We start from the raw sequence: 57,671 nt of genomic DNA, 5'->3' as shown, positions 1-57,671 counted from the left end.
AATCTAACGACCGAAATTTTAGTTTAAAATAACAAGTTATCAATTTGCCATTCAGTTCAGATTTTAGAATGGTGTATTTGAACGAATAAAAAACGTCTTTCGAAAATGAAAGGCGTTTTTTGTTTTATAGCAAGAATGGGTAGATGAGTGTTTCGCTCCATTCGATATTGAATAAATTTTGCGAAGTTTGTAGCACGATGTCAGATCAACTGTTTGCCGATGTAATATTGCCACTGCCTTTGCGTGATAAATTTACGTATCGCGTTGCCCCTCATTTTGAACCTTCCATAAAAGTAGGGATTCGGGTTGTGGTTCAATTTGGAGTGCGCAAGTTTTATTCGGCCTTGGTCTATCGCTTGCATCAGGACGAGCCGGCGGGCGATTTTGAGATCAAGGAAATTGATGCCATTCTGGATCGTGAGCCAATTGTGAATCAGGCTCAGATAATTGCCTGGGAGTGGATTACCGATTATTATTGTTGCTCGCTTGGAGAGGTTTTTAAGGCGGCTTTGCCATCGGCTTTAAAGATGGAAAGTCATTCCAATATCTGTTTCAACCCCAATTACGAAATGGATGCACAACTGACAGGTGAAGAGGAAGCGTTGTTGCTGATGTTACAGGGGCGGGGACAAGCCAATATCAAGGAAGTCAATCAGTTTTTGGGTAAAAAATCTTCGTATGCAACGCTGAAAGTTTTGTTGGAAAAGAATGCTATTCTGATTGAAGAAAAAATGAAGGATAGTTACAAGCCAAAAACCGTGAGCTTTGTGAAGTTGGCGGGAGCGATCAACGCTCCGGCGGACATCGCGAATGCGTTTGAGCAAGTAAAACGAGCTAAAAAGCAAACTGAATTGCTCGAATTCTTTTTTAATGAAGCGGTTTATGCAAGCGAATCAGAAAGTCGTATTGCTCGAAAAGAATTGCTCGAACAAAGTGGCGTTTCTGATGCGGTTTTAAGAGCAGTTGTGGACAAGGGAATTCTTGAAATTGAAGATGTTGAAATTGGCCGACTGGTGATGGATCACGATGAGGAACAATACCTGTTTGATTTGAATGATGCCCAGGAGGTAGCACTGGATCAGTTGAAAGCTGAATTTAAAACCAATCGTCCGGTATTGTTGCATGGCGTGACATCGAGTGGGAAAACGGAGATTTATATCAAGCTTATTGAAGACGTTTTGGCACGAGGAGAGCAGGTATTGTATCTGGTTCCTGAAATTGGTCTGACCTCTCAACTGATTAATCGACTAAAAAGAGCTTTTGGAGATCGCGCCGGAATTTACCATTCGAAGTTTAATGATGCTGAACGTGTTGAGATTTGGTTCAATATTTTGCAGGAAAAAGAAGATTCTTATCAGGTGGTTTTGGGTGCACGCTCGTCTGTTTTTCTTCCATTTAAAAAGCTGGGGTTGATTATCGTAGATGAAGAGCATGAAAATAGTTACAAGCAATTTGATCCGGCTCCGCGATACAATGCCCGCGACATGGCTGTTGTTTTGGGGCAGATTCATAAAGCTCCGGTTTTGCTGGGTACTGCGACTCCTTCGTTCGAAAGTTATTTCAATGCCAAGCTAAATAAATATGCCCTGGTGGAACTGAAAGAACGCTTCAAGGGAATTGAAATGCCGGAAATTGAAGTGGCCGACATTCGAAAAGCAACCCGGCAAAGACAAATGAAATCGCTGCTTACTCCGGCCTTATATGAAGAAGTGAAATTAGCCCTGGAGAAAAAAGAGCAGGTAATTCTTTTTCAGAATAGACGCGGGTTTGCTCCATACATCCAATGCACGAAATGTGGATGGATTCCGAAGTGTAAGAACTGCGATGTGAGTTTAACTTACCACAAATACCGGTCGAGTTTGGTTTGTCATTACTGTGGACACACGACCGGGCTGCCTGCCAATTGCGGCGAGTGCCACTCTGATGATATTAAAACCAAAGGCTATGGCACCGAGCAGATCGAGGAAGAGCTTGGTTTGCTGTTTCCCAACGCCCAAATTGCGCGGATGGATTTGGATACAACACGGGCGAAAAATTCGTTCGATCAACTGATTTATCGCTTCGAAAATCGGCAGATTGATATTTTGGTTGGCACACAGATGGTAACAAAAGGATTGGACTTTGAGCATGTGCGGGTTGTGGGTATTCTCAATGCCGATCAGTTGTTGAATTACCCTGACTTTCGGTCGTTCGAACGTTCGTTCCAGCTAATGGCTCAGGTGAGTGGCCGGGCGGGGCGTAAAAATAAACGCGGGAAAGTGGTTATTCAAACGTCGCAAGCAAGCCACGAAGTGTTGAAAGAAGTGGCATCGAATGACTTTGAGCAACTATTCAATCGTCAGATGCTTGAACGGAAGCTATTTCGATATCCGCCCTACTTCCGGTTGATAAAAGTAGTGGTGAAGCACAAAAATCGTGAACGGCTTGATCGGGGAGCGGAACAGTTGGCTTCGTTGTTTCGAAAGCAGTTTAAAAATCAGGTGCTGGGGCCTGAATACCCGGTTGTCGGAAGAGTGCAAAATTGGTATCAAAAAGAAATCTGGCTGAAACTGGATAAAAACAAACAGCTCCCGGAAGCTAAAAAGCGGATCATGGAAATGGTTGATCAAATTAAATCGCTTCCAAATAACACCGGACTAATTATTTATGCCGATGTCGATCCGATGTAACAGATTCAGATTTCAAACTCTAAACGTCAACTGTATATTCCAATCAAAGATCCAGGTCCTGATTCGAACGATCAATGACCATTTTTATAATGACGAATTTTCTTTTCTTTTTGAAGTGAAATTTCAACATCAAGCTGAGATATAATTTTTGCCACATCCTTTTTTTGCTACTTTTGTACGTCTTTAAATGATTTATTGAACGTGGAGAAACTAAAGGTTGAAGAGGTTTTTAAGAAGTTTTCAAACATTCGGGCACTCGTAGTTGGTGATGCGATGGTTGATTCATATATGTGGGGAGTTGTCGATCGTATTTCATCTGAAGCACCCATTCCCATTGTAACAATCAGTCGACAAGAAAACCGGCTGGGAGGAGCTGCCAACGTGTCTCTTAATTTACAGGCATTAGGTGCAACTCCGGTGTTGGTTTCTATGGTTGGAAACGATACGAAAGGCGATATTTTTATGCAGTTGCTTGAAAAACGGAATCTCTCTGATGTCGGAATTCTGCGTTCAGAAAGCCGTGAAACAACTGTTAAGACAAGAATATTGAGTGGTTCTCAGCAGGTTGTTCGTGTTGATGAGGAGACCGCCGCATTAATATCAGCAAAAGAGGAGGATGTTGTCTTTGAGCGAATTGAAACCTTGGTTGAGCAACAGGATTTTGAGATCGTGATCTTTGTCGATTACGACAAAGGAATTATCACCCAGTCGCTCATTGACAGGGTGACCACACTCGCTAAATCTAAAGGAATTCTTATTGCTGTTGATCCTAAAAAACGCAATTTTAATAATTATGCTGAAGCAAATCTGTTTAAGCCTAATTTTAAAGAGTTTAAAGAAGGATTAAAACTAAACGTTGATAAGCGGGATTTTCAGTCGATATTGGAAGCTGCAGATCAGTTTAAAAAGGAAAAGAAGCTGGAGATCATCTTTATTACATTGTCCGAATTGGGGGTGATTATTAGTAATGGGGTTGAGCAAAATCATTTTCCTGCTCAAATTCGGGACATCGCTGATGTGTCTGGTGCCGGCGATACGGTAATTGCAGTTGCCAGCCTTTGTCTGGCTGCCGGTTTACCCACCAAATTTATGGCTCAACTTTCGAATTTGGCCGGAGGCTTGGTTTGTGAAAAATCAGGCGTTGTTCCAATTGATAGTGAGCAGCTTAGGGTAGAGGCCAGAAAAATTAAGATTTCAAAATAATCTGAATTTTCTTAGCATCAGAGCGTTACGGCAGATCTCAATTTAATCTCATGAATCTTCCATCATTTTATCGATAAAATATTAACTTTGGAATTCAGCCAAAATCAGGAAAAACTATGGGAAAAGTAATTGCTTTTGCAAATCAAAAAGGAGGCGTTGGAAAAACAACATCGGCTATTAATTTAGCTGCAAGTTTAGCTGTGCTTGAGAATAAGGTTCTAGTTATTGACGCTGATCCGCAGGCGAATGCTACTTCTGGAATTGGATTTGACGTTCGAAATGTGAAAACAAGCATTTATGAATGTATCATCGACGATATCGACCCCAGAAAAATTATTCTGAATTCGGAGATCGAGGGTTTGGATCTTATTCCATCTCATATTGATTTGGTTGGTGCCGAGATTGAAATGCTGAATTTACCCAACAGGGAAAAAGTGATGAAAGTGGTGATTGAAAAGATCAGGGACGATTACGATTTTATTTTTATCGATTGCTCTCCCTCGCTTGGGTTGATCACCGTTAATTCATTAACAGCAGCTGACTCGATTATCATTCCGGTTCAATGCGAATATTTTGCACTGGAAGGTTTGGGCAAGTTATTAAACACAATTAAAATCATCCAAACGCGTTTAAATCCTGACTTGGAAATTGAGGGTTTTCTACTGACGATGTACGATAGCAGACTGAATTTGTCGAATCAGGTGTTGGAAGAGGTGCAAACTCATTTTGGTGAAATGGTTTTTGAAGCCACAATATCAAGAAACATTAAGTTGAGCGAGGCGCCGAGTTACGGGAAACCTGTTGTTTTGTACGATGCCAGTTCGCGCGGTGCTGAGAACTATATGGATTTGGCAAGAGAAATTTTACAAAAGAATGATTTGACGAAAATCAGAAATTCGGAAAAAATAATTGAATAAATAAATTCGAGTAATAATGGCTAAACGAAATGCATTGGGAAGAGGACTTGGTGCCTTGATTGATGATGCGGATAAAAATAGGGATGAGAATTCTTCGATCAGCGAAATTGCAATTGAAGAGATTGAGGCCAATCCATTTCAACCCCGTACAACATTTGACGAAGAAGCATTGAAAGAGTTAGCGGCGTCAATCAAAGAAATTGGCATTATTCAACCCATTACTTTACGAAAAGTTGGAGACCACAAATTCCAGATCATTGCCGGAGAGCGCCGGTTCAGAGCTTCGAAAATAGCCGGACTTAAAACAGTTACGGCCTATGTTCGGATGGCCGAAGATGAAGGAATGCTGGAAATGGCTCTGGTTGAAAATATTCAACGCGAAGATCTGGATGCCATTGAAATCGCAATTTCTTATCAGCGATTACTCGAAGAGTGTAAGTTGACACAGGAGAGCCTGAGTGACCGTGTCGGAAAGAAGCGGTCTACCGTGTCGAATTACTTGAGGCTACTGAGATTGCCTGCCTTGATTCAGAAAGGAATTGTTGATAAAACAATTTCGATGGGACATGCCCGGGCACTGGTTAATATTAAAAGTCCTGAAGATCAATTAGCGATATACGAAGAGATATTAAAGAATGATTACTCTGTTCGGAAAGTGGAAGAATTAGTCCGACTGTTAAACTCGCCTGCAGAAAAGCCAAAATCATCAGCTCCAAAACAAAGGCATCCCGAAGAATATGGAGAGCTGAAAGAGCATTTAAGTCGGTTTTTTAAGACCGATGTTGATTTTTCACTCAACAATAAAGGGAAAGGAAAGATCGTTATTCCGTTTGGTTCATCGAAGGATTTGGAGCGAATTATCGGAATTCTGGATAAACTAAATGGCTAATTCGATTTCAAAAAGAATAACATTGAATTATATAAAGAAAGCCGTACTGTTAATCCTGTTTATTGCAACAGGGTTTATTGCATCAGCTCAAAAAATAGCAGCTGCTGATAGTGTTTCAGTTGCTATAGAGAAAAAGCATTCGCCACGTAAAGCGACAATTTACTCTGCTGTTTTGCCGGGCCTGGGGCAAATTTACAACAGGAAATACTGGAAGGTGCCCTTAATTTATATTGGGTTTGGTGCTTTTGCTTATTTTATCGACTGGAATAATGATCAATATCAACTTTACCGGCAAGCATATGCTGATATTGTTGACAATGATCCATTCACCGATTCATACGAGCAATTTAACGAAGATGGACGTTGGGATAATCAAAGGTCGCAATTTACCACCAGGCTTAAAAATGCGAAAGATGTTTCCCGTAGAAACCGGGATTTGGTTGTTATTTCAACAGTGGCTTTTTATGCCTTGAATATTATTGACGCAAGCGTGGATGCACATTTTTTTAATTTTGATATAAGTGATGATTTAACCTTGAACTGGACGCCAGGGCCATTGTATAGTCATCATCAGAAAGTAGTAGGAATTCATTGTAGGATAAGATTTTAGAGGGGATATGAAAAAGGGATTAGGAATACTCGTAGTTTTAGTAAGTTTTACGGTTCAAAATGTTTGTGCAAAAAAGACAGACAAAGAAGCAATTAAAAGGGTAAGAACGATTGAGGTCGTTGCTCTGGATAGTGTACAGGGATATCAGAAAAAATATGTTACTCCGGATGAAAATCTAAACGATATTTTTGCTGAAAAGATAGATAGTCTGGTGAATTCCTGGTATATGCAGAATGTATTTGAAAGATCTGAGAGAATAGAAAACCGAGATAGTGTTCCCGTTGTTTCGCTGCCTGATTCTGTTTATATAGAGCGGTTACAGGCCATTGATTCCTATGTTGATCTGTCATTCAACAAAACCGTTAAAAATTTTATTGAGCTTTATACCCAACGGAGGCGTGATCAGGTGGAAATGATGCTTGGACTGGCCAGTTATTATTTTCCGATTTTTGAAGAAGAATTGGATCGGCTCGATATGCCCATGGAGCTCAAGTATATGGCTATTATTGAGTCGGCTTTAAACCCCGCCGCCAGATCAAGCGCCAATGCTGTTGGTTTGTGGCAGTTTATGTACGGAACCGGGAAAATGTATAAGCTGGAAATCGGCACGTTTGTTGATGAGCGTCGCGATCCGGTAAAATCTACTAAAGCGGCTGCACGTTACCTCAATGATTTGTATCGGATTTATAAAAACTGGCATTTGGTTATCGCAGCCTACAACTGTGGCCCCGGAAATGTCAATAAAGCAATCCGGCGTTCGGGTGGTGCCCGGGACTATTGGTCGATCTATTATCGATTGCCACGCGAAACCAGAGGTTATGTGCCTGCTTTTATTGCTGCAACCTACGTAATGACGAATTACGAAAAGCATAATTTGCAACCTCGTTATCCTGATTTTCCGATTGTTGCTGATACAATCATGGTCAATAGTTACCTTCATTTTAAACAAGTAGCTGAAATAACACAAGTGCCGATTGAAGCACTTCGGGCATTAAATCCTCAATATCGCATGGATATTATCCCGGCAAAGGCCGATAAACCTTATGTGTTGAAAATACCAATTGAAACGGTTGCTGATTTTATTGACAACGAAGAAGAAATTTACGCGTTTAAGCGGAATGAATTTTTCCCCAATAACTCAATTATCAACCCCCAAAGCCGGAGCACTTATTACCCAACCGATATTAAAGGAAAGGATAAGGTGATTTACACGGTGAAGTCGGGAGATAATTTAGGCTTCATTTCAGAGTGGTATCATGTTGGATTATCTGATTTGCGCTATTGGAATAATATACATCGTAACCTCATTCGTGTTGGACAAAAGCTTTCCATCTATGTTCCGGCAGGACAGGCTGATTTTTATGCCGATGTAAACCGGATGAGCTTTTCGGATAAACAAGCTTTTAAAAAGAAAACACCTGTAACGAGTGCTGGAGCATCAAGTCAGCAAATAACGAAGAGCGGTGAATTTGTTTACTATACTGTTCGCCGCGGCGAAAACTTATGGTCTATTGCCCGTAAATTCCCGGGAGTGTCTAATAACGATATTATACGATGGAATGATATCAACAATGGGAAAAAGATCTTTCCGGGACAAAAATTAAAGATCAAGCCTCGCTCGTAAGAGTGCGAATGGCTTATTTGCAGATCCACGATTTTAGCTTTACTTTTATTCGGAAGCTAAAACTGGAACATGACACCTGCAAAGGAATTCTTTTATTTTTTTGTTACACTACTTCTTTTTTCGGCTCTTCTTTTAATCTGGGAAGGTGATGTAAGTGCACCAGGTCTTTCATCAATGACCGAAGAATTAAACGTTGATTCAATTGATTCTTCAAATTATGTTGTAGATAGCCCAAAAGTAGAAATAGCCGGAATTGTTGAGGATTCAATTTCAAAGATATCAGAAAGCGAAGAAACTGCTGATAGGTCAATTCAATTATTTCACTCAACTCCTTTGATTTTTGCCGAAGATGACTCTCTGAGATTTCAGTTGTTATCCAGAAAATTAAGTGCTGAAAATCGTTCAGTTTTGCCTGTTCGGATTGTTTATTTCGGCGATTCGCAAATCGAAAATGATCGTATAACTTCTGCTTTGAGGAAAATACTACAGCTGGAGTATGCGGGCAAAGGTCCCGGTTTTATTCCGTTGGACGAATATTACAATACCCGGCATCAACTTTTGGTTGAAACGTCAAAAGCTTGGGATGTGAGAACCTTTCGAGATCGGGACTTTAAAAATCAAAGCCTGTTATTTAAGAATGCGATTTTAACTGCTGACAATGCCGAAGGATGGTTTCGTATAAGACGCATCAAACGGTTACAACCGCAGAAGGACTACCAACTTGTGAAGCTTTACTACTCAGCAAAAGACACTTGTTTTGTAACCGTAAAACAGGGGCGCAGGGAAATCTATTCAGGAAACCTCAATCCGAAAGACAAGATATCCACTTTAGATTTTCAGTTCAACCACACCCCGGACGATATTAGTTTTGATTTTACAGCAGCAGATACTTTTAATGTTGCCGGCCTTTCGCTTGAATCGGAAGGTGGTGTTTTTGTTGATAATGTCGCTTTAAGGGGCTTGTCTTATCCGCCTTTCGAAATGTCGGATCAAGAGTCAATCAAGCAGATGTTAGACCAAGTGAACGTGGGGCTGTTTGTGCTTCATTTTGGTGTAAACTTAGTGCCCTATACTTCCAAAAACGATTATTTGCATTTCCGTATTCATTTTCAGCAGCAAATCTCATTTTTAAAATTGATCCGGCCCGAGGTTCCAATTTTGATCATTGGCGTGTCCGACATGGCTCAAAAGGAAGCCGGACAGTTTAAAACCTATTCGACGATTACGGCAATTAAGCAAATTCAGTTTAAATTGGCGATGCAAAATCATGCGGCTTTTTGGGATCTGCAATCTTTTATGGGCGGTGAAGGTTCGATGAAACGCTGGGTAGAAGCTGCTCCTGCATTGGGGCGGAAAGACTACATTCATTTTTCGAGGCGGGGAGCTGATCTAGTGGGAACGGAATTGGCGAAAACAATATTACAGGAACTTAAGGCAAGTGAAGATTCTTTATGATTGAGCGGATTAAATATATCGTTGGAAATATTTGGCAATACCGGCCGGATGAACCGCTATTTTATACCGGAATTGCCTTTTGGATTGCGTTTACCTTGGTGCTTGCTGTTTACACTTTTGTTTACAAAAGAAACCAAATTCGGAATAGTTATTTGTTGCTGGTAAGTTGGTTCTTTTATTTCCAAATGAGCGGCGCATTTTTATCATTACTGATTTTTTCGTGTGCCATGAATTATGGATTTGGTTTGCTTATTCACAAACAAAGGAGGAAACAGGTTTGGGTAGGAATTGCAATTGGATTGAATTTACTGATTTTAGGATACTTTAAATATGCCTATTTTTTTCTGGACAATGTAAATCTGTTTTTTGAAACCAATTTTAAGGTTTTTAACTGGATTGGCTGGTTGATCAATCAGCTTGCTCGTGATGTGGTCGATGTTAATTCCATTTTGCTACCAATTGGAATTTCATTTTACACCTTTCAAGCAATTAGCTATTTGGTCGATGTTTATAGAGGCGACGCAGAAGTGGTCAAAAATCCGTTGGATTTCAGCTTTTATCTCAGTTTTTTTCCGCAGTTGGTTGCCGGACCAATTGTTCGTGCATCTTCATTTATTCCTCAGTTGTACCAGCGGTTCCGGCTGAAGAAAGAGGAATTCAGCCATTCCGTTTTCCTGATTGTAAAAGGTCTGTTTAAGAAATTAGTTATCGCCGATTTCTTGGCCTTAAACTTTATCGATCGGGTTTTTGAAGCGCCTTTGGCTTATTCGGGATTGGAAAATTTATTATCGGTATACGCCTATTCCATTCAAATTTATTGCGATTTTTCGGGCTATACCGATATTGCGATTGGGTTGGCACTACTGTTGGGATTTAAAATTCCGGTCAATTTCAATGCTCCGTATCAAGCATACTCCTTAACCGATTTTTGGCGTCGTTGGCATATTTCGTTGTCGCTTTGGTTGCGCGATTATCTGTACATACCTCTCGGGGGAAACAGAAAAGGCTCTGCCCGAATGTATATTAATCTTTTAATTACAATGATTCTGGGCGGACTGTGGCACGGTGCTAATATCCGATTTTTGATTTGGGGAGCTATTCACGGCATTGGGCTGGTGGTGGAAAAATTCTTTCGGCGAATCTTTTCACTTCAAACTAAGCCAAAGAAATGGAAGCGGTTGTTTTCTGTTTTTATGACATTTCAGGTAGTAAGTATAGCTTGGATATTTTTTCGAGCTCGCGATTACAGTATTGTGCAACAGCTCTTGTACCAGATTCGCCATCACTTTATGCCTCGCGATTTGGCGGGAGGTTGGGAGAGTTATCATTGGGTGATTTTTGTTTTTATTATTGGCCTGGTTACTATCTGGTTTCCTGACCCGGTCAAAGAGAGAATACGAGGTAAGTTTATTCGCCTGCCGAGCTGGGGGCAAATTCCGGTAATACTTATTATTTTGTTTTTAATCACTTTAGTTGCACATTCAACTTTGCAACCGTTTATTTACTTCAGATTTTAGTATGTCCTTGTTTTTTAATAATGACTGAAATCCTTTGACGGGTAACTTTAGCTATTTTTGTTCGTTGAGAACAAAGCCGTTAATAAAATTGTCTTATATTTGATTTCAATTTTAAATAAAGATTTTAGTCTGTTGGTATAAAATTGCCCTGAATGAGATTGTTTTTACTGCTAATTGCGCTTTTCATTGTCACTTCAAACTCTGTTCATGCTCAAATTGAGAGCCCGGAAAAGGTGGAAGTTGATATCACGTATATCGCTAATTCCGGATTTTTGATTCAAGTGAATGATAAGAAGGTATTGGTTGATGCGCTTTTTAAGGATATTGAAAGTGAGTATTACGATAGTCCATCGAAGCAATTGACCCAGAAAATCATTAATGGAGAAAGCCCGTTTGAAGGGATTAATCTGATTGCTTCAACTCACGAACATGTCGATAATTTTGACAATAATATTACTGCATCGGTTTTAGCAAGTCACTCGGAAGCTAAGTTTATTAGTTGTGCAAAAACTGTTGAGCAGGTCGAAAATACAAGCCAGTATCAACAAATAAGAAATCAGTTAGTTGAAATTACGCCAGAACAGTTAACTCATGTTGATACGATTGTGAATGGAATTGATGTGAGGGTTTATCGAATTAATCATGGGCCTTATTACATTGAAGATCCTTTAACAGGTCGTAAAACAGATATATACCGATTTGCAGAACACCTCGGATTTCGGTTTACAATTGATGGGGTTAGTTTTTTCCATTGTGGCGATAGTAATTCGAATGCGTTGGATGAGTACCACAGACTCAGGTTGGACAATGATAACCTTGATTTTGCCTTTCTTGGGCGCGGTTTTTTATATCAACCACAAGGTCAGGGTGTTGCCATTATGAAAAAGTATATTCAAGCAAAACATTACATCATCATGCAAATTCAGCATGAAGACAATGAATATTACAAAGAAGTAGCAGATGCCGTAAAACCGGGTATTCCCAGTGTTAAAGTTTTCGAACGGGAGATGGAAACCAAAACATATGAGATTGACTTAAAACCCCAAATGCTTTCTAATCAATAAGTTTTTTGTTTGATCAAAGTCAGGTTTAGCGACCTTTGAAGATTCTGCCAGCTTCAAACTTTCCACCACCAAATACCAATATTGTCACGAAGATCACCAGGTAGAGCAATGCAAGCTCTTTGCGCTGGAACGGATCGTTTCCATGAATTTGAAAAGCAGCAATGCTCATGGTAACAATAAGCGGAATGACCGACAGGCGAGTACCGATTCCAAAGATTAAGAGAACCGAACAAAGGAATTCGGCAAATACTGCGAGAATCAATGAAATCGTTGATCCTAATCCGAAGAGATCAGCAAATTGTGTATTTCCCTCTATCAGTTTCAAAAATTTAGGAATTCCATGGGTTAGCATGAACCCTCCTGCTGAAACTCTCAATAGAAGTAACCAAATATTTGTTAGTGCATCATTTGTCCTTGGTCCAAGTAATTTCGCCATCGTAGTTTATTTTCGTGTTCAAAAAAAAGTATTGGTAAAACCAACGTGCAAATTATAGAAATAGTTTATGGTATGCCGTATATTTTTACTTTCACATGCAAAAATAACATTTTGGTCATTCCTGATGATACGGAAAGTATCATCTTGCTGTTTTAGATTAATGCATGAAGCCGACTTCAACTACTAATTTTTACAATTTGTTAGATTTTTGCTTTCAATTTAATTTTTCCCTTAAGAAATAAATTCCTACATTTGCTCCATTAACAAAAGAAAAATGAAAATCCAGGCTATCGTACTTAACGTCATTATTCTTCTCGTCGTGGTCATTTCGCAAGCGAAGTGAGGATGTTGTATGTTGGTATAAACCGATAGCCATTCTCATAAGGGGGAATGGCTTTTTTCATTTATAGACTTTATTTTATGAGACATTTTACAACAATTCATCTGGTTCTTCTAGTCGTCATTCTTGGGTTTCGCTAAGAAAGGCTTGGAATTGTTGAATAAATAATATACGAAAGCCTTTCTCACACGAGAAAGGCTTTTTTAAGAATTAAAAAATTGAAGGAAATGCAGAAAAAGTTAAGATCAGCAACAACAACAGAAGGGCGAAAGATGGCAGGGGCGAGAAGCCTCTGGAGAGCCAACGGTGTGAAAGAAGAACAATTTGGTAAGCCAATGATTGCGATTGTTAATTCATTTACTCAATTTGTTCCGGGGCACGTCCACTTGCATCATATTGGTCAGGAAATTAAAGCAATGATCGAAAAAAGAGGCTGTTTTGCAGCTGAATTTAATACGATTGCCATCGATGATGGAATTGCTATGGGACACGATGGTATGCTTTACTCGCTTCCATCGCGCGATATAATTGCCGATAGTGTAGAATATATGTGCAATGGTCATAAGGTGGATGCGATGGTCTGCATTTCAAACTGCGATAAAATTACACCCGGGATGATGATGGCAGCCATGCGATTAAATATTCCTGCAATTTTTGTTTCTGGTGGCCCGATGGAAGCCGGAAAGATTGATGAAAAATCATACGACTTGGTTGATGCCATGGTTATGGCCGCTGATGAATCTTATTCAGACGAAACGATTCTTCGGGTTGAGCAAGAGGCATGTCCTACCTGTGGCTCGTGTTCGGGTATGTTTACTGCTAATTCAATGAACTGTTTGGCTGAGGCATTAGGTTTGGCTTTGCCGGGTAATGGTACTATTGTAGCCACACATATGAATCGTAAAAGGTTATTCGAGGAAGCAGCTGATCGGATTGTGGACATCACTTACGATCATTATGAAAATGGAAACGAGAAAGTAACTCCCCGGGGTATTGCAACTCGTGCTGTTTTTAATAATGCAATGAAGCTTGACATTGCCATGGGAGGATCTACCAATACCGTACTACATATTTTAGCCATTGCCCGTGAGGCAGGGGTTGATTTTACAATGGAGGATATTGACCAGCTTTCGCGCAATACTCCAAACCTTTGTAAGGTTGCTCCAAACTCCGATTATCATATAGAAGACGTAAATCGTGCCGGAGGTATTCTGGGAATCTTGGCAGAGATGGATCGTGCCAAATTATTGGATACTTCCGTATCTCGGGTTGATGGCAATACATTGGCAGAAGCCATTAAAAAGTTCGACTTAAAAAGCAAAGATGTTGCAGAGATTGCAATAAAAAAATATAAATCAGCTCCCGGCGGCGTGCGTAACAACGTAATGGGATCGCAGGAAAGCTATTATAAGGAGCTGGATGTTGACCGGGAGAACGGATGTATTCGGAATTTTGAACATGCGTATAGTAAAGATGGAGGACTTGCCGTATTGTATGGAAATATTGCCAGAAACGGGTGTATTATCAAAACAGCGGGTGTCGATCCTTCAGTCCACAATTTTAAAGGAACAGCCAAGGTATTCCAATCGCAAGACGATGCAGTGAATGGAATTCTTGGCGACTCTGTCCAGGCTGGTGATGTTGTTGTTATTCGCTACGAAGGGCCCAAGGGAGGTCCCGGAATGCAGGAAATGCTATATCCAACTTCGTATATCAAGTCCATGAGGCTGGATAAAGCCTGTGCATTGATTACCGATGGACGATTTTCAGGAGGTACATCCGGACTGTCAATCGGACATGTGTCTCCCGAAGCGGCCCGCGGTGGTGAAATCGCTTTAATAAAGGATGGAGATTTAATTGAAATCAGTATTTCGGAACGGAAAATTAACCTACTGATTTCGGATGAAGAAATGAATAAAAGAAAGGCAGAAGAAGAAGAAAAAGGAAAGGACGCGTACACTCCTGTTGGAAGAAACAGGGTTGTAAGTAGAGCGTTGAAAGCTTATGCTAGTTTGGTTTCCTCTGCCGATCAAGGTGCGATACGATTAATAGATTAAGAAACAAAAAAAACAGATTTATATGGCTACAAAGAGAATTACTGGTTCACAAGCCGTTATTCTTTCACTTTTAGAAGAAGGCGTTGATACCATTTTTGGATATCCGGGCGGAGCAATTATGCCGATTTATGATGCCCTTTACGATTTTGACAAACAAGTTACTCATATATTGACTCGCCATGAGCAGGGAGCGATTCATGCAGCAGAAGGGTACGCAAAGGTAACCGGAAAAGCTGGGGTCTGTTTTGCAACTTCCGGACCGGGAGCAACAAACCTGATAACAGGAATCGCTGATGCTATGATTGATTCAATTCCATTGGTGTGTATCACCGGACAGGTTGCCTCTCCGTTGCTTGGAACAGATGCATTCCAAGAGTCAGATGTGGTTGGCATTTCAATGCCGGTAACCAAATGGAACTATCAAATTACAACTGCAGATGAAATTCCTGGAGCTATTGCTAAGGCTTTCTATTTGGCTCAATCCGGTCGTCCGGGGCCCGTATTGCTTGATATTGCCAAGGATGCTCAGTTTCAGGAGGTCGATTATGAGTACAAGAAATGCACTAAAATCCGATCTTATATTCCAGAGCAGCCGGTTGATCCTTTTAAAGTGAAGGAAGCAGCCGACTTAATTGATGGAGCAAAGAAACCTTTGTTGCTTTTCGGACAAGGTGTTATTATTGCGAATGCTGAAGAGGAGCTGAAGCAATTTGTTGAAAAGACAGGAATTCCGGCAGCATGGACTTTGCTTGGGCTTTCGGCCATGCCAACCGATCACCCTTTAAATGTTGGAATGCTTGGAATGCATGGGAATTACGGCCCAAACATCAAAACCAATGAGGCGGATTTAATTATAGCTGTTGGTATGCGGTTTGACGACCGTGTAACCGGTAAGGTAAGCGAATATGCAAAGAACGCTAAAATTGTTCACCTGGAGGTTGATCCTGCTGAAATCGATAAAATTATTAAAACAGATGTTGCTGTTTTAGGGAATGCCAAAAAATCATTGGCTATGCTAACTGGTAATGTCAAAGAGAATAGGCATGAAGCCTGGTTGCAGGAATTCCGTGATTGCGATAAAATTGAACAAGAGAAAGTCATCAAAAAAGATACCTATCCAGAGAAAGCAGGACTTACAATGGGTGAAGCTGTTCGGATAACGTCTGAGATAGCAAAGCATGATGCTGTTTTGGTTACTGATGTTGGTCAGCAGCAGATGATTGCTTCTCGATATTTTAAATTTACCCAATCGAAAAGTAATGTAACTTCAGGTGGACTTGGCACAATGGGGTATGGAGTTCCTGCTGCCATGGGAGCTCAATTAGGTGCAAAAGGCCGTACTGTTTGCTGTTTTGTAGGTGATGGTGGTTTTCAAATGACAATACAGGAATTGGGGACCATCGTCCAAAATAAGCTTCCGGTAAAAATCATTCTCCTGAATAATAACTTTTTAGGAATGGTACGTCAGTGGCAACAACTGTTTTTTGAAAAGCGATACTCATTTACTGAATTGCAAAACCCTGATTTCATCATGATTGGAAAAGGCTTCGGTATGGAAGGCCATAAAGTAACCAAGCGTGAAGAATTAGAAGATGGTATCCAACGAATGATGGATCACGATGGTCCGTACTTACTGGAAGTTGTAGTAGAGAAAGAAGATAATGTTTTCCCAATGGTTCCGTCGGGAGCTTCAGTTTCTGACATTATACTGGAAGCCTAATTTTTAAAATTGAAAAACATGAAACAGGAATTTATCATTACCATATATTCGGAAAACCATATTGGTTTATTGAATCGAATCACGATCAATTTTACACGACGTAAAATAAATATCGAGAGCCTGACCGTTTCAGAATCTGCTATTCACGGTGTGTCTAAGTTCACCATCGTTATTAAAGAAACGGAAGACCGGGTTAAAAAGGTTGTCAGACAGTTAGAAAAAGTGGTTGAAGTACTAAAGGCTTTTTATCACACGAACGATGAAATGGTGTATCAGGAAATTGCTTTGTATAAAGTGCCCACCGAAGCGCTTTATGAGAGTGATGATATCGAGAATCTAGTCCGGAAAAATGGGGCACGAATTCTAGAAATTACCAAAGAGTTTACGGTAATTGAGAAAACCGGGCATAAAACAGAGACGCAGGAAATGTTCGATGCTTTAAATCAATTTGGAGTGTTGCAATTTATTCGTTCCGGAAGAGTTGCGATTACGCGTGATCCAATTGAACGACTTTCTGAGTTCTTGAAAGAGCGAGATGATTTGTTAAATCAGGTTGATTAATCTATCATGACAATATGAACCAGAGGTTATCTTAAAAAGATAGCCTCTTTTTCATTGACTAAAATTGCATCTTCTCCACATAAATATCCATAAAGTTTGGATCTCCCTCCAGGTTAATATGACGAATCTTAGATAATACTTCACTCACCACATTTGTTTCATTAAACAAAAATATTTTAGCCCCTATCAGCGCTGTATTGCCCATTTTATGAACTTTTTTAGCTTCAACTTCAAGCATTCCTGTTTCGATGACATGCTCGACGTTGATATAGCTTCCGAACCCACCTGCGATATATAACTCATCGATATCACTCATGTTGATGGAGATACTGGAGGCTAATATTGACAAGCCTGCAGCAATGGCTGCTTTGGCCAACTGAAACTCATGAATATCTTTCTGACTTAGTTTCACTCCCTCAAAAAGGTTGATTTTCTCTTCTCCCGACTGAATCTCTCCAAATTGCCCTAGTCTTTCCAGTCTGCGTAGAATAGCAATGGCGTCAATCAAGGCACTTCCACAAATTCCTTTAGCAGATGTCTTTCCAATCACATCGGCATGAATTTGCCCATCTTCGATGTGCAATGATGAAATCGCTCCTGTAACTGCGCGCATACCCATCGAGATATTTGCACCTTCAAATGCAGGTCCGGCAGCAGTTGATGCACACACCATCTGGTGCTTGTTTCCTATGACGATTTCACCGTTAGTGCCTAAGTCGACCAAAGCCACATAATTGTCCTTCTTATAGATCCCTGTAGCGACAATACCGGCAAGGATATCACTTCCAACAAAGCTTTCAATAGGAGGAAAAAACTGCACTTTTTCAAGGATTTGAAAATCCCAGTTCAATTCCGAACCTGAAAAAGACTGTTCCCCGACATCTTTAATCCGAAAAGGATAAGCAGCCAACGGAGAAACATCGTCACCACTAAAAATCAGCTGCATTGCTGTATTACCAACGATTACGATCTTTTTAACTGGCACGTCATGCTTCCCGATCAACTTTCCAATCATTTGCCCGACAGCCTGCCGGATTGACTGTGTCATCTCAGACTCCAGCCCGTCAACACATGCCTGAATACGGGAGATCAAATCGGCACCGTACTTCACCTGTGGATTCAGCATAGTTTCTGCTGCAAGTACTTTTGCTGTAGATAAATCAACCAGTTGAGCCACAAGTGTTGTGGTTCCTAAATCAACGGCTATTCCATATCCGCTTTGCGGAACATATTCATATTCACTCTCATCAGCCAAAATCAAATGATTAAATTGATCTACTTCCAAAGTAATGTCGCCGGTACAATGGCTCAAACATGCTAATCGCCACCCCGTTTCATATTCTTTTTCAGTGATTTTTTTTCGATGAAAATCAGTCACATCGATGGAGCCATCAAGCAACTTGACCTTACATTTTCCGCACGTCCCCTTTCCCCCACAAGGAAACTCAATACCATATTCATGTAATACATCGATCAGAGGGGTTTGATGATTTACCTGAATTTCCTTACCAAGTGGATGGAGCCGAATTAGATGTTCTTTCATAAAATAAAATATCAACCAATCATTATCATTGGTTCAAATTTAGTTTTTTCATCGAAATTACTCAGGTTTTACCGAGAAGTTAAGGCAACTATTTTATCCAGGAACAAATCGACAGTAGACTCATCTGCCTTTTCAAAAATGATAACCATCTCTGACTGGGATTGAGCTTGACAGGATTCAACAGTCTCTCCGGAAATGGTATATTGAAACAACATCCATCCGCCATCAGATTTGACAAATCCCTTCGCTCTTACAACGGTCTTTTCTTTATGCAACAAACTAAAAAATTGATTCCAATTTATTTGTTCACCTGGCTCTAACCGAACAGTTTTTTGAATGTAACCTGCTGCTTTTTCTGAATTTCCTGGATAAAGCAACTGCTTAAAAGGACCCGACACCATCGAATCCTGTAGTTCTGATAAAGATAAAATCGAGGAAAAAAGTGGCGTTCTATCACGGGACTGATAAATCTTCACTTCCGGATATTTTTGCCTGAACCGACTTAATAAATCTGTCTTTTGCTGCTCATCGAGAAGGTCAAGTTTACTCAATACAATTTGATCAGATTGTCGAATCTGCAGGTTGTAAATCGGATTTATCTTAAGCCTTGGATTTAAAATGCTCGTTAGATCCACCAAGCAACAGACAGGCATCAACTTCAATTGGAGATATTCGCCAACAATCCCTGAAGTCATCTCCACTCCTCCCAGTCCGCTGGGTTCAATCAGTATTCGGTCATACTGTCCAGTTTGAAGAATCTGCTCCAGGTTATGAGCAAAATTCTCCCGCGCAGAACAACAAATACATCCACCGGCAATTTCATAGATCGCCCCTTTTGACGATGTTGCCGAATGTAAAATATTCGAATCAATAGGAATTTTCCCAAACTCATTGACAATGATCGCCCATTCTTCCTGAGAGTCCTTGAATTCGAAGAACTGTTTGATGAGAGTTGTTTTACCAGCTCCCAAAAAACCAGTGATAATATGTACCGGTATTTTTTTCAAGACTGAAAGAATAATCCGGGAACCAGTTGACCAGTCCCCGGAATTATTGTATCACAAACCATACTCTTCCAAAATGAATTTGCTTTGATCCATTAATGGAAGCATCATATCTATAAATTCACTTTCGCTATCAGGAATACTGTTAAGGTCTTCTCTCAGGATTGGCAGGTAAGCAGTCTCCATCTCCGACAACTCCATCTGACCGGATGCGATGGCCTCCTCAATAATATCCAGTGTAGCAAGTGCGCCGTTTTTAGCATTGGCAACATAGGAATCACCCTTCAACAGCTCCTTTGAAATCCTGATGACATTCTCGGGCGCTAAAACCAAGGCCTGGGGGTCGGTGTACACGTCTGAATCAACCATCAGCTGCTGGAATAGCTGACAGCTTTGATCGCCGCCTTTCAACGCAACGTTCATTAACCTCACATCATACTCCAGTTGTTCCATATAAGCTGTAGGTGCCATCCCGGATAACAGTTTGATGTTTTGGACGGATTCATTGCTCCAAAGATCAGTGCATGCCGATGCAATATTTCCAATGGGACTAAAATGAGCACAAGCTGCTGTTTTACCTTCCATAGAAATTGGGATTCCGGTAATGGCCTTTAAAAACGGCCCTTCGTACCCGCAATCTTTATCCGGACCAACAGCTCCCTCTTCCATAGCAACGATTGAACGGACAACAGAAATAACTCGCACCAAAGCTGCAAAAACCTTCGGAATGTATTTTTTCTCAGCCAATACCATCGCGGTGTTGGCAAAACCACAAGCCGAATCACCTGCAGCGATTTTCCCTTGCTTATTGGCCAAGCCAACAATTTTCTTCCACAGAAATTGCATGTCACGAACTCCCAAAACAGATAGCGCAAACATAATTGCTTTAATATCGCACATCATCAGCGCATCATCTGACACTTCTTTTCCTCCGGTACTTTCAATGGATACCAAATCGCCACCAGCCTCCATTCCCCGCTCAAAAAGCTCCATCATAGGAGCGATTAACTCTGATGTTCTTTGTTTTGCGGGTCGTTCAAATTCTCGCAAATCGTTTGGTGTCAATCGAATCTCCGAGGCTAAACCGTGTTTTTGATAATACTTTTCGCAGACTTCATTCATGATCGATACAATATCGACTCCGATCTGTGGAGTTTTGGTCATCTCGAGCAAGGTTTCAAATTCCAAAACCACTCCTTTGGAATTTAGGTGCAACGCTCTCTCAAGAGCTCCCTCGGCAATTTCCCGATAATGTTCGTTGACTCTTTTTACCGTGTTGCTGTTAATACTCATTGTCGGTAAGGTAAAATTCAGTTCCGAATAAACCTGTCCGCCTCCGATAATCAACCCACGTCTTGTCTTTACCGGGCTTGGAGCCTTACCAAACATCAATTCTTGTGGCGAGCTTATGATTAAGTTCTTATATTTCATGGATTCAATTTTTAATGATTTTACATCCTCAGATACAAGCATGCAAACCCCTCCACGCCACAATCACGTGACATGCATAAAGTTTACAAATAAGCTGATATATAACTAATTAAGAGGCGATTTTATTTAAATACTCAACTGCCTTCTGTGGATCCGCTGCATAATAATCAGCGCCTATTTTTTGACAAAAATCGTCGTTGATCGGTGCACCGCCAATTAACACCCTTGCGTCTGGTTTTTTGGTTCTTATGGCTTTGACGATATCTTCCATATTCACCATTGTTGTTGTAAGCAAAGCAGAAAGGCCAATCACGGCATTGGGATATTCATCAATTTTTTCCAGGAATTTGTCCTCACTGACATCTACTCCCAAATCAACGATTTTCCAACCACCTCCTTCAACAATCATCGAGACCAGGTTTTTTCCAATATCATGCAAATCGCCTTTTACGGTGCCTATTATAAAAGTTCCTTTTTCCTTAATTTTTCCCGACGCAAAAAATGGCTTCAATTGCACCATTGAAGCTCCCATTGCCTTAGCCGACATCAGCATTTGCGGAACAAATATTTTTTGCTCAGAAAATTTCTTGCCGACGCGTTCCATTGCAGGAATGAGCGCTTGCTCCAGAATATCTTTAGGATCAACATCAGCATCAAGTGCATTTTTGGTTAATTCGTTCGCACCATCCTGCCCTTTCAATTGCGGAGGGAACGGTGAAGCTTTATCTGCTTTCCCAAATTCAACCGCTTCGAATAATTTTTCAAGAATTTCACTCATAAGTTTGACGTTTTATTTGACTTAGTTTTTTGACTCTTAAGACATAGTGTAAAATTACGTGGCTTTTTACTTGAATACTACTACTATTTTTACCACTTTTGATGCTATATTCACATGTATGATAAAATCTGTTCATAATACACAATAATGAAGGCTTTATATGAAGAAATAAAATTAACCGAATACGAATCCTTTCACATCGGAATATTTCAGGATAATCTCGACAAAAGTACGTGGCATTATCATAACTGTTTTGAAATAAGCTTCATAACCGAAGGTAGTGGCAAGAGGATTGTTGCCGATTCAATCGTTGAATTTCATCCGGGGGATCTAATCTTCATCGGAGGTAAATTGCCCCATGTGTGGATTTCAGACAAACAACACACACTTTCCGGAAGAACACTGGAAATGGTTAATCTACAATTCACTCATGATGTAATCCCTCAAAAGCTGCTGACTCTTCCCGAATTTAAGAATGTTTCAAAAGCTGTTGAATATTCCGAAAAAGGGATACAAATCGTTGGACAAACACTGAATGAAGTCAGTGAAATTATGCTTCAGCTACCCTATATGACAAGCTTTAATCGCTTAATTCAATTTTATAAAATGATGGATATTATTGGGAAAAGCGAATCGAATACCCTATTAGCCAGTGATGACTACCTGGCTAAAAGGTTCTCGACAAACAACAAGCGAATCGCCATGATTCATGAATACCTGATGAATAATTTCCAGGAAGATGTTGATCTGAAAAAGCTGGCGTCGTTGGTTAACATGGCCGAGGGCTCATTATGCCGGTATTTCAAATCCCAGATGAAAATAACGCTGTTTGAATACCTCAACCAATTAAAAATTGACCTGGCCTGCAAATTATTAATGGATGAAAATCATGGAATTTTGGAAGTTAGCCTGGATAGTGGGTTTAATAACCTGAGTCATTTTAATAAGCAATTCAAGAAAATCACCGGACTGACGCCGAGTGCTTATCGAAAACAATTCCGTCATTTGATTTAAACGTTTTGTTTGTAATTTCGTAGTTCATTGTCCGTTAGTCTTATTGAATGAAACAAATTTCTAACCACATACCCGTTTACAGCCTGCATAACTTTAGTTCGCCGGAACGAAAAAGCCAGCAGTTTCAAGTTGAAGTGTTTGATGCTAAGCGTCACTTTAGCGTCAAATATCCACATAGACATGATTTTTTTGAGGTGCTTTACCTGATGAAAGGTTCTGGATTTCATGTGATTGACAGTAATAAGTATGAGATAACCCCGCCATGTGTATTTTTCATGTCGCCCGGGCAAGCCCACAAGATTGAGTTTTCGAACGATATTGAAGGTTACATTTTTATTTTTACCGCTGATTTCTACTTGGCTAACCGAAGCAATCAAAATAGTTTGATTGAGTTTCCTTTCTTTTATAATTTGCGTCAAGATAACCCTCCGTTACAATTGGAGAAGGATGAGGACATTCAATTCCTGAAGCAATTGTTTTTGCGGAGTATCTCCGAGCTGAGAAACAACCACACTAATTTATTGGACTCATTACGCTCTTTACTTGATCTGATGTTGACGACTTGTACGTCAAGGTATAAAACGGAAGAAAATCTCGAAACAAAAGGGAAAGGGTATTTGCTTGTTAAGAGGTTTTATCAACTGGTTGAAGAAAATAATTACCAAAACCTATCGCTAAAGGAGTATGCAGCCCGACTGGCGGTTACACCCAATCATTTAACCCAGACCGTAAAGCATTATACAGGCAAAACTTCCAGTCAAATAATCAAGGCCAAGCAGGTGATGGAAATCAAACGCCTGTTGGTTCATACCAGTTTAAGTGTTGCTGAAATCGCGAATCAATTTAGTTTTGAAGATCAGTCTTATTTCACGAAATTCTTCAAACGTGAATCGGGATTTTCTCCTCTGCAATACCGATCCGAAATAGCGCGGTGAGTCGAAAATTACCATCTCGAATTGTTTTGTAACTATTTGTTAATTAGTCTGTAGATTTGTGTGGTTCGTTTTTTTCAAAAATAAATCCATGAAAATTACCATAAAAACATGGTTTTTTACTCGACTTTCTGCCGATTATTCTTTTGCTTTGTATTCTGTAAGTTAAAAATCGATTAGAAACAAATAAAATCATTAACAATGGCAAATTATTTTAATACACTTCCTTTGCGCTTGCAATTGGAACAATTAGGAACCTGCGAATTCATGGATCAGTCAGAATTCGCTGATGGTGTAAAAAAGCTGGAAGGTAAAAAGGTTGTTATCGTTGGTTGTGGCGCCCAAGGATTAAACCAGGGATTAAACATGCGTGATTCTGGCTTGGATGTGTCGTACACCTTACGTGAAGCGGCAATCAAGGAGCAGCGTCAGTCGTATAAAAATGCGGTTGACAACGGTTTTAAAGTTGGCACTTACGAAGAGATGCTGCCCGCTGCCGACTTGGTAATCAATCTGACTCCGGATAAACAGCACACGAATGTAATTAAGTCGGTTATGCCGTTGATGAAAGAAGGAGCTACGCTTTCATACTCACATGGATTTAATATTGTTGAGGAAGGTATGCAAATTCGTAAAGACCTTACGGTTATAATGGTTGCTCCAAAATCTCCGGGGTCTGAAGTACGCGAAGAGTACAAGCGTGGTTTTGGTGTTCCTACTTTGATTGCCGTTCATCCGGAAAATGATCCCAAAGGTGATGGATTTGAAATTGCAAAAGCTTACGCTGCTGCTACAGGTGGTCATAAAGCCGGTGTACTTCGTTCTTCTTTTGTGGCTGAAGTAAAATCAGACTTAATGGGGGAGCAAACAATTCTTTGTGGGTTGTTGCAAACCGGTTCAATTTTGTCATTCAATAAAATGATTGAGAAGGGAATCGAACCTGCTTATGCTTCAAAATTGATTCAATATGGATGGGAAGTGATAACCGAAGCATTGAAGCACGGTGGTATTACCAACATGATGGATCGTTTGTCGAATCCTGCAAAAATCAAAGCTTTTGAGTTGGCTGAAGAGTTAAAAGACATTATGCGTCCATTGTTCCAGAAACATATGGATGATATCATGTCAGGCGAATTCTCGAAAACCATGATGGAAGATTGGGCGAACGATGACAAGAACTTGTTGACCTGGAGAGCTGCAACAGGCGAAACTGCTTTCGAAAAAACGCCTGCATCTGATGAGGAAATTAGTGAGCAGGAATATTTCGATAATGGCGTGTTGTTGGTTGCCTTTGTAAAATCAGGTGTTGAGTTGGCCTTCGAAACAATGACAGAGGCCGGTATCAAAGAAGAATCTGCTTATTACGAGTCGTTACACGAAACTCCGCTGATTGCAAACACGATTGCCCGTAAAAAATTGTTTGAAATGAACCGGGTGATTTCTGATACTGCAGAATATGGTTGTTATTTATTCGACCATGCTTGCAAGCCATTGTTGGGCGATTTCATGAAAAAAATTGAAACTGATGTGATTGGTGAAACTTTCGGCGAAGGTTTTGACAACCATGTTGACAACAAAAAACTCATTGAAGTGAATGCTGAAATTCGTTACCATAACGTTGAAATTATTGGTGAGGAATTGCGTAGTGCTATGGCTGCAATGAAAGCGATTTACTAGATTTTTATAATTAATACGGCAAGGCTCTATCGAAAGATAGGGCCTTTTTTATAGTCGTTTTTAATGAAAAAAACTAGTTTAGAATGATGCTTTTAATCGAACTAATTGACCGGAGGTTGGCAAATCGGCTAAACGTTTTGTTTGATGCTGAATCTTGAGCAAGAAAGCTATTAATCAACTCAATTAGTTCGATGATCTCTTGTTCTGAAAGTAAAAGTTTTACGCTGGTCGTGGCAAAAGGAATCAGGATTTTTCTTCGGTAATTGTTTGCTAAAATTTCATTTTCAAAATGATTGGAATTCACTGTGTTTAGATACCCCAGAAGCTCTTGAAGCTTTTTCGGTGATTTAAAATCCATCCCAATATTTCCAAACTCAAGATGAATTTTGTTGCATGTGTTGCAAACAAATAGTTGTCCGTTTTTGCTGACCTTTTTCATATACACTATTATTGGTATGTTTTTATTGCAAAGTTCGGAGTTCGCATAAGATCGGCATACTCTTGTGCACTTGTAATTTTATACGCACGTTTCATCCGACTTCGTTTCGCTCTCGTACAAAATTGAAAAAGAACAGCTGAGCAATCAATCCCTAAATGTTGGGGTTTTTCAGATCAACTCTTCGGGGTTGATATCTTGAATATCGAGCAGGTTGTTCATGATGGCATACACAGTCAATCCGGATATGGATTTGATGCCAAGTTTTTCAGTGATGTTTTTTCGGTGAGAGATAACGGTATGGATACTAATGAATAGTTTCTCGGCAATTTCTTTATTGGCCAATCCAACTGCAATTAGTCTGATCACTTCTTTTTCCCGAACAGTTAATTCTCCATTGTCCGAATTTCCGTTTTTCTTTTTTGCTCCTGCTTGCCGAATGATCTGGATCAGCTTTTGAATTTGCATGGAAGATGAAAATTGATTCAGCTGATAATCTACTGAGTCGTTCTGTTCCAAAACCTGATCATCATTGTAAAAGCCCACCAAGTATACATCGTTATTCTTTTTGAGTAGATCGACTGCTTTTGAGTTTACCTCAGTCTGAGCTTCCAAAATCAAAATAATAGAGCTGTTTGTAATTCCGGTAAATGAATTCAAATCTTTTGTTGAATTCAATTGGGTTATTTCCATTTTGAAATAATCCTGCAGAATTAACGACAAGCCCTTTCTGATAATCTCTGAGCGATGTATTATGAAAACATTTTCTTTCATTTTCCCAGTTCCTTTTCAAACTCCATTACTTGAACAATTAAAATGTGATCTTCAATTCGGGCATGATCGTTCAGGTCGTTTTCGAATTGAAAAAGAGCCGTTAAAAATTCGTTCATGGTATTGTCCTCATAGTTTGGACTCAGATGACGGATGATCAGATTTTTCAAGTCGCTTAATTTCACTTCAACATTGGTATGTTCGTTTTCCAGAACTTCAATGGAGGATCCGTCGCTATTTAGCGTTTTCTCTTTGTACAGGTTAATGATATATGGAAAAACCTTCTCGTCTTCTAAGTTTAGGTGAATTAAAAGCTCAGCCTTGTATTTCTGATAGAACGAGTTGATCATTTTTAGGCTGGAACAATCTTCAGTGCAGCTTTCGATAACTTTGTTTAATAACCGTTCAATTTTTGGTAAGACATATTCAATATAGTAGCGGTGCGTGTTTTTCAGATATTCAATTATCAGAAGCGGTGAAAAGGATAGCAGTTCAGCTTCCGGAAAATAGCCTTCGTCAGTGTAGGTATTAACAATAGCCAGAAAAAAATCTGTGTGAATCTTGTTTTCAGTACAAACTTCATCAATCGATTTTTCCTTGAATCCCAGCCGGATTCCAAAACGATTAATGACTGGTAGCAGGTTATAGTTTGCACCAATTAAGCTTGACATCTTGTCTTCTTTCCTAAATAATTCCATGACGACTTTATTTCTTTATTGACAATGATAACAGTTTAAGACCTGATAAGGTTAAAGAAGTTGTAATTTTTCATCAATAGCTCCGATTAGCGATAGGGGAGTTGAGCCAACATGTTGGCCAATTGGTTAATTCCCGCTTCAAGCTTTTTGCCGGCCATCATTTTAATCATCATCCCCATTTCTGCGTGCAAAGTCAACTTCATTTTTGTTTGCGAAGGCGTTACAGCCATCAGTTGAATCCAGAATGTAATTTCTACCGGAAGCTTGCCCGAACTTTCTATTTTTATTGTTTTAAAAGGCTCTCTGTTCACAATTCGGATCTCGGATTGTCCCATACCTGTAATATTAAAACGACAGGAATCATTGTCTGACTCAAAGTCAGTAACCTTTATTTGAGGAACTTGTTGACTAACTTTTTCTAACACGCTTTCGTTTAGGTAGTGTGAGAAGTTATCGAAATTGGACAAATAGTTAAAGACCACTTCTTCGTTTTGATCGATAAATTTGATATCGCTTGTGTACTTACTTAGTGCCATAATTTTTTCTCCAAAAAAAATCCCCGGAATGTGTGTCCGGGGAATAATGATATGTTGTTAAAGTAATTTACTTATTTACCCCACTCGGATGGGTTTCGACGCCACTCATTTAACGACTCAATCTGCGATTGTTTGATTTCGCCTGATTCCAAAGCCACTTCTAGTAACGTTTTGTAACGGCTTAATGTTGTCAGCTCAATTCCTGCTTTTTCAAAGTTCTCTTTTGCAAGCGGGAAATTGTATGTGAAAATAGCCATCATTCCCAAAATCTCGCCTCCAAAGTTTGAGATTGCTTCAGCTGCTTTTAAGCTACTAACTCCAGTTGAAACCAAGTCTTCAATAACAACCACCTTCTGGCCGGCTTTTAAGTCGCCTTCAATAAGGTTTTCCAAACCATGATTTTTAGGAGTTGCCCGAACATAAATAAAAGGCAAACCTAATTCCTGAGCTACCAACATTCCATGAGCAATAGCGCCGGTTGCTACACCTGCGATTACTTCTGCATCTGGGTATTGTTCTTTTATCAGTTTTACAAACTGATCTCTGATAAACGTGCGTGCTTCGGGATATGATAAAATCTTTCTGTTGTCACAGTAGATAGGAGCCTTCCACCCTGATGCCCATGTAAATGGGTTTGATGGTTGAATTTTTATTGTGTTAATTTGTACGAGTTTCTTAGTTACCTCTACATAAATGTCTTGCATAATGTTAATTGTTTTATGACTGAATTTCACGGCAAATGTACAAAGTTTTTTTGAATGAACATCAGCTGTTTTGGGATGATGAAATCGATTGTTCATCTAATGGTGATGTCATTAATGTTGTTGAAATTGAGGACGTTGTCGATGTTTTCAAACTTTTTTCAAAATTGGAGAGCAGTAAATGTGTTGTAAAACTGATAATTATCAGTAAAAACGGTCAGAATTTAATGCAATTGCTTAAGAATAATATAACACAGATACCTGCTGCCGGAGGTCTTGTTATCAATAATAAGCAAAAACTATTAATGATTAAAAGAATGGGCAAGTGGGATTTGCCCAAAGGCAAGATTGAGAAAAATGAATTGCCGGAAGATGCAGCAGTTCGAGAGGTCGAGGAAGAGTGCGGTATTGGTAAACTCAAAATTACTCATCAGTTACCATCAACTTTTCATTTATACCGTTCGCCCTACATCAAAAAGAAAAATAACTGGGTGCTGAAAGAAACACATTGGTACGAGATGACGTATTCAGAACAAGAAAAATTAGTGCCTCAGGTTGAGGAGCAAATCGAAGAAGCTCGTTGGGTTTCATGCGATGATTTGCAAAAGTTTTATCAAAATACGTATGGTAATTTGCAAGATTTACTAAAGCCTTACTTGCCCTGATGGCGTAATTCTTCTATCCTTTTTTGTTTTAAGAGATTCAAAAATCGTTGTTCAAAACCATCGAGTGGATTCGGTGCTGGAGAGAAAACCAGCTTCCCTTTTTTATCAATAAGGTAAGCCATGGGGAAAGTACTTACCTGATATTCATCTGCTGTTTGCTTATCAACAATAAAAAAATCACCCGCCCATTCTTGTTGTTGTATCAGTTCTTTTTTACTGGCTTCATCCGGCATAATCAGGTTTAATATGTGCAAGTTCTGTTGCAGGAGAGCCGACGACTTTTTTAGTTGATCTAAATGCTGACGACAGATTGGGTTTGCCACTCGAGTAAAGTTCAGGTAAACGTATTTGTCATTAAAGTCAGTCAGTTGATACTTTACACCATTAAAGTCCGTCATGTTGAAGTTTGGTGCCTCAGTTCCAGGTTCCAGATAAGATATTTTCTTTTTAAGTCTTTGAGCAATCTCTTTTTTTGATGTTGCCCAGTCGCTATCTTGTATTTTATCAAGCAGGTGCTTTATACTTCGAGGCGAGAACTGCCCCTGTTTATAGGCGTCCTTAATGGATTGTAAAATAACCAAACGGCTCAGGTTTTTATCCCAGCCATTGTTGGTCATGAAATGGTCTTCGATGCCTGAAAGCTTGGCTTGCGCTACCAACCGTTTAAACTCAGTGCCCCGAATTTGGTTGGCTTCAAAAGCGAAGTAATCAGAAAAAAGTTGCGTGAATAACCGGGCGCATGGCGGAAGATCAAGATTTGGTTTGTGATTGATGAAGTACTTTTGGATTAGTTCGCCCGGTTGCTCACGTTGCAAGGCAAATTCGGCGAAGGCAATTCTATAGAATTTGTAATTTTCAAAATAGCTGTTTCCTGTTTTTGGGAAGCGTAACGTCAGGTGATTTTTCAATGAATCGACGGCAGCTTTCGATTGGCGATGATATATTTCGTTGAAATACTTGGTTTCCTCCTTTAGGTAAGCCAGTTCAAATTGTTGAATCAGTCTGTTCAGTTCAGTGGGGTCGTTGCTCTTTGTGGCAAAAGCAAGTTCATCGTATTGGAAAAAGGGGTTTCTTTTTTGTGCAGGCGAAACTCTTTTTAGGGGTGGAAAAATCAATTCGTAACTTTCGCCGGCCTGCAGATAAATGGAGGCTTGATAGGCGTCAAATTCAGCTTCGGCATAGGTGGTTTCCGTTAACTCAAATGTTGAATGAAATGATCCATCAGCACCAATGTTAAGTGAAGTAATTGCTTGTTTCGTCTCCGAAATAGGATCGGTTGTTTGATAAATGTTAATTGTATAGCCGGCGTAATCATCAGCCAATCCTGAAATAGTGGTGTTTTGTTGGGCAAACGAGAAACAACAAGTACTGATCAGGAAGATGAAAAAAAGAAGGAGTTTTTTAAGCTTCATCTTTCTTAAATTCATTCATGTTTAATTTTTGTGGAAGAAACATACTGGCATCGCCATCGTGTAGAATAATATCGCGAACAATGGATGAGTTTACAGGAGTATGCTCCGGTTTTGTGAGTAGGAAAACAGTTTCCAGTTCAGGATGCATTTTCTTATTTACCTGAGCAATTGCTCGTTCGTATTCAAAATCGGATGAGGTTCGCAGACCTCTTAAAATGTATTTGGCATCAACCAGTTTGCAAAAATCGACCGTTAAGCCTTCATGACTTTTTACCTCTATTTTGGGTTCATCGTCAAATATTTGATTGATCCATTTCATGCGTTTCTCCAATGGGAAAAACGATTTTTTATTTGAATTAAACCCGATCATGATAACAATTTTATCGAACAAGGGTAAAGCTCTTTTTACAATGCTCTCGTGTCCAATGGTAAATGGATCGAACGAGCCTGGAAATATTGCGATGCGCTCCATAGTTTTTCGTCTTTTGTATCATCAAATATAACGGTAATTCTTTGGAATTATTCGATATCCTTGGCCTTATTGGCACTTACAAATAGAATGTTCCCCAAGTCAACGTAACCATCAAAGAACTCAAAACTTCCTTTAAGCATCTCATTTCTAAAGCCAATTAGAGTTAAGTCGGCGTCCTCTGAGTATGTCGAAATTACATTTTTACGACTTCCTTTTTCGTAGGGAACCATTTCAATATTGGAGGGACTGATTGGCAGGCGTCCTTCTTTTACCAGATCCAGTAGTTGCTGGCGTTTGTCAACCACATCTTCTTTAGGGAATAAGGCAAAAATTTTGATGACTCCTTTTTTCCAATCCGGGTGTCCAAGGATAATATATCCCAGCAAAATCATCAGATTGGCATTTTCAAAATCATCAGGACGAATCCAGATGTGCAGTTCTCTTTTGTACCCAAAGCTTTTGTATGAGGTATTTAAAATGCAAACATCAAATCCGGCCGATTCAATCATTTTGTAATTGGGAAGTATTTCTTTTAAGGTTTCCGGTTCGGTGCGCGAAAATTCAAATAAAATCAAATTATTCCCTTTTCCTGAAATGCCGGAAAGCTGCACTACTTGTGCAATAGCCGACGTATAAGAAGGAGATATAATGGTGTCGAGGTACACCCTATTTTTGCTGCCGTGTGAGAGGTTGATTAATCGTTTCAGAGATTCTTTCGAGGCCTGGTTGGTTTCTTCGTTGAGGTAGCCTTTGATAAAATGAATATACGTACCAAACCCATATTTATACGAAAGCCAGCGCATCACATCAAAGGCGCTTCTACGTTTAAAAGTATCGTGCGAAATGCATACACCAAAAGGACGCCAGCTAACTTCACGGTCTTCTTTGTCTGCCCGCTGCGCAAATATTTGCAACTGTCGGCTCAGTTGAAAAACCACACCTCTAAATAGCTTATTTAATCCGCGTCTTTCCTTGCTATGGTAGGTGATAATGAAGTAAATCATGGCCATAATAATTACCGAAAAGGCTGCATATAGCATATTCATTTGAAACATGATCCAGAAGGAAAAAATGGCACCAATTAATGAAATATACCATTTGCTGCGGAAAGTTGGCCGATAGGCCGGATCGGCTGCAAAATGCTCTAAAAATGAAACCATGCAAATAGCCGCATAAGTAACCATGAAAAACATGGAGATAATTTGAGCTACAAAGTTGATATCGCCAATCGCAATAAAAAAGAAGGCGATGATGATGGTGACAATTGAACCATTGATAGGCTCATTGTCGGCTTTTTTTCCTTTGGCAAACCAACGGTTCAGCCATTTTTGAGGAAAGATATCGTCGTATCCGATAGCTTGTAAGGTTCGTGGAGCAACCATAATGGATCCCAGAGCCGAACTGAGTGAAGCTGCTGCTAAACCCACCGGGATAATGGGACCCCAAATAGCAATGCGTTGCATAATCAGCTGATCAGCTACCAATTCTTCAGGACTGGCAGAAATGGTGAATTTGTAGGCAGCAGCAATGTACACCAACATGCCGACAATTGTTGCCCAAAGAGTTCCGCGAGGAATTGATTTTTTCGGATCTTTTAAATCACCTGATAAGCCAAGCCCTGCGGCCAGGCCCGTAAAAGCGGGAAAGATGATCGTAAACACAAAAAAGAAATTCAGGTTATTGGGGATATGTGAATGAAAATGTACTTCGTGTGGTTTTAGCGGAGAATCGCCAATAAAAAAAAACACCAAAGAGGTTAACAGAATAGCGACTACAAAATAGAGCGCTTTCATGCCCATATTGGCACCTTTGGCTAAAATAATAATGGATAAAATCGCCATTGAAGGAATCGAGATCCACCTACGGTCTTCAATTCCCAACTGATAGTTGTCGTTTAAAAAATTAATTACCGGTTCAAAAGCTTCACCAAAAGCAATAACATAAAAGGCCACAGAAATGGCTTGTGAGAAAAATAAAGCCAAGCCAATAGCTCCACCGATATTAAACCCAAAGGAACGCGAGATGATATAATAAGCCCCACCTCCCTGTACCCGCTGGTTGGTTGCAATTTCGGCCACAGCAAAAGCGGTAGGGATGGTGATGATGTGACCGATTAGAATGATGCCGATTACTCCCCAAAATCCGACCTGTCCAACGGCCCAGCCGAAACGCAAAAAGAGGATTGCTCCCAATATCGTGGACAATGCTGTAAGAAAGACCGGCATGGTGCCGAACTTAGCATTCGAATTCACAAACGATTTAGCCATGCTGTAGTTTTTTATCAAAGTTAAAAGATCACGGGAGAATTCAAAAGCCAGAGGGCCTTATTTGAATTTGAGAAATACGCGCTGAAACGTGTTATTTTTTCTTAGATTTGCTACTCGTAAACTACTAGCACGAAATTAAATGAGCCAGATACTTTCGATTATTATTCCGGTTTATAACGAGGAAAAAACCATCACGCAGCTTCTGGATAAAGTTGTTGATGTCGAATTGAAATTTGATTTTACGAAAGAAATGATCATCGTAAATGATTGTTCTACAGACAACAGTGTTGAAGTTGTTGAAAAATACATCGAGTCTCATCCAAAAGTTGACATTCAGTTTTATCAGCAACCCGTAAATATGGGGAAAGGAGCGGCCTTGCATCGAGGCATCAAGGAAGCAAAAGGTGACTATTTGATTATTCAGGATGCCGACCTGGAGTATGATCCCAGAGAATACAATGATCTGCTGAAGCCGATTGCTGAAGGCTTTGCCGATGTGGTTTACGGCTCACGTTTTATGGGCGGAAATCCACATCGCATTTTGTTTTTCTGGCATTCTATTGGAAACAAATTGCTTACAACACTATCGAATATGTTTACCAACCTGAACTTGACAGACATGGAAACCTGTTATAAACTTTTCAGGGCAGATATGGTGAAAAGTTTGGATTTAAAGGAAAATCGATTTGGATTTGAACCGGAGGTTACAGCCAAAATTGCCCGCATACCAAAAGTTCGGGTTTATGAAATCGGGATTTCTTATTACGGCCGTACATACGAAGAAGGAAAGAAGATCAATTGGCAGGACGGTTTTCGTGCCTTGTGGTGTATTTTGAAATATAATTTATTTACAAAGTAGTGTTTTCAAAATGGATAAAAAGATTGAGAAGCATAGTCTCTATATCTTCTTTTCAGCCTTAGTTTTATTACAAGTATTTTTCATTCTTTTTAATACTGGAACCTATGGCGGTGCAGATAATATAACACATTTTCAAACAGCTAGGTATTCAATCAATCATCCAAAGTTATTGTTGGATTTGTGGGGTAAACCTATTTATACAACTTTGCTAACTCCTTTTACCATTTTGGGGTTTAAGGTTGCAAAAGGGTTTAATCTGATTGTAGCTATTCTGTCCCTCATGATTGTTTATAAGTACACCATTTCAAAAGGATTCTCGGTTATTCCCTCAGTATTTGTCTTAATACTGACAGCATTTGCGCCCGTATATTTTTTGTTAATGAATAGCTGCTTAACTGAGATTTTGTTCAGTTTCATTCTTGTTTCTTCTGTTTATCTGTTTTATAAAAACCAGTACTTGCTTTCAGTCGTACTGATTTCTTTTATTCCATTTGTAAGAACAGAAGGTTATGTTCTTTTTCCGGTCTTTGCAGTTGCCATTATTCTGAGGCGTCAATTTAAACCGATTTTGTTTCTTTTTACAGGCACTGTTTTATATTCTTTTATCGGATTTCTTGTGTTTGATGATCCTTTTTGGCTGATCAATAAAATGCCATACTCAATGGGAGACAGTATTTATGGAAGTGGCAGCCTATTCCATTTTGTTAAGAGCAGTCATTTTATTTTTGGTATCCCATTCTTACTTTTCTTGGTAACTGGATTGTTTGTTTGGACTATCGAAATATTTAGAAGTAGGTCATTTAATCCAGTAAATATTTCATTTTACATCGTAGTTGTGGGTAGTTGGCTGGGCTATTTTGCAGCGCACAGCTATGTGTGGTGGAAAGGTACTGGAGGTTCGCTTGGTTTGACAAGGGTTATTGGCGCAATTATACCAGTTGCTGCAATAACTTGTGTTGAAGGGATCGGTTTTCTGGATCGGAATTTAAAGAGCAAACGCTTATATAACTCTATCTTGATTGTTTTTGGAGGCCTACAGATATTTCTATTATTTACTCAAAATAGGGTTTTAATTAAAGCAGATCCGACTGAGCAATTAATAATGAAATGTGCTGATTACATACGATTTAATCATGAAAAGAAGAAATTCTTCTACTTTAATCCAGTATTGACCCACGAATTAAATATCGATCCTTATGATATCAATCAATGTAATTGGGGAGTAGGAGATAAACAGCAACCGTCAAATTCAATGAATTGGGGGGATTTATTGGTTTGGGATGCCCATTTTGGCCCCAACGAAGGAGGAGTTCAACTTGAAACCTTGGAGATAGACCCAAATCTTCAAAAGATCAAATCGTTTTATCCTCTTGAAAAAGTAACTGTTTTAGGCGGTTATGACTATAGTGTACAGTTATTTAAAAAATCAGCTATGAAAAATGATTCTATTGTGTTATCCGACAATTATCAGAAAACGTTAAGTTTCGAGGGCTATAAAGATGAGAGAGTTCGGGAAGTTGATGGATTCAAGGCGTGGGAATTAGATAACAGTCAGGAGTATAGCCCGACTATACGTTTAACACCGAATGTGTTGCAGCTTTATGAAACTCTTGAAGTTGAAGTGACACTTGATTATAAGTCTTTTCAAAAATTAAGTACTGAAGAAGTTTTATTGGTTTTTTCGGTAGACAAGGAAGGGATTAATTTACGTTATGAAAATGTTGATTTGGTTTCATCTGGTGGTGGTTGGGAGGAGCTGAAATTAAATGTAAAAATGTCCACAAGAATTCCCTCGTCATCAAAGATGCAAGTGTATGTTTGGAACAAGGATAGAAAGCATTTGCTAATGAGGTGTTTAAAGGTCTGTTTAAAAAGTTATTGAATAAAATAATCAGTTTTTAATTCGCTTGATAATCTTTATGTCATCGAAATGGGCAGGTTGCTGACGACTATTCAAACGGTAAATTCTGAAGTCTTCATGTTTAACGTTTTGGGTATACAAAAACTTAACTTCAGTTTCATCCAGCCTGTCATCTTATTAACATTTGTTTTGCTGTTTACCATATAAGACCCAAGGCTATTACTTGGTAATATGGGCTTTGGGGTTTTCACCAAAAGCACCAAACGCTGACTAAGGGGATATATACCATCTAATCGAAATTAATTGTTGAGTTTAATGGGCTATCTGCACTTAATTTAATTTTTTCGTTAAAAAAAGTGACTCATAGGATGTCCATTGTTTTTGTTGTAAGTCTATTTTTGTTCAAGAAGCCACCTGTCGTCACTAAATTTATAAGCAATTTTGAAACGTGGCTCAAGCAATTCGTAATCTTTAGCGAAAATATAATAATATTCAGCCGAAGTAGTAATATCTATAGCGTAATCATAAGGTTGCAAGTCTATCCATGGTGTTTTTTTAGCATCAGAATAAAAGTAGAAGGAAGGATGAAAGAACCAACTTGTCTTTAACGATAGCTGTTCTTGATCTTGATTCCTTTTCTCTTTTAAGAAGTCAATTACTTCGAGTGTATTCTGATCATAGTACCATTCCTTTACCTTTTTTAGTGAAACCCTATGCGATAAGTTTACCAGAAAAATAAAGCTAATAAAAATTGCTATTGTTCTTTCTATCGATTTTTGTTTGAAACTTGGGATTAGTCCTAATACACAAGCAAAAGATGTAGATGCTAGCGGAAGAAAAAGCAATGCTGTTCTTCCGTTCAAGTTGGGAGTTCCTAATATTTTAGTTTGAATAATATTGATGGTTGCTGATAGGAGTAGCAAGGCGGTAGTTATGAGTGTTGAATAGTAATGGCTGTTGGGTGATTTATTGTTATTAAATATTCTAAGTAAATAGTAAATATTGATAATGAGAACTAAGAAAATTAATAATGCCCAAAAATTGTAATTTATAGTTGAAAGAAAAGTCGAGTCGTACCACCAGTTGATTATAAGTGATTTAATTGTTTCCTTATAAAATCCATTTGATGTCCAATACTGAAATTCATCTGTACTGTTCATTTTTAAAATTGGAGTCAGGATAAGGGCGAAGTAGGCGAGTGAAATGAAAAAAATGATTAGCGAGGGTTTTATTATATTCATCAAGTTTTTATTATCCTTAAAGAAAAAATAAAGCCAAGCTATTATCGATGTTGCTGCCCAAAATATCAGCGCCGAAAAGTTTGCATATGAAGCCAGAATAGAAGAACATAAACCCAGCCAAATGAACATCGTTTTCTTATAGCGAAACCCTTCTATTAAAAGCCAGATCGAAAGAGTGACCATTGTGGTAGAAATTGCATACCCCCTGCACAGTCCAAAAAAATCTAGCCAATATGGATTGATAAAAAGCATCGCTGCTGGCAACCAAAAATAGGAGTGAGGCTTTATAGTAAGTTTTAATATTCGGAATACCCCATAAGCAAAACCAATGAAGCTTAACATACTGGGTAAACGGATAGCCCATTGTTCCTTTCCAAAAATAGCGATACAGTATTTTGCTAATAATGTATTTAGAATATGATTATTAGGAATATTATCCGGATACATCATAATCTGCCAAAAACTAAAATTGGAATAGAAAAAGACAGTTGGAACCTCATCGGTAGTTACAGGAACATGGATGACTTTGTAGAGAATGATTAAGAAAAAAACGCCAAACAATACTATGAATCCATATGTATTAAAATACCGCATTATTCTATTGTGGAGGATTTAGTGATGTTTGGATTGCTTTCACCTGGATTAGAGATAAACAACTGTAGAAGACATTCTCCATTGACAGGGTTTTCAAACAGTAATTTTTTTTCTGCGTTGAAATTGCTTCCCGTTTCACGAAGTTTATCTATAGTCTTATTATATAAATCTTTAGTATTCTTTTCAAGATAAATATATACAGGAATATTATTGTCGATTATCATTTTCGAGTTAAATGGTTCTCCCCAATATCTGAATTGCCCATCCCACGTTGTATATTGATAGGTTGTTGGATACATTCGTGCTAGAATTTTTGTGTAATTTGCCTTTAACTGATGAGCTGACCATATTATGCTGAACTGGAGTGCGTATTCAGTAAAAGGACTTCCATAATCCTGAGATACAATTACCTTAATACTTTCATCTTCAAAAGTGCTTGCATAATTCTTAGTTTTCACTCTGGCTGCAAGCTGTTTTTCAAATGCACTTGATGTGAATTCGATTGTTTTAAATTGTTGTAAAAGTGTCCAGACTAGGAATACCGAAAGAACAATTACTTTGGCAGGTTTGAAAATTTTGGCTGGTATATAGTCTTTTAGAATTTCAATGAACAAGAAAAGTAGCAATGGCGTAAACATGAGGGCTGGCATGAAGTACCTGGGGGCGTAATGTTTTCCTGAAATAATTGTTTGAGCAAAAATGCACAACAAAATCGCAGTTGCAAGGATGATTTTATTGTTGACCCTACCTTGCCGTTTAGTCCTTCTCAAAATTTCAAGGATAATAATCGTCAATAATGTTCCAATGACGAGGATCGTAAAATGAGGTTGTAATGACGCTATCTGTTTCAGGTTTTCAATAAACTGAGCTATATTGATGACGTTTTCTTGTCCGGTTCCATATTGTCCACTATGTATGAAAAGTGCCTTTGTCCAATTCCAAAACTTCTCGAGGTTTAGGGTAACCGGAAGCGCAATAATCAAAAAGAATACGAATGACATTACAATTGTTGTAAGTTTTTTTTTCAATCCCTTGACAATAATAATTGGAATTATCCAAATTGGAATTAATGTGAGTTTTATGGATATGCCTACAGCCACAAAAAAGCTTAAAAGAATTAAATCATTCCTTTGATATTGTTTCTTGTTATTGCTAATGCGTCCAATAAAAAAAACCGTTAACCCAATTATGGGTAAGGGTAATAGCAGTTCGGGCACTATTCGTCCGATAATTTCATACAAAATAACCGGAATGAGAGGAATCGTTTGGACAAGCAAAGCATCTAGTACAGATCTAGTTTTGTTTAATACATACTTCCCCGCAACGTGAAGAGAGATGGCTATAATGGTAGTGATACTTATATTCACGATAGAAAGATAAAGGTCAGAGTGTGACAATACATCTGCGATGTATCCATCTGGGTTATCTCGAAATAACCATGTACTTCTAAAAATCAAAGCAATCAAGTATTGCAAAGGTGTACCAGGATGATCAATGTGGATGACTTTTAGAAAGCCTTCAGATATGTTCAGACCAGTCATGAAATATACGTAGTCTGGGTCAATGGATCGTAATGAAGGAGCTTCAAGAATAAGACGAAAGTAAAGTCCCGCAAAAAAATAGAACAAAGGGAATATCAGGATTAATAAGTATTTTGCCTTTACAGAAGATTGCAGAAGTTTCATCATATTGCGTTTCGACTTAAAATAGATGATGATATTTGATAGATTTAATATACTCGTCTTTCTATTGCTCTTCAAAAATAAAAATAAAAGCAATGCGTTGCACGATTAAAAAATAAGTAATATCCTATTTTAAGAGGATTGTTAATAGCCGCTAAATAGTAATCGTATATTTGAACTTCAATAGCTTATTAAAGAAGTTTTATATTTTTGCACATTGTTTTACTCTGTGATCAAACTGTATTAGAAATGGATATATATCAAAAAAAGAAGAAGGATTTAAAAGAATATTTCGATGCCGCAGCGGATAGCAGAATAAGATATCGAAAGAGTAAAAGCTACTACTGGGACAACATCACCGATTATTGTAATTTTTTCATTAGTTCAACATCTTCTGTTTTAGAGGTCGGATGTGGAACCGGAGAATTGCTCGCAAAGATAAATGGCAACGAAAAGACCGGAATAGATTTTAGTGAGAGGATGATCAGCGAAGCTCGAAGCCAGTTTCCATCATTGGAGTTTATTTGTATGGCAGCTGAGGATATAACCTTGAATAGACAATACGACGTAATTATTCTTTCTAATCTTGTTGGTTATTTGCCGGATATACAGCAAGTTTTTGAGCAGTTACATAGAGTATGTCACTGCAATACAAAAATTATCGTGACCTATTACAGCGCTTTTTGGGAGCCATTTATCAAATTCGCAGAACTAATTGGGATTAAAAGAAGAGGTCCTAAGCAGAGTTGGATATCTTCAAAAGACCTTTCAAATCTATTGTATTTAGCAGATTTTGAGACATACAAGCAAAATACATCAATGATTTTTCCATTTTATGTCCCGTTGATATCAACTTTTCTGAACAAGTTTATTTCGCGACTTCCTATTTTTAATTGGTTTGCATTGAATCAATATACATTTGCTCAGCCATTTATAGAAATTGATGAAGAAGAGGTAAAAAGGAAGTATTCAACAAGTGTTTTAATTCCTGCTCGCAATGAAAGCGGAAATATTGAAAACGCTATTTTGCGAATGCCAGATTTTGGTAAGCATATTGAAATTATTTTTGTTGAGGGGAATTCAACGGACGATACGTGGGAACGGATTCAGGAAATAAAAAGGAAATATAGAGATTCATTTGATATTAAAATATTGCAGCAACCTGGAAAAGGTAAAGGAGATGCCGTTAGAGCTGGTTATAGCATTGCTTCTGGAGATATATTGATGATTTTAGATGCAGATCTAACTGTACCACCCGAACAGCTTCCTAAATTTTACAGTGCCCTTGCTCAAAACAAGGGTGGTTTTATTAATGGTACTCGCCTAATTTATCCTATGGAGAAAAATGCCATGCGTTTTTTGAATACCTTAGGAAATAAATTTTTCAGCTTAGCATTTAGCTGGCTACTAGAACAGCCCATTAAGGATACTCTGTGTGGGACAAAGGTGATGTTTCGTGAAGACTATTTAAATCTAGCAGCTAACCGATCTTATTTTGGAGATTTCGATCCTTTTGGAGATTTTGATTTGCTTTTCGGAGCCTATAAACTCAATTTGAAAATTATCGATATGCCTATTCGCTATCAGGAGAGGATTTATGGAGATACCAATATTTCTAGATTTAAACATGGACTATTGCTTCTGAAAATGTGGTGGTTTGCGTTGTTTAAAATCAAGTTTAAATAATGGGATAATAGGATGTTTTCTGTGTTATAGCACTCTGTCTATCTCCAAACTTGATCTTATTTCTGCGGTTAAGCAATGGGGTGAAAGTCAGGTTACCCTTTTGTTCTCCAAATAGGACAGTTGTGGGTCGGATCGCTTAACAATAGTGGAGACGATCAATTGGATTTTGAAAGATAATATGATACCTGTTTTCAAGTTTATTAGTTCCCACGAAATATTTTATCCTTCACTATTCCCCATTTTTGTAATCTATATTGAACAGCGGTTCGCATTACGCCTAAAGCATAAATTGTACTGTTTTGTAAATTTATACTTGAAGCATCGTTAAAGTATTTTGTGGGACAAGTAATTTCCGCAATTTCGTAACCTGCATACCAAATTTGAGCAAGCATCTGGTTGTCGAATACAAAATTATCGGAATTTGCATTGAAGTTAACTTTTTCGAGCGCCTGACGAGAAAATGCCCGATAACCGGTGTGATATTCTGAAAGCTTGGCGTTCATCAAAAGGTTTTGGATAAAAGTGAGTCCGCGGTTTGCGACATATTTGATCACTGGCATGCCACCCTTTAGCGCACCTCTTCCTAAAATGCGAGATCCTAAAACAACATGATAGAGTCCGCTTCCAATCAAGTGGCTCATGGCCGGAATCAGTTTGGGAGTGTATTGGTAGTCCGGATGAAGCATGATCACAATATCAGCTCCTAATTCAATTGCTTTGTTGTAGCAGCTTTTTTGATTTCCGCCATAGCCTTTGTTCTGATCATGCCGGATGATGTGTTTAATTCCAAGTTGTTTGCCTACTTCGACGGTGTCGTCATTGCTATGATCATCAACTAAAATTACATCATCAACGATTGAGAAATCAATTTCATCATAAGTGATTTTTAGCGTTTTAGCTGCGTTGTATGCCGGTAAAACGACAACTACCTTTTTGTTGTGAATCATTTGACTGTTAGTTTTCGAGATCTGAGATATTGCTGAATCAGTTTCAGATTTGAAAACCTAAAAATAGCTAATTTATTGCAAAAAGGAAGTGGGAAATAAAAAAGGAAAACCCTGAGATTCGGTCCGTTCCCCGGGAAACAATAAACCCCGGGGTGAAGTGTTTAAATACGCCATGACAACAACAAAAACTTTCCGGCTTCAGAGGCTTTCCTTAAATCTTAATATGTCTTTTTATTAGTGGCAAGATGTCAATGCTTACAACAAAAAGCAGGTTGACATGAGCCTGAAATTATACTGATCTCTAACGGTGAAACGCTTCTAGTGGCGCTTCGTTCAGTTATAACAACGGATACCAAAAGTTGTTTGAAAAAAAACGGAAAACATCAAATAAGAGGAGCCGGTTATTTGATCGAAGTCGCGAAAGCCTCTACATCTTCAGCCGAAATCGACTTATTCCCAAGGATAATCAGTCGTTCAATTACATTTCGGAATTCACGAATGTTACCGGTCCAGTTGATTCCCTGAAGTTTTTTAATCGCCTCACCGCTAATTGTTTTTTCGGGCATGCCGTATTCGTTGCAAATCTGTTTGATGAAGTGGCTGGTTAATTCAGGAATATCTTCCGTTCGTTCGTTCAGCGTTGGTACTTTAATCAGGATGACACTTAATCGGTGGTACAGGTCTTCGCGAAAGTTGTTGTTGTCAATTTCTTCACTCAGGTTTTTATTGGTGGCTGCAATAACCCGAACATCAACCTTAATTTGTTTATCGCCCCCAACACGGGTGATGATACTTTCTTGCAAGGCTCGTAGTACTTTGGCTTGTGCTGATAAGCTCATATCACCAATCTCATCGAGGAATAAAGTACCACCGCTGGCTTGCTCAAATTTTCCTTTACGTTGCTTAACGGCCGATGTAAATGCTCCTTTTTCGTGTCCAAACAGCTCGCTTTCGATTAAGTCGGCAGGAATGGCAGCACAATTGACTTCAATAAAGGGCCCGGTAGCCCGATTGCTTTGGTCGTGCAGACGACGGGCAACAAGCTCTTTACCTGTTCCGTTAGCTCCGGTAATCAGCACGCGCGCATCGGTTGGGGCAACTTTGTCGGCCATGCTGATAACTTTCGTCATCGCATCAGAGCTGCCAACAATTTCGTATTTCTTGTTGACTTTCTTTTTCAAAACCTTGGTTTCGGTGATCAGATTCGATTTATCCATCGCATTGCGAATCGTAATCAATAGCCGATTCAAATCAAGTGGCTTTTCAATGTAATCGAAAGCACCTTTTTTGATCGACTCTACAGCCGTATCAATATTACCATGACCGGAAATCATAACAACCGGAGCATCCGGAGCGAGTATCTGAATTTTTTCAAGCACTTCAATGCCGTCCATTCCCGGCATTTTGATGTCGCACAAAACGATGTCATATTCATTTTTTCGAATCAGATCAATTCCTTTTTGTCCATCTTCGGCTAAATCCACCTGGTATTTTTCATATCCCAGAATATCTTTTAAGGTATTTCTGATGCTTCGTTCGTCGTCGATTACTAATATTTTAGACATGCTTATGCGGTTTTATTTGTTCGGGTTTCAAATTTAGTCATAAATCCATTTGTACAAAATGCCTTCGCGCAAGGCAAAATCAGTTTGTGTAATTTTCTCAATCTCCAGTTTTTCAATAACCAGCCGAATGAAAATTAAAGCAGGCACAATCATTTCTACTCGCAGGGGGTCCATCCCTTTCATTTGTTCCCGTTGTTCTTTGGTCGAAAAGATTACCTGATCAGCGATTCGATTAAAGTCGTTCAGGCTGATTGCTTGCTGTTGTCTTATTTTTGTTCCGGGCGAGGTTTGGTCGATCAGGTCTGCAATGGTATCGAAAGCTCCCGAGCAACCAATCAGTTGTAGCTTGCCTGGTTGAACGTTTCTCCACAACAACTCCAGCCCTTGGTCAAAATATTTTTCTACGGTACTTATTTCATCAGTCGTTATTGGATCTGATAGAGGGATTTGCTCAATAATTCGGGCCATTCCCAATGGGAAACTTTCTTTCCAAACGATTTGGTCGTTATTGGTTTCGATAAATTCGTTGCTTCCTCCGCCAATATCCATGATCAGGGACTGTTTTTCAAGTTTACCAAAGGCCAGTTTTACGCCTTCAAAAATCAATTGAGCCTCCTGGTCGCCCGAGATGGTAACTAGTTTTATTGTTGTTTCTCTTAATAAATGAGTCTCAAACTCTTTGCGATTGGCTGCATCGCGCACGGCCGACGTGGCAATGGCAAAAACCTTATCGACTTCATATTTCTCAATGGTTTGCCGGTGTTCGTTCAGTGCATTGGTAGCTCTTACAAAAGCTTCGGGAGTAAGCAGCTGCTTGTTTATTCCGCCTTTGCCCAGCTTAACACCAACTTTCCCTTGATAAATTAGTTGGTAGTTTTTATCCTTCACCTTGGCAATTAAAAGATTGCACGTGTTGGTTCCCAGATCGATAACAGCCAGTTTCATATTTTTTCAATTAAATTGATTGACAAAGATAAGAAATGAGAGTTGTCTGTGGGCGATGACCCTCGTTTACTCACTTAATTTAAAAGGCGACAGTGGGTGCCAATTAATTCCGATATTGATCGAAGTGTAAGGATAGTCGCGAAGACCTGTTTTATATTCGGCGAAATAGTTGAACTTTTCATTCGTTAAAATCAGACGTGCCTTGAATTGAATCGGTTTGTCGTTTCCGTAAAACTTCCAACCGTTGTAGCCGGAGATTCCAAATGCGTATTCCAGCTTTTTATGATTGAACTGCGTCTCAATGCCCCAAAGAGGGCCTTCGTTTTGTTCCAGGTCGTCTTGGTTGGTTTGCCAAAAGTAATACCCAAGCATTGCATTGAGCTGCCAGCGAAAGTTTTCGTGATTGATAAGTTTCTTCCCCAAGCTGGCGTAATGCCAGTGTGCAGGTAAATCGGTGTACCGGCCATCAAAAATACTTCCGCTGGTTGTTTTCAATACCGAAACAAGCATGGCCGACGGTAAGCCGCGTTTCTCTTTTGTTAATTGGATGAAGGTTTTCAGTATGATGTCGCCCAGGTCGGTACTCCAGCCCGGGTCATCTTTGTATAATTGGATGATGTCGCGTACTTCGTTGGTGACTCGGAAATAGTCAATCAGGTTCCATTCGAGTCCGAAAGCCATAAAGTTTTGCACAACCGGAAACCGAAAATCAAGTTTGAAGGTATGCCCGTTGTCGCCACCGTTATCTCTGTAATAGTTGTCAATCGATACTTTAAACTGCGAATCAGTTCCTACTTGCCCGTTTAGTATATCAGGGATGGGCAGGGCATTCGGGCCCATCGTTCCGGGGGCAATCAGTAGTGTCGTGTAATCGCGCGTTGGCGAATTATGATAGTAATGAAAGAAATCATTCGTGCTTTCGCGCTGAGAAAAGCCAAGCTTAAAGACAAACAACAGGATTATAAATAGGGTAGGTGTTTTCATTATTTTTGAATAACCAACAGCTGAGCACTTATGTTTTGCGAGAAAAGAAAAAAGATTCTAAAACCGGTGTGCAAACTATTAAATATCAGTTACGGCTTGGAACACTTGCATGAACATTTAATTCAGAAATGCATTCTACTTAAAAGGAAAGTCGGTAAAAGGAAACGAGCATGATCAATAATTCTCACAGAGGAGCATAATTGTCGAGCGAGTTACATCGGATGCCTTTAAAATAACAATGATAAACACATGAAAAATTTATTGAAATCGTTCTTTGTCCTGATCGCGGGAATTGCTTTATTGGTTCGTTGTGGCGATGATGGTAACTCAGTCATCGATACAGAAAATCCGGGTACGAAACCAAAAGATGTTGTTGTTACTCCCCATAGCTACCTGTCCGAAGATGAATACGACCAGCTATTGATTGAGTTTGTTTATGTTGACGGGTACAAGCCTTTAGATGCCTCAATCAGGCAACTAAGATCATTTTTAAGCGAGCGCCTGCACAAGAGCAAAGGTATTGGTGTGAGGCTGACCGCTATTCCATCTCCCGGGAAAGCGACTTATTCCCTGGATGACTTGAGGGCTATTGAAGAAACACACCGGACACAATATCCGGAAGATAACAAGCTGGCCGCGTGGTTCTTTTTGGCCGATGCCGATTATGCCGGTAATAAAGAAAATTCGAAAGTGCTTGGCGTAGCGTACGGTTCAAGCTCCATGACTATTTTCGAAAAAACAATACATGAATTTTCGGGTGGGCTGGGCGAGCCTTCGCAACATGTGCTGGAAACAACCGTGATCGAACATGAATTTTGCCATGTTATGGGGTTGGTGAATGCTGGTACCGGAATGGTGCAAAATCATGAGGATACAGAACATGAACACCATTGTGATAATGATAACTGTTTGATGTATTATGCTGCTGAAACCAGCAATTTTCTTTCCAATTTTATTGGAAGCAGCGTGCCCGATCTTGACCAAAACTGCATCCGTGATTTGCAAAATAATGGTGGACGATAAATTAACCGGTTTTTCGCACCTGGCCGGTGAAGTGAAGTACCCAACAGTTTGATGCAGTGGCTCGTTACTGCTGTTTGTTTCGAAATCGAACTCGCATACACGCAACACAATAACACGGCTTGTTGAACCAAACGAATTTTGGCGGCTGCCAGCTTGCGTGGTATTACTTCAAAATGCGTTTGATAGCTTCTCCACGGGCATGGCTAAGCGATAAAACACGTTTTTTACTGTGCCCATGCCCATGGTGGTGAGCCCAAACGCGTTTGGAACCATAACCGGGCTCATGGAGATGAAAGCAAACACGTTTGAGCAGACCTCCACGCACACACTGACGATAGCAAACCCATTTGAAACCGTCTCCATGCCAATGGTGACGCAAAAAAACGCGTTTGAAGCCATCTCCATGCGGGTGGTGACGTAAAAAAACGCGTTTGAAACCTTCAACCACGCCATGGGGGAGGCTTGTTTATCAGCTAGTTGGGTAGTTGAGGAGGAGGAGGCCCTGTGGCGCTCGGTCGTTTGTGAGTTCGGTCGTTTCGAAGGAGGACACGTTAGAGTTCAATTTTATCAGCCTGAATATCGTACCCTAAAAACTGAGCTGCACGGGCTTCAAAAAAATGTGGATCTTCGGTCGTTAAGTATTTTCGGGTCGAATGTTTAGAACAGTTCGACTCCATTTCGGGGTGGCGTGCAAGGTATTCATATAACTTTTGTGCTACTATTTTACCTTGCTCAATAATATTGACCTCCTGCCGGGGTATGTATTTTCTGATACTGTCAATAAGCAATGGGTAGTGCGTACAGCCTAAAATCAAACTATCAATCGATGGATCTTTCTGAAACAATGATTGTAGATTATCTTGTACGAAATAGTCGGCTCCAGCGGTGTTCATTACATTGTTCTCAACAATGGGAACCCACATCGGGCATGCCATCTGGGTTGTTTGCTTCACCCTTCCGTTCGACCATTTCTCCAGCTCAATAGGATACGATTCAGATGCCACTGTTCCTGATGTGGCGACAACTCCCACATGACCATTTTTCGTCATTTTAGCCACTTCCTCAACACTTGGCCGGATAACCCCCAGCACACGTTTATTCGGCGCAATGACTGGCAAATCTTTCTGCTGAATGTTTCGCAACGCTTTTGCCGAAGCGGTGTTACATGCCAGAATAACCAAATGACAACCTTCATCAAACAGTCGCTTTACCGCCTCCAGAGTATATTCGTACACCACATCAAACGAGCGCGTGCCATATGGGGTGCGGGCATTATCGCCCAAATAAACAAAGTCGTACTGAGGTAAAAGATCGACAATCTCCTTGAGAACAGTTAAGCCTCCGTAGCCCGAATCAAAAACGCCAATGGGTTGGTTACTCGCAGTCATTTATATTCTTTGCAAACAAAAATAAAAAAAGCCGTCTGAATCAGACGGCTTTCTTGAAACTATTTCGTTATAGCTTATTGAATTCCTAGCTTTGCTTTAACAAGTGGCAATAAATCAATACTTTGATTTGACTTGTACAACAGGTTGTTTGAGTCAAACACGTAAATTACACCTTGTTCTTTCGCAACAGCTTCAATGGTTTCATTGGCTTTTGCAAAAATTGGTTGCATCAGCTCACTTTGTTTTTGTTGCAAACGTTGTTGTGCCGAACTATTAAAGCTTTGAATGCGCTGTTGAAGGCTCTGTAATTCTTCAACTTTTGATTGATATACGATTTCAGTTAATGAATCTTGCTTGTTTGATAAATCCTGCAATTTAGTTTGATACTCTTTTTGCAGCGTTCCCATTTGATCTTCTAATCCCTTAGCCTCTTTCTCGATGGTAGCTTGTGCAGTTTTTGCCTCAGGCATTGCCTGAATTAAAACCTGTGTATCAATGTGGGCAAACTTTAATGTTTGTGCATTTACCATTCCTGCTGAAAGGAATAGAACCGCTACGAAACAAATTTTGAAAATACTTTTCATCTGGTTATTTTTTCTTTGTTAGTTATTATTTTTCTTGTTTTAGCTGAATTAAATCAAATTAACAATTCTGAAGATTTAACTTGTTTTGTCAGATTTTAAAAATTCGTTGACAAATATAATTGATTAATTCTTATAACCAAGCTTTTCAAGCACCTGATCACTAAGATCATATTTCGGGTTTGTATAGAGCATCGTAAGGCTTCCGGCCTTGTCGAAGATAACGGCGTAGCTCCCTTCGTTGGCTAGTTCCTGAACCGCATTAAACACATCATCCTGGATTGGTTTAATTAAGCCCTGACGCTTTTTAAATAAGTCTCCTTCGCGTCCAAAATACTTACGCTGTAAGTCTTTGTACTCTTTTTCTTTACTAATAATGACATCTTCACGTTTGCGTTTCATTTCTTCGGAAAGCAAAACAGCTTCGGCCTGAAAATCCTGATACATCTGCTCAATGTCAGCATGCATAGTCTCCAGTTCCTTTTGATATTGTTTGGAAATTTGATCTAGCTGCTCCTGCGCTGCATTATAAGCCGGAATATTTTCTAAAACATATTCTGTATCGATGTAGGCGTATTTCTGAGCCATCGCTGTTGCTCCAAAAGCAATCAGAAAAACAAATAACAATACTTTTTTCTTCATGGCAATTCTATTTAAATTCATACTATCTCCGAGGTTTACAAATACCGAGCCATTCTTATAACGATCAGAACTGCTGCCCGATAACAAAGTGAAACTGGCTTCCTCCAGCATTCGCTTTATATCCTGACTCGTCAAATCCATATCCCCAATCGATTCCCATTAAACCAAACATGGGTAGGAAGATTCGGACACCAGCTCCTGCCGATCTTTTTAAATTAAAGGGGTTATAGTTTTCAAAGTCCATCCAGGCATTACCAGCTTCAAGGAAACCAAGTACATAAATGGTTGCCGACGGTTTTAAGGTAATCGGATATCGCAGTTCCATTGTAAGCTTATTGTACATATTCGAGCCAGTATTGGGGCTCAAACTATAATCCTCATAACCACGAAGAGAAATGATATCGGCTCCATAGTAATTGTATCCAGACATTCCCGATCCTCCAACCCGGAACCGCTCAAACGGTGATCTCCGGTTTTTATCGTAGTAACCTAAAAATCCGTATTCAAATTTGGTGTGCAATACCAGGTTTCGATTTGTTGAAAGTGGCGTAAACCAAGCACCTTTCATGTTCCATTTATGATACTCAATCCACTTATACTTATCTTCGCTCGATAGGTTTGGATCACTGTAGTCAACATCGTCAAACAAGGAGAATGGTGGCGTAAACTGTAAGCTAACAGAGAACTCAGAACCACTTCTCGAATACAATGGGTTATCCACCGAATTTCGTCCAAAAGCCGTTTTAAAACTCAGGTTATTGAAGCTTCCATTACCGGAATCACTATCTTCTGTAACAAAAGAGTAGATTCCACTAGACATATTCTGCAATTTATAGTGCTCCAATGAAAGTTCATGATAAACCGTGAAAAAGTCATCCGGCCATTTCAAACGATATCCATAACCCAATGCCAAACGAGTAGTTACCTGAATCTGATCCTCATCTGATGATTGACTATCGTTGTAGGTGTAATTTGATCCGGGATCGTATCCATAACCATAAGGGTTATATCCGTATGGGGAATAACCTCCATAACCTCCTCCATATCCGTAGGGTGAATAGCCTCCTCCATAGCCTCCATAACCTCCATAGGGGCTACCATAACCACCACTATATAGGTTGTTGTTGGCCGAATAATTCACACGCGAATGTGAAAACGAAAGGGAGAATGAATTTGGTTTTTTACCTCCTAACCATGGCTCGATAAATGAGAAACTGTAGGACTGATAAAACTTTCCACTGGTTTGTGCCCGCAAGCTTAATGTTTGTCCATCTCCGGTTGGCAAAGGACGCCAGGCTTCTTTATTGGGAATGTTACGAACCGAAAAGTTTGAGAATTTCAAACCAACTGTTCCTACAAACATATTGGCTCCCCAACCTCCGGAAAGCTCGATCTGGTCGTTTGCTTTCTCCTGTAACTGATAGGCAATATCAACAGTTCCATCTTCGGGATGCGGAACAACATTCGGATTAATAGCCTCGGGATCGAAGTGTCCCAGCTGCGAAAGTTCACGAACCGAACGGATGATCTTTGATTTACTAAATAAATCTCCGGGCAGTGTGCGAATTTCTCTTCGGGCAACATGCTCATGGGTTTTTGTATTTCCTTCAATCAGCACCTTGTTAATTGTAGCCTGGTTTCCTTCATAAATACGCATCTCATAGTCGATCGTATCATTTTCAACCCTGGCTTCAACCGGATTTAAATTGAAGAATAAATAACCATTATCGAGGTATAGGTTGCTCACGGCATCCTCATCTTCGTTCAATCGCTTGTTCAATAATTTTTGATCAAATACATCTCCTTTTTTAACACCAAGGTATGCATCGAGATATTCGCCGGGATAGATTGTATTTCCAACCCACTGAACATCTCCGAAATAATATTTTTCACCTTCGTCAATCCATATGTCCAGGCGAATCAGGTCTTCATCAACTTTACTGATGCTATCTTTTACAATTGTAGCATCGCGATAACCTTCCTGGTTATATTTATCGACAACATTTTTCTTATCCTCGATAAACTTCTCTTCATTGAATTTCTTTGTCTGGAAGAAGTTTCTCAACCGCTTTTCATTGGTTTTCTTCATGGCTTTCCTCAACTTATTCTCGTTCAGTTGCTCGACACCGTGAAAAACAATTTCGTCGATTTTAACCTTCTCCTTTTTATCCACGTTAATATCAAGGATAACGCTGTTTTCGGAGGCTGTATCGTCGCGCTGAACAATATTCACCTCGGTATTTAAAAAGCCTTTTTCCAGAAATATCCCCTTTATAATCCGCTCTGCATTATTTAACTGGTTGTCGGTTACCTGACTTCCTTTCAAGAGCAAAACCTTTTCGGTAATGTCATCTTTTTCACCTTTGGAAACCCCATAAAAATTAACATCTGCCAGTTTGGGTCTTTCCTGTAAATAAATATCCAGCCATATTTTACTGCCCTCTACTTTGCTGGCTTCAATTTTTACATCAGAAAACATCTGATGCCCCCACAGCTTTTTTATCGCTGTCGTAATTGCTTCGCCGGGAACAGTGATCTCTTCACCGACCTCTAAACCCGAAATTTGGATCAGGACATCAGCGTCAAGATAGCGAATACCCAGCACCTCAATGCCGGCAATCGTGTACTTTTTAGGACTTGAATAGTAAATCGAGAAATTAGTGCTTTCGTTAATTTGTGCATAAGCACTCACACTAAATAAGAATAGAATTAAGAAGAATTTCAGTTTTTGCATTTTCTGGAATTGATTAGCTAACTAATTGTTGACTTGTTTTACCAAACCGTCGTTCCCTGTTTTGATAATCACAAATGGCCTCATACAAATTTTCTTTCCGAAAGTCGGGCCAAAGAACAGGAGTGAAATAGAATTCGGAATAAGCTATCTGCCAAAGCAAAAAGTTGCTTATCCTGTTTTCACCACTTGTTCTGATTAATAATTCGGGGTCTGGTATTCCAACTGTAGCAAGGTAGTTATCAAGTATATCTTTATCGATATTGTCAATTTGTAATTTGTCGTCTTTTACGTCTTGTGCAATTTTTTTAATGGCTTCGGTTATTTCCCATTTCGAACTATAACTAAGCGCCAATACCAGCGTTAAACCAGTACATTTGCTCAATTCATTTATCGACCAGTTGAGTTTTGTTTGAACATCTTTTGGCAGGCTGGCAAAATCACCAATCATTGTCAGACGCACATTTTGTTCTTTCAATTTTTCCGTTTCATCATTGATGGCCTGTACCAAAAGTCCCATTAAAGCATTCACTTCATCATGGGGTCTCGACCAGTTTTCGGTGGAAAAGGCATATAAGGTTAAATACTGAATTCCTATTTCAGTTGCTCCTTCAACAGTTGAACGAACCGATTCAACACCATGCTCATGCCCAAAAATTCGTTGATTCCCTTGTTTGGCTGCCCAACGTCCATTTCCATCCATGATAATGGCAATGTGCTTCGGTAATTTATCTTTCTGTATTTTGTCCTTAATGGTCATTTACTCTAGTTAATATTTTCATATACCGGACATTCATTTCTTCCCCGGTAAAACCGATAAGTTAAATGAAGCCCCAAATGTAAGGTGAAATCGTTGTTATGCAAGAAATCATTGTAATTTACCCATCCTTCAGTGGTTTCGCCAGCCAGATTAGTTGTTGTTGAGTAATATTTTCTCGGATCATCCAAATCGTCAATCTTATCATTAAAATATTTCCTGAGAATAGCCTCAATGCCCACACTCAACCGTCCTCCAACATTAAACTTAAATCCAAACCCGACGGGGATGTTTAGCGCAACAACTGCTTCATCCTGGCCGGTTAAAAGCTCGCCTCTGACATTTGCTGGTACTCCTGCCAGTTGCCCGGGGTTTAGATAATACACCACAGGGCTTAACCGATTTGGATCGTACGTGTAATTATACAAACTGGCTCCAACTCCTCCAAGAAGATATGGCGTAGAGCTATATCGCTTGCTCCCGATAATATATCGAAAGAAATTAAATTCTCCCATCAGCGAAATATCGGTCATAAACTTGTCGAACTCCCAAGGCTGAGTTTCAAACTCACCGGTCGCACCAATTGTTCCTAACATCGCACTTGTTCTTAAACTCACACGCGAGTTAAAGTTGTAACGAAAAAACAATCCAACATTTGGATTCAAAGAACTTGCTTTATCTATGTTTGTCACGTCGCCAATGTAACTTCCAATGCCTCCCCACAAACCAATGTCTGCTGTATTCTGAGCCGAAACTGAACTTAAAGTTAGGGTACAAAAAATGACTGCAAAAAATCTTTTCATCGACTATCTTTTTCTTTGAAAGGTTGATAATAAAAAGACAGTATGGTAAAACATTCTGGCATTCAATAACGACATTAAAATCATAACTCCTTCCAAGAGCTACAAAAGTAATATAATTCTCAAAACATCTTACCGACTGCTTATTATAAAACCGAAATAGAGGTTAAAAATTGTTAAGCATAAAAGTTTAATTTCTTCGGTCAGCTCCCCACATCAGCTTGTTACGAAGTGTATTGAAAAATCCATGCCCGGGAAGCTTAAGGGTTTTTACATGAAAATCGGCTTTGCTGATGTGTAATTCACCTGGGAAATGAATCGCTTCAGAACGAGAGTCCAGCGATGCAAGAAACTGTGAGCCACGGCCTTCAACCTGCAAGCGGATGGAAACATTTTCGGGCACAACAATTGGGCGAACGGTCAGATTATGCGGGGCAATCGGAGTAATTACCAGGTTCTTTGAATCAGGAGTAAGAATTGGCCCCCCAACGCTCATTGAATAGGCTGTAGATCCGGTTGGGGTGGAAATTATGAGCCCGTCGGCCCAGTAGGTACTTAAGTAGTCATCGTTCAAATAGGTGTGAATATTGATCATCGACGATGTGTCAAGCTTGGTTACAGCAATCTCGTTTATGGCATAATTAAAATCGCCAAACAACGCTCCTTTTTCTTTCAAACACAGCACCGAACGTTCTTCAATCTGGAATTGCTGATTCAGGATCTGGTCGATCGCTTCGTGCATATCATCGCGCGAGATATCAGATAAAAAGCCCAATCGTCCGAGGTTAATCCCAACTGCAGGAATCGATTTGTTTTTTACCGTCAGTACTGATTGCAGAAAAGTGCCGTCGCCACCAATACTGAATAAAAACTCAACATCATCCGGCAGGTCTTTTCCCGACGTAAAGACCCCGGCAACTTCAGCTTTTAAAGAATAATTGGATTGCAGAAAATCGAAAAACGGTTTGTAAATGTAAATATTGATCTGTCGGTCTTTCAGCAAGGAAAATAATTTGGCTAAGTCGGGGGTGAAAGCAGGTTCGATATTAATTCCAAATATTGCAATTATCATATATTGACGGCACTAAATGTTCATATATTTCATTAATTGATCAAAGCGGTCGTCGTAAGTATTATTCAGGATTGAGTCATCCATAAATACTGACCGAATCGAATAGTCATACCGTACAAAGGTCTGTATTATTCGTGAAAGGTCAACCTGATTTATTTTCAGGGTAACTAAAAATTCGTTGGGTCCTTCTCCTTTATAGGTGTATATGCTCAAAATCTTCGCATCATTCGACTCAACGATCTGGGCAATTTGCGACAGCGAATAATCCAGTGGAGTGAGCTCCAAAACGATAATACCGCCAGGTTCGTGCACAGCCATCAGGCTTGCCAGTTTTTTCGACAAATCCAGAACCGAAATTACCCCTTGATAGGTATGCTCTAAGTCTAACACCGGAACAAGCGTTAATTTCAACTCAGACATTATCGAAGCCACTTCGTAAATATGCTGATTAATGTGCACATGGGGTTGCAGTAAATGATCGCGACAACCTTCCATTTTCACCTCAATTAAATCCAGGTCATAAACGGCCTTGTCCGAAATCAAGCCAAGGTACTCATGACCATCAACCACCGGAAGGTGCGATATTCGGAAAATCTCCATCCAATTCAACGCTTTCTGCCCGTCATCGGAGAGTCTGAGCGATGGGATAACATCTGATATGAGTTCTTTTGCGATCAATTTTTTATTTGTTTCAATTCTAAATTGTAACTTGCAGCCCTTATTTGATCATTATGACCAGACTTAGTGTAAATATAAACAAAATAGCAACATTAAGAAATTCGCGGGGAGGCAAAATGCCCAGTGTGCTTGATGCTGCAATATACTGTCAGAAATTTGGTGCCGAGGGAATTACTGTGCATCCACGCCCCGACGAACGACACATTACCCGTCAGGATGTTTATGATATTAAACCTCACATTACCACCGAATTTAACATTGAGGGATACCCTTCGGAAGATTTTATTCGTTTGGTGACCGATGTTAAAGCCGATCAGGCTACGTTAGTTCCGGATCAGCCCGGGCAACTTACTTCGGATCATGGGTGGAACACCGTGGAGCACCACGATTTTCTGGTTGATGTTATCAGACGCTTTAAAGCTGTCGGAATTCGCACATCTATTTTTGTGGATCCTGATTTAAAAGCCGTTGAAGGTGCTGCGGAAGTAGGAGCCGACCGCATTGAGTTGTACACCGAGCCGTATGCCAGCATGTATTTATCTGATCCTGATAAAGCCGTAGCTCCGTTTGTTGAAGCTGCGAAACTGGCCAAAGAATTAGGCTTGGGCATTAATGCCGGACACGATCTCAGCTTAAAAAACCTGAAATTCCTGATCGATAAAATTCCATATATTGATGAAGTCTCAATTGGGCATGCTTTAATTGCAGATGCGTTGTATATGGGACTTCGGGATACTATTCACGAATACCTGGAGTGCATTGAGCCTTAAAGTAAACGAACAACTAATCACTAAACTTAAACAGAACAAACAGCACGATTAGTTATGAAATTATTTTATCGGGAAGAAGGAAAAGACAACCAACAAGTTATTGTGATTTTACACGGCCTTTACGGGTCGTCGGACAATTGGCTTACCGTAGGGAAAAAGCTGGGAAAAAGCTATCATGTATATATGGTTGACCAACGCAACCACGGTCGATCGCCCAATGCCGAAACGCATACCTACGAAGACATGACGGAAGATTTAGCCACTTTCTTTGAACAACGTCAGATCGACAAAGCAGTGGTTATTGGTCACAGCATGGGTGGAAAAACAGCAATCTTTTTTGCTGCCGAATACCCCGAAAAAGTCGACAAACTGATTATTGCCGATATCGCACCCAAAAACTATTTCGAACTACAGGAAAAAGGACAGTATTATCAACATCAACATATTTTAGAATCGCTGAAAGAAGTTCGACTTCACCAATATGATTCGCGTGAAGATATCGCCGACTTTTTAACCTTGAAACTGGACAACGAAAGTTTGGTGATGTTTCTACTCAAAAACGTATACCGAAAAAAAGACACGAAGAAATTCGATTGTCGCATCAATGTTGATGTTTTGTATGATCATCTTGATGAGATCATCAGTGGGGTTAACTACCGCTGGCTGGAAGACCGCATGCCGATTTTAAATTATCCGGTTCTGTTTATTAAAGGCGAGAAGTCACCATACATTTCAGCCGAAGACGAGAAAAAAATTAAAGAGATTTACCCGGAAGTGAAATTCGAACGAATCCCCAATGCCGGACATTGGCTACATGCAGAACAACCTAAACTTTTCATGGAAGCGTTGGAGCGCTTTATTTAACGATCGGATATTTCAACTTTTCCCGGTCAAATTGATTTTCCCAACACTAACATTTGTGATCCATCAGGCAGATAATTGTCGATACGCCCATGCTCGGTGAAACCATATTTTTTGTAAAATCGAATTGCCTTTTCGAAATCGGGATGCAAGTAGGTTTCAATGAAGAATTTCTGATAACCCAAGTCGCCAGCCTTTTCATGAACAGCATCAAGCAAACGTTTTCCAAAACCTTGTCCTTGCAACATTGGATCAACAGCAAACCAGGCGAGCCAAACGTTTTCCGGTGGGCCCCATTCGTAATGATGTAATCCAACGATGCCTTGTATTTTATCAGCCTTCCACCATAGATAGTATTCACGTCCGTCATTCATCCCTTTCTCCATACATTCAAAATGAAAGTTCATGGTTTTATCAGCCCATTTCCCTTCATTCTCATTCATTGCTCTCGCAACCAAATTGGCAGCTCCCGCGATATCTTCTTTTTTCATTTGACGTATTTGTACTTGCGCATCGGTTCCTGACATGTCAATTTAATTAAAGTTTCAGAACGGAAAATTAATAAAACCAGCGACGTTATACCAAGTTGTTTCACTTAGGCGATC

General features: G+C 39.5%; 53 protein-coding genes (2 of these 53 only partly in view). 23 read left to right on the top strand and 30 right to left on the bottom strand.

Features of this window, described 5'->3' with window-relative positions:
- The 10 genes from GR929_RS09665 to GR929_RS09620 form a co-directional block, all read left to right on the top strand.
- Nucleotides 1–27 carry the 3' end of a sugar phosphate isomerase/epimerase family protein gene (locus GR929_RS09665; protein WP_159519184.1) on the top strand. Its footprint begins 879 nt before the window's first position, so 27 of the gene's 906 nt are visible here — the last part of the coding sequence; its start codon lies beyond the left edge, outside the window; the stop codon is at nt 25–27.
- Nucleotides 28–197: 170 nt separating this feature from the next.
- Nucleotides 198–2,669, top strand: coding sequence for a replication restart helicase PriA (priA, locus tag GR929_RS09660; RefSeq protein WP_159519182.1), 2,472 nt, complete (start codon nt 198–200; stop codon nt 2,667–2,669).
- 201 nt (nt 2,670–2,870) lie between these two features.
- On the top strand, nt 2,871–3,872 hold the full coding sequence (locus GR929_RS09655) for a bifunctional heptose 7-phosphate kinase/heptose 1-phosphate adenyltransferase (RefSeq protein ID WP_159519180.1): 1,002 nt from the start codon (nt 2,871–2,873) through the stop codon (nt 3,870–3,872).
- A 116-nt stretch (nt 3,873–3,988) separates the two neighbouring features.
- A complete protein-coding gene (locus GR929_RS09650; protein WP_159519178.1) occupies nt 3,989–4,789 on the top strand; it encodes a ParA family protein in 801 nt (266 codons plus the stop codon).
- A 16-nt stretch (nt 4,790–4,805) separates the two neighbouring features.
- Nucleotides 4,806–5,678, top strand: a complete 873-nt coding sequence (locus GR929_RS09645) for a ParB/RepB/Spo0J family partition protein (RefSeq protein ID WP_159519176.1) — start codon at nt 4,806–4,808, stop codon at nt 5,676–5,678.
- A 22-nt stretch (nt 5,679–5,700) separates the two neighbouring features.
- Nucleotides 5,701–6,288 carry a DUF5683 domain-containing protein gene (locus tag GR929_RS09640; protein WP_159519174.1) on the top strand — a complete coding sequence of 196 codons (588 nt, stop codon included), beginning with the start codon at nt 5,701–5,703 and terminating at the stop codon, nt 6,286–6,288.
- Between the two features lie 7 nt (nt 6,289–6,295).
- The gene (locus GR929_RS09635) at nt 6,296–7,912 is read left to right on the top strand and encodes a lytic transglycosylase domain-containing protein (RefSeq protein ID WP_159519173.1); all 1,617 of its coding nucleotides are present in this window, start codon (nt 6,296–6,298) and stop codon (nt 7,910–7,912) included.
- Nucleotides 7,913–7,981: 69 nt separating this feature from the next.
- A complete protein-coding gene (locus GR929_RS09630; RefSeq protein ID WP_159519171.1) occupies nt 7,982–9,367 on the top strand; it encodes an SGNH/GDSL hydrolase family protein in 1,386 nt (461 codons plus the stop codon).
- Nucleotides 9,364–10,884 carry an MBOAT family O-acyltransferase gene (locus GR929_RS09625; protein ID WP_159519169.1) on the top strand — a complete coding sequence of 507 codons (1,521 nt, stop codon included), beginning with the start codon at nt 9,364–9,366 and terminating at the stop codon, nt 10,882–10,884. Before GR929_RS09630 ends, GR929_RS09625 begins: the two co-directional genes overlap by 4 nt.
- Nucleotides 10,885–11,036: 152 nt before the next feature.
- Nucleotides 11,037–11,948 carry an MBL fold metallo-hydrolase gene (locus GR929_RS09620; protein WP_159519167.1) on the top strand — a complete coding sequence of 304 codons (912 nt, stop codon included), beginning with the start codon at nt 11,037–11,039 and terminating at the stop codon, nt 11,946–11,948.
- A 25-nt stretch (nt 11,949–11,973) separates the two neighbouring features.
- On the opposite strand, the gene GR929_RS09615 is transcribed toward GR929_RS09620, so the two are convergent.
- Nucleotides 11,974–12,384, bottom strand: coding sequence for a DoxX family protein (locus tag GR929_RS09615; RefSeq protein ID WP_159519165.1), 411 nt, complete (start codon nt 12,382–12,384; stop codon nt 11,974–11,976).
- 567 nt (nt 12,385–12,951) lie between these two features.
- Between GR929_RS09615 and ilvD the strand changes: the two genes are divergently transcribed.
- Genes ilvD through ilvN form a run of 3 tightly spaced genes read left to right on the top strand, consistent with a single transcriptional unit; the run spans nt 12,952 to nt 17,062 of the window.
- Nucleotides 12,952–14,781, top strand: coding sequence for a dihydroxy-acid dehydratase (ilvD, locus tag GR929_RS09610; RefSeq protein WP_159519164.1), 1,830 nt, complete (start codon nt 12,952–12,954; stop codon nt 14,779–14,781).
- 22 nt (nt 14,782–14,803) lie between these two features.
- Nucleotides 14,804–16,501 carry a biosynthetic-type acetolactate synthase large subunit gene (ilvB, locus tag GR929_RS09605; protein WP_159519162.1) on the top strand — a complete coding sequence of 566 codons (1,698 nt, stop codon included), beginning with the start codon at nt 14,804–14,806 and terminating at the stop codon, nt 16,499–16,501.
- Nucleotides 16,502–16,519: 18 nt separating this feature from the next.
- Entirely contained in the window at nt 16,520–17,062 is a 543-nt protein-coding gene (gene ilvN, locus GR929_RS09600) for an acetolactate synthase small subunit (protein WP_159519160.1), read from the top strand.
- Nucleotides 17,063–17,120: 58 nt separating this feature from the next.
- Here ilvN and GR929_RS09595 read toward each other — a convergent pair whose 3' ends face one another.
- The 4 genes from GR929_RS09595 to GR929_RS09580 all read right to left on the bottom strand — a co-directional run bounded on the left by GR929_RS09595 (nt 17,121) and on the right by GR929_RS09580 (nt 21,818).
- Nucleotides 17,121–18,605 (bottom strand): ASKHA domain-containing protein, encoded by a 1,485-nt coding sequence (locus GR929_RS09595; RefSeq protein ID WP_159519159.1) that lies wholly within the window; start codon nt 18,603–18,605, stop codon nt 17,121–17,123.
- 68 nt (nt 18,606–18,673) lie between these two features.
- A complete protein-coding gene (locus GR929_RS09590; RefSeq protein ID WP_159519157.1) occupies nt 18,674–19,612 on the bottom strand; it encodes a CobW family GTP-binding protein in 939 nt (312 codons plus the stop codon).
- A 51-nt stretch (nt 19,613–19,663) separates the two neighbouring features.
- The gene (locus GR929_RS09585; RefSeq protein WP_159519155.1) at nt 19,664–21,040 is read right to left on the bottom strand and encodes a methyltransferase MtaB domain-containing protein; all 1,377 of its coding nucleotides are present in this window, start codon (nt 21,038–21,040) and stop codon (nt 19,664–19,666) included.
- A gap of 109 nt (nt 21,041–21,149) precedes the next feature.
- On the bottom strand, nt 21,150–21,818 hold the full coding sequence (locus GR929_RS09580) for a cobalamin B12-binding domain-containing protein (RefSeq protein ID WP_159519153.1): 669 nt from the start codon (nt 21,816–21,818) through the stop codon (nt 21,150–21,152).
- A 147-nt stretch (nt 21,819–21,965) separates the two neighbouring features.
- Here GR929_RS09580 and GR929_RS09575 point away from each other — a divergent pair, with 147 nt between their 5' ends.
- The 3 genes from GR929_RS09575 to ilvC all read left to right on the top strand — a co-directional run bounded on the left by GR929_RS09575 (nt 21,966) and on the right by ilvC (nt 25,441).
- Nucleotides 21,966–22,832, top strand: a complete 867-nt coding sequence (locus GR929_RS09575; protein ID WP_159519151.1) for an AraC family transcriptional regulator — start codon at nt 21,966–21,968, stop codon at nt 22,830–22,832.
- A 47-nt stretch (nt 22,833–22,879) separates the two neighbouring features.
- A complete protein-coding gene (locus GR929_RS09570; RefSeq protein ID WP_159519149.1) occupies nt 22,880–23,767 on the top strand; it encodes an AraC family transcriptional regulator in 888 nt (295 codons plus the stop codon).
- A 198-nt stretch (nt 23,768–23,965) separates the two neighbouring features.
- A complete protein-coding gene (gene ilvC, locus GR929_RS09565; protein WP_159519147.1) occupies nt 23,966–25,441 on the top strand; it encodes a ketol-acid reductoisomerase in 1,476 nt (491 codons plus the stop codon).
- 73 nt (nt 25,442–25,514) lie between these two features.
- Here ilvC and GR929_RS09560 read toward each other — a convergent pair whose 3' ends face one another.
- From GR929_RS09560 to pyrE, 5 genes are all read right to left on the bottom strand, one after another.
- On the bottom strand, nt 25,515–25,880 hold the full coding sequence (locus tag GR929_RS09560) for a DUF6686 family protein (RefSeq protein ID WP_159519145.1): 366 nt from the start codon (nt 25,878–25,880) through the stop codon (nt 25,515–25,517).
- A gap of 168 nt (nt 25,881–26,048) precedes the next feature.
- Nucleotides 26,049–26,651 carry a LuxR C-terminal-related transcriptional regulator gene (locus GR929_RS09555; protein WP_235934234.1) on the bottom strand — a complete coding sequence of 201 codons (603 nt, stop codon included), beginning with the start codon at nt 26,649–26,651 and terminating at the stop codon, nt 26,049–26,051.
- Nucleotides 26,648–27,346 carry a hemerythrin domain-containing protein gene (locus GR929_RS09550; RefSeq protein WP_159519144.1) on the bottom strand — a complete coding sequence of 233 codons (699 nt, stop codon included), beginning with the start codon at nt 27,344–27,346 and terminating at the stop codon, nt 26,648–26,650. The genes GR929_RS09555 and GR929_RS09550 overlap by 4 nt, the downstream gene beginning before the upstream one ends.
- A gap of 86 nt (nt 27,347–27,432) precedes the next feature.
- Nucleotides 27,433–27,882 carry an SRPBCC family protein gene (locus GR929_RS09545; protein WP_159519142.1) on the bottom strand — a complete coding sequence of 150 codons (450 nt, stop codon included), beginning with the start codon at nt 27,880–27,882 and terminating at the stop codon, nt 27,433–27,435.
- 71 nt (nt 27,883–27,953) lie between these two features.
- Nucleotides 27,954–28,586 carry an orotate phosphoribosyltransferase gene (pyrE, locus tag GR929_RS09540; protein WP_159519140.1) on the bottom strand — a complete coding sequence of 211 codons (633 nt, stop codon included), beginning with the start codon at nt 28,584–28,586 and terminating at the stop codon, nt 27,954–27,956.
- 35 nt (nt 28,587–28,621) lie between these two features.
- Here pyrE and GR929_RS09535 point away from each other — a divergent pair, with 35 nt between their 5' ends.
- Nucleotides 28,622–29,248, top strand: a complete 627-nt coding sequence (locus GR929_RS09535; RefSeq protein WP_159519138.1) for an NUDIX hydrolase — start codon at nt 28,622–28,624, stop codon at nt 29,246–29,248.
- On the opposite strand, the gene GR929_RS09530 is transcribed toward GR929_RS09535, so the two are convergent.
- Genes GR929_RS09530 through GR929_RS09520 form a run of 3 tightly spaced genes read right to left on the bottom strand, consistent with a single transcriptional unit; the run spans nt 29,236 to nt 33,399 of the window.
- Nucleotides 29,236–30,675, bottom strand: a complete 1,440-nt coding sequence (locus tag GR929_RS09530; RefSeq protein ID WP_159519136.1) for a peroxiredoxin family protein — start codon at nt 30,673–30,675, stop codon at nt 29,236–29,238. The genes GR929_RS09535 and GR929_RS09530 overlap by 13 nt on opposite strands.
- A complete protein-coding gene (coaD, locus tag GR929_RS09525) occupies nt 30,650–31,132 on the bottom strand; it encodes a pantetheine-phosphate adenylyltransferase (RefSeq protein WP_159519134.1) in 483 nt (160 codons plus the stop codon). Before coaD ends, GR929_RS09530 begins: the two co-directional genes overlap by 26 nt.
- Nucleotides 31,133–31,179: 47 nt before the next feature.
- The gene (locus GR929_RS09520; protein WP_159519132.1) at nt 31,180–33,399 is read right to left on the bottom strand and encodes an APC family permease; all 2,220 of its coding nucleotides are present in this window, start codon (nt 33,397–33,399) and stop codon (nt 31,180–31,182) included.
- A gap of 139 nt (nt 33,400–33,538) precedes the next feature.
- Here GR929_RS09520 and GR929_RS09515 point away from each other — a divergent pair, with 139 nt between their 5' ends.
- Both GR929_RS09515 and GR929_RS09510 read left to right on the top strand, forming a co-directional pair.
- The gene (locus tag GR929_RS09515) at nt 33,539–34,258 is read left to right on the top strand and encodes a glycosyltransferase family 2 protein (protein ID WP_159519131.1); all 720 of its coding nucleotides are present in this window, start codon (nt 33,539–33,541) and stop codon (nt 34,256–34,258) included.
- Between the two features lie 10 nt (nt 34,259–34,268).
- On the top strand, nt 34,269–36,140 hold the full coding sequence (locus GR929_RS09510) for a hypothetical protein (RefSeq protein WP_159519129.1): 1,872 nt from the start codon (nt 34,269–34,271) through the stop codon (nt 36,138–36,140).
- Nucleotides 36,141–36,511: 371 nt separating this feature from the next.
- Here the strand turns inward: GR929_RS09510 and GR929_RS09505 are convergent, their stop codons facing one another.
- Together GR929_RS09505 and GR929_RS09500 are read right to left on the bottom strand one after the other, a co-directional pair.
- On the bottom strand, nt 36,512–37,954 hold the full coding sequence (locus GR929_RS09505; protein ID WP_159519127.1) for a hypothetical protein: 1,443 nt from the start codon (nt 37,952–37,954) through the stop codon (nt 36,512–36,514).
- On the bottom strand, nt 37,954–39,642 hold the full coding sequence (locus GR929_RS09500; protein ID WP_159519125.1) for a hypothetical protein: 1,689 nt from the start codon (nt 39,640–39,642) through the stop codon (nt 37,954–37,956). The genes GR929_RS09505 and GR929_RS09500 overlap by 1 nt, the downstream gene beginning before the upstream one ends.
- Before the next feature lie 204 nt (nt 39,643–39,846).
- Between GR929_RS09500 and GR929_RS09495 the strand changes: the two genes are divergently transcribed.
- Complete coding sequence (locus GR929_RS09495) at nt 39,847–41,322, top strand: glycosyltransferase (protein WP_235934232.1); 1,476 nt, start codon at nt 39,847–39,849, stop codon at nt 41,320–41,322.
- Nucleotides 41,323–41,522: 200 nt separating this feature from the next.
- On the opposite strand, the gene GR929_RS09490 is transcribed toward GR929_RS09495, so the two are convergent.
- The 4 genes from GR929_RS09490 to GR929_RS09475 all read right to left on the bottom strand — a co-directional run bounded on the left by GR929_RS09490 (nt 41,523) and on the right by GR929_RS09475 (nt 45,763).
- Entirely contained in the window at nt 41,523–42,269 is a 747-nt protein-coding gene (locus GR929_RS09490; protein WP_159519123.1) for a glycosyltransferase family 2 protein, read from the bottom strand.
- A gap of 401 nt (nt 42,270–42,670) precedes the next feature.
- Nucleotides 42,671–43,834 carry a sigma-54-dependent transcriptional regulator gene (locus GR929_RS09485; RefSeq protein ID WP_159519121.1) on the bottom strand — a complete coding sequence of 388 codons (1,164 nt, stop codon included), beginning with the start codon at nt 43,832–43,834 and terminating at the stop codon, nt 42,671–42,673.
- A 33-nt stretch (nt 43,835–43,867) separates the two neighbouring features.
- Nucleotides 43,868–44,779 carry a Ppx/GppA phosphatase family protein gene (locus GR929_RS09480; protein ID WP_159519119.1) on the bottom strand — a complete coding sequence of 304 codons (912 nt, stop codon included), beginning with the start codon at nt 44,777–44,779 and terminating at the stop codon, nt 43,868–43,870.
- A 66-nt stretch (nt 44,780–44,845) separates the two neighbouring features.
- The gene (locus GR929_RS09475; protein WP_159519117.1) at nt 44,846–45,763 is read right to left on the bottom strand and encodes a hypothetical protein; all 918 of its coding nucleotides are present in this window, start codon (nt 45,761–45,763) and stop codon (nt 44,846–44,848) included.
- A gap of 249 nt (nt 45,764–46,012) precedes the next feature.
- Here GR929_RS09475 and GR929_RS09470 point away from each other — a divergent pair, with 249 nt between their 5' ends.
- Nucleotides 46,013–46,786, top strand: coding sequence for a zinc metalloprotease (locus tag GR929_RS09470; protein ID WP_159519115.1), 774 nt, complete (start codon nt 46,013–46,015; stop codon nt 46,784–46,786).
- Between the two features lie 168 nt (nt 46,787–46,954).
- On the opposite strand, the gene GR929_RS09465 is transcribed toward GR929_RS09470, so the two are convergent.
- The 9 genes from GR929_RS09465 to GR929_RS09425 form a co-directional block, all read right to left on the bottom strand.
- Nucleotides 46,955–47,239 (bottom strand): hypothetical protein, encoded by a 285-nt coding sequence (locus GR929_RS09465; protein WP_159519113.1) that lies wholly within the window; start codon nt 47,237–47,239, stop codon nt 46,955–46,957.
- Nucleotides 47,240–47,337: 98 nt separating this feature from the next.
- A complete protein-coding gene (gene murI / locus GR929_RS09460; RefSeq protein WP_159519111.1) occupies nt 47,338–48,174 on the bottom strand; it encodes a glutamate racemase in 837 nt (278 codons plus the stop codon).
- 74 nt (nt 48,175–48,248) lie between these two features.
- Entirely contained in the window at nt 48,249–48,758 is a 510-nt protein-coding gene (locus GR929_RS09455) for an OmpH family outer membrane protein (RefSeq protein WP_159519109.1), read from the bottom strand.
- Between the two features lie 123 nt (nt 48,759–48,881).
- Nucleotides 48,882–49,397, bottom strand: a complete 516-nt coding sequence (locus tag GR929_RS09450; protein WP_159519107.1) for an OmpH family outer membrane protein — start codon at nt 49,395–49,397, stop codon at nt 48,882–48,884.
- 64 nt (nt 49,398–49,461) lie between these two features.
- On the bottom strand, nt 49,462–52,131 hold the full coding sequence (bamA, locus tag GR929_RS09445) for an outer membrane protein assembly factor BamA (protein WP_159519105.1): 2,670 nt from the start codon (nt 52,129–52,131) through the stop codon (nt 49,462–49,464).
- 13 nt (nt 52,132–52,144) lie between these two features.
- Nucleotides 52,145–52,888, bottom strand: coding sequence for an isoprenyl transferase (locus GR929_RS09440; RefSeq protein WP_159519103.1), 744 nt, complete (start codon nt 52,886–52,888; stop codon nt 52,145–52,147).
- A gap of 5 nt (nt 52,889–52,893) precedes the next feature.
- Nucleotides 52,894–53,688, bottom strand: a complete 795-nt coding sequence (locus tag GR929_RS09435) for a DUF6089 family protein (protein WP_159519101.1) — start codon at nt 53,686–53,688, stop codon at nt 52,894–52,896.
- Between the two features lie 187 nt (nt 53,689–53,875).
- On the bottom strand, nt 53,876–54,757 hold the full coding sequence (locus tag GR929_RS09430) for an NAD kinase (protein ID WP_159519099.1): 882 nt from the start codon (nt 54,755–54,757) through the stop codon (nt 53,876–53,878).
- 12 nt (nt 54,758–54,769) lie between these two features.
- Nucleotides 54,770–55,435, bottom strand: coding sequence for a CBS domain-containing protein (locus GR929_RS09425; protein WP_159519097.1), 666 nt, complete (start codon nt 55,433–55,435; stop codon nt 54,770–54,772).
- A 53-nt stretch (nt 55,436–55,488) separates the two neighbouring features.
- Here GR929_RS09425 and GR929_RS09420 point away from each other — a divergent pair, with 53 nt between their 5' ends.
- Together GR929_RS09420 and GR929_RS09415 are read left to right on the top strand one after the other, a co-directional pair.
- The gene (locus GR929_RS09420; RefSeq protein ID WP_159519095.1) at nt 55,489–56,205 is read left to right on the top strand and encodes a pyridoxine 5'-phosphate synthase; all 717 of its coding nucleotides are present in this window, start codon (nt 55,489–55,491) and stop codon (nt 56,203–56,205) included.
- Nucleotides 56,206–56,259: 54 nt separating this feature from the next.
- Nucleotides 56,260–57,069, top strand: coding sequence for an alpha/beta fold hydrolase (locus GR929_RS09415; RefSeq protein WP_159519093.1), 810 nt, complete (start codon nt 56,260–56,262; stop codon nt 57,067–57,069).
- Nucleotides 57,070–57,095: 26 nt separating this feature from the next.
- Here the strand turns inward: GR929_RS09415 and GR929_RS09410 are convergent, their stop codons facing one another.
- Nucleotides 57,096–57,557 (bottom strand): GNAT family N-acetyltransferase, encoded by a 462-nt coding sequence (locus tag GR929_RS09410; RefSeq protein ID WP_159519091.1) that lies wholly within the window; start codon nt 57,555–57,557, stop codon nt 57,096–57,098.
- A gap of 104 nt (nt 57,558–57,661) precedes the next feature.
- A protein-coding gene (locus GR929_RS09405; RefSeq protein ID WP_159519089.1) for an efflux RND transporter permease subunit crosses the window boundary here: on the bottom strand, nt 57,662–57,671 show its 3' end. The gene runs 3,116 nt beyond the window's last position; the window shows 10 of its 3,126 coding nt (coding positions 3,117–3,126); its start codon lies off the right edge, out of view; its stop codon occupies nt 57,662–57,664.

The organism is Sunxiuqinia indica (assembly GCF_009847015.1).
Classification (GTDB): domain Bacteria; phylum Bacteroidota; class Bacteroidia; order Bacteroidales; family Prolixibacteraceae; genus Sunxiuqinia; species Sunxiuqinia indica.
Note: the sequence above shows the minus strand (reverse complement) of the source record. Positions and strands in the feature narration are given on the sequence as shown.

What these genes read in the sequence shown, in the direction of transcription:
- GR929_RS09585 (WP_159519155.1), bottom strand. Translation starts at nt 21,040, where the DNA reads ATGAAATATAAGAACTTAATCATAAGCTCGCCACAAGAATTGATGTTT.
- GR929_RS09575 (WP_159519151.1), top strand. Translation starts at nt 21,966, where the DNA reads ATGAAGGCTTTATATGAAGAAATAAAATTAACCGAATACGAATCCTTT.
- GR929_RS09480 (WP_159519119.1), bottom strand. Translation starts at nt 44,779, where the DNA reads ATGAAACTGGCTGTTATCGATCTGGGAACCAACACGTGCAATCTTTTA.
- GR929_RS09455 (WP_159519109.1), bottom strand. Translation starts at nt 48,758, where the DNA reads ATGAAAAGTATTTTCAAAATTTGTTTCGTAGCGGTTCTATTCCTTTCA.
- GR929_RS09625 (WP_159519169.1), top strand. Translation starts at nt 9,364, where the DNA reads ATGATTGAGCGGATTAAATATATCGTTGGAAATATTTGGCAATACCGG.
- GR929_RS09475 (WP_159519117.1), bottom strand. Translation starts at nt 45,763, where the DNA reads ATGAAAACACCTACCCTATTTATAATCCTGTTGTTTGTCTTTAAGCTT.
- GR929_RS09535 (WP_159519138.1), top strand. Translation starts at nt 28,622, where the DNA reads ATGTACAAAGTTTTTTTGAATGAACATCAGCTGTTTTGGGATGATGAA.
- ilvB (WP_159519162.1), top strand. Translation starts at nt 14,804, where the DNA reads ATGGCTACAAAGAGAATTACTGGTTCACAAGCCGTTATTCTTTCACTT.
- ilvD (WP_159519164.1), top strand. Translation starts at nt 12,952, where the DNA reads ATGCAGAAAAAGTTAAGATCAGCAACAACAACAGAAGGGCGAAAGATG.
- GR929_RS09650 (WP_159519178.1), top strand. Translation starts at nt 3,989, where the DNA reads ATGGGAAAAGTAATTGCTTTTGCAAATCAAAAAGGAGGCGTTGGAAAA.
- GR929_RS09440 (WP_159519103.1), bottom strand. Translation starts at nt 52,888, where the DNA reads ATGACCATTAAGGACAAAATACAGAAAGATAAATTACCGAAGCACATT.
- GR929_RS09485 (WP_159519121.1), bottom strand. Translation starts at nt 43,834, where the DNA reads ATGTCTAAAATATTAGTAATCGACGACGAACGAAGCATCAGAAATACC.
- pyrE (WP_159519140.1), bottom strand. Translation starts at nt 28,586, where the DNA reads ATGCAAGACATTTATGTAGAGGTAACTAAGAAACTCGTACAAATTAAC.
- GR929_RS09415 (WP_159519093.1), top strand. Translation starts at nt 56,260, where the DNA reads ATGAAATTATTTTATCGGGAAGAAGGAAAAGACAACCAACAAGTTATT.
- GR929_RS09595 (WP_159519159.1), bottom strand. Translation starts at nt 18,605, where the DNA reads ATGAAAGAACATCTAATTCGGCTCCATCCACTTGGTAAGGAAATTCAG.
- GR929_RS09550 (WP_159519144.1), bottom strand. Translation starts at nt 27,346, where the DNA reads ATGGAATTATTTAGGAAAGAAGACAAGATGTCAAGCTTAATTGGTGCA.
- GR929_RS09630 (WP_159519171.1), top strand. Translation starts at nt 7,982, where the DNA reads ATGACACCTGCAAAGGAATTCTTTTATTTTTTTGTTACACTACTTCTT.
- GR929_RS09545 (WP_159519142.1), bottom strand. Translation starts at nt 27,882, where the DNA reads ATGGCACTAAGTAAGTACACAAGCGATATCAAATTTATCGATCAAAAC.
- GR929_RS09505 (WP_159519127.1), bottom strand. Translation starts at nt 37,954, where the DNA reads ATGCGGTATTTTAATACATATGGATTCATAGTATTGTTTGGCGTTTTT.
- GR929_RS09500 (WP_159519125.1), bottom strand. Translation starts at nt 39,642, where the DNA reads ATGATGAAACTTCTGCAATCTTCTGTAAAGGCAAAATACTTATTAATC.
- ilvC (WP_159519147.1), top strand. Translation starts at nt 23,966, where the DNA reads ATGGCAAATTATTTTAATACACTTCCTTTGCGCTTGCAATTGGAACAA.
- GR929_RS09520 (WP_159519132.1), bottom strand. Translation starts at nt 33,399, where the DNA reads ATGGCTAAATCGTTTGTGAATTCGAATGCTAAGTTCGGCACCATGCCG.
- GR929_RS09530 (WP_159519136.1), bottom strand. Translation starts at nt 30,675, where the DNA reads ATGAATTTAAGAAAGATGAAGCTTAAAAAACTCCTTCTTTTTTTCATC.
- priA (WP_159519182.1), top strand. Translation starts at nt 198, where the DNA reads ATGTCAGATCAACTGTTTGCCGATGTAATATTGCCACTGCCTTTGCGT.
- GR929_RS09470 (WP_159519115.1), top strand. Translation starts at nt 46,013, where the DNA reads ATGAAAAATTTATTGAAATCGTTCTTTGTCCTGATCGCGGGAATTGCT.
- GR929_RS09420 (WP_159519095.1), top strand. Translation starts at nt 55,489, where the DNA reads ATGACCAGACTTAGTGTAAATATAAACAAAATAGCAACATTAAGAAAT.
- GR929_RS09465 (WP_159519113.1), bottom strand. Translation starts at nt 47,239, where the DNA reads ATGGCGTGGTTGAAGGTTTCAAACGCGTTTTTTTACGTCACCACCCGC.
- GR929_RS09435 (WP_159519101.1), bottom strand. Translation starts at nt 53,688, where the DNA reads ATGAAAAGATTTTTTGCAGTCATTTTTTGTACCCTAACTTTAAGTTCA.
- GR929_RS09620 (WP_159519167.1), top strand. Translation starts at nt 11,037, where the DNA reads ATGAGATTGTTTTTACTGCTAATTGCGCTTTTCATTGTCACTTCAAAC.
- GR929_RS09510 (WP_159519129.1), top strand. Translation starts at nt 34,269, where the DNA reads ATGGATAAAAAGATTGAGAAGCATAGTCTCTATATCTTCTTTTCAGCC.
- bamA (WP_159519105.1), bottom strand. Translation starts at nt 52,131, where the DNA reads ATGCAAAAACTGAAATTCTTCTTAATTCTATTCTTATTTAGTGTGAGT.
- GR929_RS09645 (WP_159519176.1), top strand. Translation starts at nt 4,806, where the DNA reads ATGGCTAAACGAAATGCATTGGGAAGAGGACTTGGTGCCTTGATTGAT.
- GR929_RS09570 (WP_159519149.1), top strand. Translation starts at nt 22,880, where the DNA reads ATGAAACAAATTTCTAACCACATACCCGTTTACAGCCTGCATAACTTT.
- murI (WP_159519111.1), bottom strand. Translation starts at nt 48,174, where the DNA reads ATGACTGCGAGTAACCAACCCATTGGCGTTTTTGATTCGGGCTACGGA.
- GR929_RS09560 (WP_159519145.1), bottom strand. Translation starts at nt 25,880, where the DNA reads ATGAAAAAGGTCAGCAAAAACGGACAACTATTTGTTTGCAACACATGC.
- GR929_RS09580 (WP_159519153.1), bottom strand. Translation starts at nt 21,818, where the DNA reads ATGAGTGAAATTCTTGAAAAATTATTCGAAGCGGTTGAATTTGGGAAA.
- GR929_RS09515 (WP_159519131.1), top strand. Translation starts at nt 33,539, where the DNA reads ATGAGCCAGATACTTTCGATTATTATTCCGGTTTATAACGAGGAAAAA.
- ilvN (WP_159519160.1), top strand. Translation starts at nt 16,520, where the DNA reads ATGAAACAGGAATTTATCATTACCATATATTCGGAAAACCATATTGGT.
- GR929_RS09615 (WP_159519165.1), bottom strand. Translation starts at nt 12,384, where the DNA reads ATGGCGAAATTACTTGGACCAAGGACAAATGATGCACTAACAAATATT.
- GR929_RS09410 (WP_159519091.1), bottom strand. Translation starts at nt 57,557, where the DNA reads ATGAAAAAAGAAGATATCGCGGGAGCTGCCAATTTGGTTGCGAGAGCA.
- GR929_RS09450 (WP_159519107.1), bottom strand. Translation starts at nt 49,397, where the DNA reads ATGAAGAAAAAAGTATTGTTATTTGTTTTTCTGATTGCTTTTGGAGCA.
- GR929_RS09635 (WP_159519173.1), top strand. Translation starts at nt 6,296, where the DNA reads ATGAAAAAGGGATTAGGAATACTCGTAGTTTTAGTAAGTTTTACGGTT.
- GR929_RS09490 (WP_159519123.1), bottom strand. Translation starts at nt 42,269, where the DNA reads ATGATTCACAACAAAAAGGTAGTTGTCGTTTTACCGGCATACAACGCA.
- GR929_RS09430 (WP_159519099.1), bottom strand. Translation starts at nt 54,757, where the DNA reads ATGATAATTGCAATATTTGGAATTAATATCGAACCTGCTTTCACCCCC.
- GR929_RS09555 (WP_235934234.1), bottom strand. Translation starts at nt 26,651, where the DNA reads ATGAAAGAAAATGTTTTCATAATACATCGCTCAGAGATTATCAGAAAG.
- coaD (WP_159519134.1), bottom strand. Translation starts at nt 31,132, where the DNA reads ATGGAGCGCATCGCAATATTTCCAGGCTCGTTCGATCCATTTACCATT.